Source organism: Rhodococcus sp. NPDC079359 (genome assembly GCF_040702585.1).
GTDB lineage: Bacteria > Actinomycetota > Actinomycetes > Mycobacteriales > Mycobacteriaceae > Rhodococcoides.
In genome coordinates this window covers 1-57,262 of sequence record NZ_JBFBLH010000003.1, presented here as the reverse complement: position 1 = coordinate 57,262, position 57,262 = coordinate 1, and the positions used below count along the sequence as shown (strand labels likewise).

Genomic DNA, 57,262 nt, shown 5'->3' with positions numbered 1-57,262 from the left:
GACGGTCACTTGGTCTACTGCCGCACCGATGAAGTCCACCCAGGTCGCAGCGGTGGTCGCGTCGAATTCGATGGTCGTCACGGTCTCGAAGGTGTCGAGGTCTGCGTCCTCTGCGCGCAGGAGATCGAGGTGAACGCGGTACTTCACCCCGCCGATGTGGCGCGATCGCCTGCGAGTTTCGGTCCGGGTCAGATTCGCGGTGCTCACCGAACCAACCCTAGGCGATCGGTTTTCACAGGGTCGGCGCGGTGAAGTAGTGGTTTCCGAGAGGGTCGACGATATGCAGGACTCCTTCCGGGAGTAATTCGGTGCGCCAGAGCTTCCGTGTTTTGAGGTTGTGGTGGAGCCGACAGCGCGGGCCGATGTTCGTCCGGATCGTCCATCCCCCTCGTTCCGGATTCTGCCGATCGAATTCGACGATGTGGTCTAGGTCGCACCGTTCCGAAGGCACGTTGCAGCCAGGATGCAGGCAGTACGGATGTTCGGCGCGAACCTGCGCGGCAAGGGCTCTGCTCGGCGCATAGGTCAGTGCCCCCGGCGGCGGAATCGTCATGCCTCCGTGGCCGTCGGGGTGTAGGGCGTGGGCGCCGCGAGGGTTGTTCTCGACGATGGCACGCCAGCGTTCGATCAACGTCCCTCCGCCCGGTCTCGATCGAGCCGCTGTATCGGGTGGCGGTGCGTCGCGTGTTGGTGCGTCGGGTGGCGGTGCGTCGGGTGCTGGTGAGACGGGCGGTGGTGTGTCGGGTGGCAGCGGGCCCGTCAGTGCCCTGCCCAGTGGCTCCCTCGTTGGGCGCTCGGACCCCGGCCGTGTGGAACCCGAACCCGCGGTGGCTGCTTCACCGGTGGCGTCGGCATTCGCATCCGAACGTTCGGGCATTGCTGCCATCGGCTCACAGTGCTCGGGAGCCTCGGCATCTGCGACGTCACCCCGAGAGGTCAGGCATGTCGAGCACTCGCACAGCAGTGTCTCGCCGCGCATCAGTGCGGTCTGTGCGTCGCCTCGTCGTTGATCGTCCGAACGTGGATCCTCGGGGTGCAAGCGGGAGACTTCGGCATCGATTCGCGAAAGCTGTTCGTCGGCTTCGCCATCGGTCATCACCGTGGTGAGGCTCGACAGCCCTCGTGCCCGTCGACGAACCCGGACGCGCTTCTCGGTTCGCGCGGCACGTGTGCGTACCGCGCGGTCCCACTCGGCATCGGCCTCGATGAGCAGTCGGTCGATCTCGCGACCCAGGGGGCCCGGTGCCATCTCTCCGGCAGCTTTGAGAACCTCGGCTTCGATGGCGACGACTGTCTCCGGACGCGCATGAAGCAGATGGTCGTGGATCGTTTTGACTCGCTCTTTGTCGAGCGATCCGTTGATGAAACTGTTCCGTACGAGGGGACGTAGCTGACGCCACATCTGAAGCTTGTTGTGAATGGCGGCGAAGGTGGACGACGTTGCCGCGGCCAGCTCGCAGATCGCCGAGCTGTAGAGATCCTTCTCGGTCACTCCTGTGTCCCACGGCGAGGCGCATGCCGTTCGGCCGCGAACGTACTCGTCCATGAGCGCCAGTTCCGATGCGGCAGCGGCGTTTATCGTCCGGCGCGCACCGAGGACGTCGGCGAGCGCAGAGTGATCGTTCGCCATCCACGTCGACTCACGTAGCCCCATGTCACCCCCCAGCGACGAAGGGCCGAACACGTATTCGACCCGTTGCCGAGAAGTGTAGAACCGGGCACCGACAAGTTTTGGCGCCGATGCAGGACGGTGTCTCTTCGCAGTGACAACTTCATTTGCATGCAACGCCGCTACGCTCGTCATCACGTGCAGGGCAAGCCCGGAGGCGGCGCAGTGAATACCTTTCAGAAGTCGGCAGCAGCGTTCAACAAGGTTTTTGTGGTCGTCATGAAGGTGCCGGTGCTCGACAGGGTTCTCGGACGGTCGATGGGGATTTTGACCTACACCGGCCGCAAGTCCGGCAAGAAGTTCTCACTGCCGGTGGCCTACAAGCGAACAGGCAATCACGTGAAGGTTGCGGTGGCCGTTCCGGACAAGAAGAACTGGTGGCGAAATTTCGAGAACGACGGCGGACGGGTCGATGTCGACCTCGGCGGCGTCCATCATTCCGGCCTTGCCGTGGCGACTCGCGACGATCGTGGGCGAGTAACTGTCGACATCGACTTTGAGCGCTGAGTACGTCGTAGCCCTCGGCCGTCCACGAACCCTACGATGGCGCCATGAACTTTTTGATTCGGCTCGTGATCAATGCCGTTGCAATCTGGGTTGCCAAGGAATTCGTGGATGGCATCACTGTCACCAGCTCGGGGCGCGGCGATGGGTGGGACATCGTGGTCCTGCTCGGTATCGCGGCCGTGTTGACGGTCGTCAATGCGTTCATCAAACCGCTGGTGCAGCTCATGTCGCTGCCGCTGCTGATTCTGACGCTCGGGTTGTTCACTCTCGTGATCAACGCGTTGATGTTGTTGTTGACGGGCTGGCTGTCGTCGCAGACCGGCTACGGCCTCGAGATTGTCGGGTTCGCCGCGGCGTTCTGGGGCGCGATCATCATTTCGATCGTGAACTTTTTGCTGGGCGCGTTCGTTCCCGACAAGCGCTAGGCGAAGGCCAGCGCCACTCCTGTGCTTGCGCCCCAGACGAGCATCGCCAGGCCCGAATCGCGCAGTGCCGGAATCAGTTCGAATCCGTGAGCGCCCTTGCGTACCGGGGAGTTGGCGCGTGCGGCGAAGGGGAGCGCGAGCAGGCCCACCAGCGCCCATGGAGTGCGGGCAATCAGTGCCACCGTCATCGCGAACGGCACCACCAGTAGCGCGAGATGCAGGTAGCGAGTGCGCATGTCACCCAATCGCACTGCCAGCGTGAGCTTTCCGGATTCGGTATCGGTGGGGATGTCGCGGAGGTTGTTGGCGACGAGTACTGCGCTGGAGAACGACCCGACGGCCACTGCAGCCAACACGCCGGCCCAATCGATCTGCTCGGCCTGTACGAACTGGGTGCCCAGTACCGCAACGAGACCGAAGAACACGAACACGGCTATCTCGCCGAAACCGCTGTATCCGTACGGCTTCGAGCCGCCGGTGTAGTACCAGGCACCGGCGATGCAGACGAGTCCGACGATGACCAGCCACCAGGCGCTGGTCGCTGCCAGAACCAATCCGGCCACGGCGCCGACTGTGAAGCAACCGATGGCGGCCTTCTTGACGGCACCGGCGGACGCAGCCTTCGAGCCGACCAGTCTCAGTGGCCCGACTCGTTCGTCGTCGGTGCCCCGGATTCCGTCGGAGTAATCGTTGGCGAAGTTGACGCCGACGATCAGAGCCAACGAGACGACCAACGCCAGCAGCGCCTTCCACCACACTCCTCCGTCCAGCGACAGGGCCGCGCCGGTGCCGACGAGGACGGGGGCGATCGCATTCGGGAGCGTGCGCGGTCGCGCACCTTCGATCCATTGCGCTGTGGTGGCCATGAGCGACGATCTTTCCGTATCTGTCCGACGGGTGAGAACGCGGCCGGTCAGAACGGCAGGCGTGGCAATACCGGCAACGGGATGACGGGCATCTGGACACCGGGAATCTGTGGCAGGGGCACCGTGGGTGCGGGCGGAGGTGCCGGCGGGTAGTAGTGCGGCTGCTGGTACTGCACGTAGGGCGCGGAATTTGCGGCGGCCGGCGCAGGTGCGGTGGTTGTCGGTGGGGGAGGAGGGATGTCGGGAAGCGGTGCCGGCGTGGTCGTCGTCGTGCTGGTACTCGACGGCCTGGTGGTTTGCGACACTGATTCACCGACGCTCGACGGGGTGCTCAGCGGTTGACCCTCGTCGCTGGATCCGAGTGCCGTGAACAGTCCGATGGCGGCAATGACGCCGGCGATCGGAAGTGCGATCATGCCCAGTCGCGCCAGGGCTGGACGGTGCGAGACGAGGGGCGGCACGTGGGTGGCGTCGACGTGGGCGGCGTGCACCGCGGCACCGCCGGCGACAACGAGCTCGGGCCGGTCCGGGACCACGACCGGTAGCTGCAGGAAGCGTTCGAGGGTGGCCCGGACCAGCGGAATGTTGGACGTGCCGCCGATCGCGACGACGGCGTCGGGGTAGAACTCTGCCTCGCGGCCGAGTCGGCGAACCGTCTCGGCGGCCTGCTCGGTGGAGCGTGCGATGGACAACTCGAAGATGTGCCGCTCGAGGAGGATGTGCTCGCCATCGGGGGTGCTGGTGGTCAGGTGCGAGGACAGCGCTTCCTTGATTCCGCGGCAGAAAGCCGTCAGCGCACTGTCCTCGTCCGGAGATTGGGGCGCACGCACTATGCCGAGTCCGAGTATGTGTTCCCGGACCACGGCGTCGAAGGAGGCACCGCTCATGGCGGTGGTCCGCGCGGAACCGTAGGAGCGGCCGGATTCGACGTCCACGATGTCGACGTCGACACCGGTCTCGCCCGCGTCGAACAGCGCGATCGTCCGGTGGTGGGAGGGGAGCCCCGGGCGCAGGTACTCCATTGCCGCGCCGGTCTTGTCGATGAGGTGGACGTCGGAGACGTACTCCTCGGCCAGTGCTTCGGCGATCTGGGTGCGTTCTTCGGGGGTGCGATAGGCGACGCCGAGAGATTGGGGCGCGTCCGGACTGTCGACGATGCCGCGGACGACGCGCGCGACGTCGGATGCCGTGGGGGAGAACTGCCAGTCGTCGAATGGGGTGCCGTCGGTCCATGCACCGTTTTCGGTGGTCCGCGCCGTGCGAATGCCGCACGTGCCCAGGGACACACCCACTGACGAACGCATCGCTTCTCCGGCCTCTCCATTTCGATGACGGTGTTCGGGTCTGAAGAACTCGCCCTCATGACAGGCGACGTGAACACTGTACCGTCTCGCGGTTTGGTTAGAGGCTCGAAACAATCCGATGGTCAGGTCTATGGAGTTGCATCACCGGTCTACGATCTGGTGGCCGTCGCGCTTGCGTCCGCTGTTCGGCCAGCTCAGAGCGGGAGTGAGGTCTCCGTCAGGCCGACGCCGCCCGTGCCGCGCAGCTTTCGGAACCATTCGGTGCCGAAGGTGGAGGCGAGGTCCTCGACGGACATCTGCAGAAACGGTCCGAAGTCACCGACCTGTGTTTCGTGGGCTTCCATTGCACCCCGTTTCGCGTTCATGACGCTGGAGACGTCGACCACCGTCGTGATCTCGGTTTCCGGCAGACCGAACGTGTCCATGTCCGGCGGTGACGCCTCCTCACCCCAGTGCGGATTGGCCTCCATCAGTCGGCGCATGTGGTCGCGGTTGGTGGTGGTCTCGTAGACGAATCGAGTGTCGGCGATCTCGGTGGCGCGCTTGCCGACGACGTGAACCTGGATGTGGTCGGGGTGCCCGTAACCACCGTTCGGGTCGTAGATCGTCACGACGTCCGCCTGCTCTTCGAGCAATACGTCGGCCAACCGTTGCGCTGCGGTGTCGACGTCGACGTTGCAGAAGGCTTCCGGGTTCGCATTCTCCGGAGTACCGGCCATTCCGGAGTCGGCGTAGTGCAGCCGCACGATGCGGGAGACTCCGAGAACGGCTGCCGAACGATCCAGCTCGACGCGTCTGCGCTCGGCCAGTGTCTCACCGTCGGTGAGGATTCCGTCTGGAAACTCACCGAGGGCACCGTCGGTCGCGGTGACCAGGACAACGCGGTGGCCGGCATCGGCGGCGAGCCGCATGACTCCGCCGGTGCCGAATACTTCGTCGTCGGGATGTGCGTGGAAGCAGACCAGAACACTCATGCGGTGAATGCTTGCATGTCGAAGAGGGTGCGGCCCAGTCGGCGGAGAAATACGATCTGCGGATGACCACACAGCGGTCGGCCGCGATTCGTTCGTATTGGCAGGACTCACGAGCGGATCGGTACTGCCGCGCACTGCATCCCGTCGGGATTTTCTTCGCTCTGGTGTTCTTCGCGCTGTCCATGACTCCGTCGCTGCTGCCCAGGGTCTGGTATCTGCAGGCGGTGGCCACCGGAATCAGCGTCGCGATCGGATACGGAGTGGGTTGCCTGATCGCGTGGGTGGTGCGGATCTGTGGAGTGTCACCCGACTGGTCGGAGCAGTGGCGTCGACGCGGGTGGTGGGCGCTGGCCGTGGCCGCGGTGGTGGTGATTCCGCTGTTCCTGATCCTGGGATCGTGGTGGCAGCAGATCGTCCGCAAGCTCGTCGGTGTGGAGGATCCCGGGAGGCCGCTGTACATCGCGGTGCTGGTGGTCTCGCTGGTGGTTGCCGTGGGAGTGCTCGCCTTGGGTCGTCTGCTGCGGCGAGCCACCCGTGCGTTGACGCGATGGGGCAAGCAGTACGTGCCGAGGCCGGTCGCGAGGATCGCGAGCGTGATCGTCGTAGCCCTGTTGGTGGTGTTCGCCGTCAACGGCGCGCTGATTCGCGGCATCGTGGCGGTCGCGGAGAGATCGGCCTCCACTGCGGACCGCGGCAATCACGAGGGCGTCGAGAAGCCCACCGCGGCCGAACTGTCGGGTTCGGACGCCTCGAACGAGGAGTGGGATTCCCTGGGGCAGGAGGGTCGACGCTTCGTCGTGTCCGGGGTATCGCCGGACGAGATCAGTGAGTTCACCGGAAGGCCTGCGGTGCAACCGATCCGCGCCTACGCGGGCGTGGAGTCCGCGGACACCGTCGAAGGTGTGGCCCAGCGGGTGGTGGCAGAGCTCGACCGTACCGGCGCATTTTCTCGCGCTGTGCTCGGTGTCGCGACGACCACCGGGCGCGGGTGGGTGAACGAGAGCGTCGCTCGCCCTCTGGAATACCTGTACGACGGCAACTCGGCGATCGCGTCGATGCAGTACTCGTTCCTGCCGAGCCCGATGGCATTTCTCGCCGATCGCCAGACTCCCCAGGATGCCGGACGGGCCCTCTTCGAGGCGGTGTACGAGGTGTGGAGCGAACTCCCCGAGGATTCGCGACCGAAGCTGGTGTTGTTCGGCGAGAGCCTCGGTGCCTATGGCGGACAGGATGCGTTCAGCGGCGCGCAGGACATGATCGCGCGCATCGACGGTGCCCTGTGGGTCGGCAACCCGAACTTCACCCCGCAGTGGGCCCGCATCACCGGTGGGCGCGACGCCGGATCTCGCGAGATCCTGCCTGTCATCGACGGTGGCGAGCACGTTCGTTTCGCCAGCTCGTCCGGTGACCTCGACATCGGCGGGCAATGGGAAGAGCCCCGAATCGTGTACTGGCAGCACGCATCCGACCCCATCGTGTGGTGGTCGCCGGATCTGATCCTGAACCGGCCCGACTGGCTACGAGAACCCCGCGGCGCGGACGTCGATCCCGGAGTGCAGTGGTTCCCGTTCGTGACCTTCTGGCAGTTGACGTTCGATCAGGTCTTCTCCACGAACGTCGACGACGGCCACGGCCACAGCTACGGAGCCGACGCGGTGAACATGTGGGCCGACATCCTCGAGCCTGCCAACTGGTCCGAGTCCGACGTCGAGCGGTTGTACGAGAAAATGGCGGGCTGAGGCGTCGGCTGCTCGGTCGTTCGCCCACCCACCACCGGCGCAAATGCGCGCGCGTTTGCCGAACGCGCGCAGGTTCGCTACCTGCTGGCCGACGACTTCGCGTGCACCTGACGAACGCGCGCGCATTCGTGCGTGAGGTGGGTGGGCGTGAGGTATTCGTGCGTGAGGCGTTCGTGCGTGAGACAGTGCAGCAATGCCGCCTGTCTCTGCCGGTCGACCCAACGCTGATATCGATCTGTCGACAGTTCTCGAGCTCGAACGAGAGCTACAGACTGCGGAGTGTCGACGCGATCGCGAGAGGCTTGCCCTCCTGCTCGCCGACGACTTCACCGAAGTCGGAGCCTCGGGAACGGTGTGGGACAAGTCGTCGATACTCGACTTGCTCAGCAGCGAAAGCCCCGTCGAGATCGAGGTGATCGAACCGATCGGACGGGTAATCGGTGCAGATTGTGTTCTGCTGCAGTGGATTTCGAGAACACCTGATGCGCGAGCTCGCAGAACCTCGCTGTGGCGACGCACGAACACCGGTTGGGAATTGGTGCACCATCAAGGCACGCCGCTCGAGTGAGCACTCCGGGGCAAATGCGTGCGCGTTTGCTGAACGCGCGCAGTGTCGCCACCTGTTCGCAGACCAGTCCGCGCGCACCTGACAAACGCGCGCGCATTTGCGGTCTAACCGGAACCGCTGCGCTCAATCCGGAACCGCTGCGCTCGATCCGGAACCGCAGTGCTCAACTCGAGACCGCTGCGCTCGGTCGGAACTCCCCAGTCACTCAGCGTTTTTCCAGCACCGTTCGCAGTTTCGCCCGATTCAGTTTTCCCGGCCCTCGTGTCGGCAGTGAATCTAGTAGGAACAATTCTCGGGGTGCCGCGGTGATGTCCAGCGATGCGGCGACGTGGGAGCGCAAGTCCGCCAGTGTCACCGGAGCGGAGGCGACTACCGCGACCACCACTTTCTGGCCCAGGCGCTCGTCGGGCAATCCCACGACGGCGCATTCGAGCACCGCGGGGTGGGTGGCCAGTGCAGCCTCGACGACCTGCGGCACGACGGTCAATCCGCCGGTCGAGATTGCCTCGTCGAGTCGCCCCGAGATGCTCAGCACGCCGTCGACGATGGTTCCGGCGTCGTCGGTGCGGAACCATCCAGGTTCGGCGAAGGCCGGGTGGTCGGGCAGTCCGCGGTATCCCGAGGCCAAGGTCTTTCCCCCCAACACGACCCTGCCGTCGTCGATGCGAACCACCGTGTTGCGCAGTGCAACTCCGTCGTACACGCAGCCGCCGGCCGTTTCGCTCATTCCGTAGGTCCGCACCAATCGGATTCCCGCGTCGTGTGCCTTCGTCCGCAACGGCATCGGTGTTGCCGCCCCGCCCAACAACACAGCATCGAGCGAGGCCAACGCAGCCACGGCCTCCGGGATCTCGAATGCCTTCACCAACTGCCCTGGAACCAGCGACGTGTAGCGCAAGGGCCCCGACATCCGGCCGATCGCGTCGATCAGAGCGGTGGGATCGAAACCTCTCGACACGTCCATGATCACGGGCGAGGTTCCGGCGAGCACACTGCGCAGCAGCACCTGCATTCCGGCGATGTGGTGCGCGGGCAGCGCCAGCAGCCACGACCCCGGTCCGCCGAGTCGCTCCTCGGTGGCCGTTGCCGACGCCACCAGCGCAGCGGCCGACAGCATCGCTCCCTTGGGAATGCCCGTCGTTCCGGAGGTCGCGACGACAAGCGCGACGCCGTCGTCGATGGGTGTTCCCGGTGCCAAGGCGTCGTGCAGGCGCTCGGTCTCACGCGGATCGTCGGCCGGCACGGGAAGCAGGGCCGGGTCGTCGCCGGCGAGCATGCGGCTCAGCCGCGGCATGATGTTCGCCGCTGCCGGTCCCGTCGGAATGGATACGCTCTCGAGCACGGACTCGAGGCTAGTCGCTGGGCTCAACTCGGACGGGCGCACCTGTCGGCCCGGCGGTTGTCACCCGACGTCGAGTTGCTGTGGAACAGTGGAACATCGTGAAGGGATCGGGCATGGACGACGCGGTGTGGGCAGCTCTGTCGTACTTCGATTCCGTCGATCCCGCGCTCGCCGCCGATGCGCGCTTGGGGTGGGACGGTCTGGTCGATGTGTCTCCGCCCGCGGGCCCGACGCAACATTCCGTGCAGACCTACCTGTGGATGTATCTGCGCCACGCGGCCGAGGGGCCCGATCGTGCGGTCGACATCGCCCGTGCGCTCGGCGACCTACTCGACCGCCTCGGACGCGTCGGATACGCGGAGATAGCTCGGAGCACCGTCACCGAGGAACTCGTGCGGATCTCCGACGATGCTGTCTGGTTGCAGCACTATCGCGCCGCCACCGAACAATCGGGTATCGGTGCCGTCGACACCGATCTCGTCACCTGGCAGGACGCTCCGACCGGCGTCGAGCGGGCCATCGTCGAGAAGATCGGCGAGACGTTGGAAGTCGCGACCATCGCCGGTGAGTTCGAGCCGTCCAAGCCCGGCGGGCGACCGCTCGGCACCAACGCGCAGGCCATGCGCCGACGCGGCGTCACCGATGCTGTGCTGACGTCCGATCGAGGTAAGGACGACTCCGAGGCGGTCCTGCTCGAGCAGCTTCTCGACCACCGCATCGACCTGTGGAGCAACTACAGCGCACCGCGGGCCGAGCTCTATCTGGGGCTGCGCGAGACGTTGCACGAGGCCGCCCGGCCCGTGTACGGCTGCGTGCGCAGGCTGGAGAGCTTCATCGGATGCATCGGCGACGGTGTCGGATTGACCGACGCCGGGTATCTGCCGGACGAGCTGGTGGCGAGCATTGCGACCACGGTGTTTCCTCCGGCCGAACGCCCCTTGCACATCGGCCGCGAACTCGACACGGAGAAAGTACTGACTGTCCGACGCCTCCTGATGAGGGTGCGTTTGTTGCGTCGTTCCGCCGGGCGGTTGGTGCCGACGGCGCGGACACGGCAGCTCAGCTCCGACGGGCTCTGGCGAGTGCTGACCGCAGGCATCGTCGGCACCGAATATCACCCGGACACGATTGCCGCGGAGGTGGTTCTGGCACGGATGATCGTCGGTCACGAGGTGACCGACGTGGACGCGACAGCAGACGACCTCGCGCGTCTGCTGCGCGCCGAAGGGTGGACCCATTCCGGCGAGGAGCCCGCTGCCGAGCACGCCGAGCCGTTGGCGCGGACCCTGATTGCCGAACTGGGGGCCCTCGGAGCGTTCGAGCCGACGGAACCGGGCGCGTCGGGACCGGGTGTTTCGGAACCGGAGCCGTCCGGTTCGGTGGCGACCGAGGAAGGCAAGCGACTCGCCGCAGCCGTGCTGCGGCATCGGCTGCTGCACACGCGCTATCCGTCGTTGTGACCGCTCCAGGTTGGGCTATCGGTCGAAACTGCAGATCCGGCACGGTTAAACTCGCCTGGATCCGGTTCCAGAACGGGCCCGGCTGGTCGTTGCGAGGTGATGCCGGTGGACGGTGAGGTCGCGGACCCCGCGCGCTCCCAGTCTCGCCGGCAGAGCGACTCCGCCCGTCGCTACCTCGATTTCGAGGCGACGACGCCTGCTCTGCGATCGACGGTCGAATTCGCCGCACGCAGCGTCGGATTCGCCATCGCACAGCTCAATGTGCTCGACGAAGACACTCAGTACACGCTGGTCAACATCGGTGGACCGCCGGTGTCCACCGTCGTGCGAGCCGACACCCTGTGCGACGACGTGGTGCGTTCCGGCGAACCTGCAGTCGTGGCGCACGGTCGCGTGCACGCCACCACTCGGCAGCGCGCCATCCTCGACGAGAACGGCATCGCGTCGTACGCGTCGGTTCCGCTGCGTGGGCGAGAGGGCCTGGTCATCGGCACCCTCTGCCTGCTCGATCGCACGCCCCGTCCGCTCTCCGGTGAGCAGATGCAGGAACTCGAACAGTTCGCGTCGGTGCTCGAGGAGCAGCTCGATCTGCATCGCCGCGTCGGATCCGGCGTCATTCGGCTGGGCAGCGACAACGATATCGCCGACTCCATCGCCGACGGTCACATCGTGCCCTGGTTCCAATCGATCGTGGACTTGCGCACCGAGGAGATCGTCGGCTTCGAGGCATTGGCGCGGTGGCACCACCCCACCAGGGGGATGGTGGTGCCGGCGGATTTCGTACCGTTCGCCGAGGCCAGCGAACTGATCATCGACGTCGACCTCAGTGTGCTCACCCAGGCCGCTGCCGAAATGAAGAAGTGGCACGTCCACCGTCCGGACCTGCGACTGACCGTGAACATTTCCGGACGCCACCTCGCCCATCCCGACGGTGTCAGTCAGCTGCAGCGTGCCATCGCGTCCTCCGGGGTGTCGCCGTCGTCGATCTCGCTCGAGCTCACCGAGACCACTGCCGTGACGCCGGGGCCGCTGCTGCGCAGGCATATCGACGACGTGCACCGGCTCGGCTTCCGGGTGTTGCTCGACGATTTCGGCTCGGGCTGGTCTTCGCTCGAACGACTGGTGACGCTGCAGCCCGACGGCATCAAGATCGACGGGCACCTGACGAGGTTCGTCGACACCGTGGCCGGACGCGCCATGATCAGGTCGTTGGCCGGAGTGGCGAAGGATCTCGATCTGACGATGATCGTCGAAGGCATCGAAAGTCGTGAACAAGCCGACGCGGCCCTCGAACTCGGTTGCACGCTGGCGCAGGGATATCTGTGGTCGCGGCCGCAGTCGGCAACGGCAGTGCTTCGCACGATCGCCGACGGCGTGAAAGACCGTTAGCGGTTGTCCTTTCGCAACGGGTGATCCTGTGGAATCTGCACCAGCACGATGGGAATCCCGTCCGGATCCTCGATCCACATCTCGATCAGACCCCACGGCTCGGTTCGCGCCTCACGGACGATCTCGATGCCGGCTGCGGTCAATTCCTCTGTAGCAGAACCGATATCGCGTACCTGCAGCCACAGGGCACCGGAGAACGACCCCGATTCGTCACCACGATGGTGCGCTGCGACCTCGATCAGGCCCTGCCCCGCGAAGAACACCGTCCCACCGGGGTATTCGCGACACACCGCCAACGAGAGACCGTCACGGTAGAACTCGAGAGTTCTGTCGTAGTCGACCGGCCGAAGAATTGTCCGAGAAGCGAGGATGTCCACCCCGCATGGATACCACGATCACAGATGGTCCTTCCGCAGGCTCCACTCCTGTCTCTCTCACAGTTCGGTCGTCGCGATTCGGTTGCCGCCCGCGGCCTTCGCCTCGTACATCATCGAGTCCGCGACCCGCGTTGCCCGCGTCACGATGTCGAGGTTCTGATCCCACACGGGCGAATCCGCGTGCAGAATCGCGGCCCCCACACTGACCGTCACCGCGATGGGATCCTCGGGATCGCGAAGCGCTCGGCGTACCCCGTGGACCAGAGCATCGATGTGGAGCCGTGACGTCGACACGACGGCGAGATACTCCTCTCCGCCGGTGCGCGCGATGACGCCGTAGTCACCCAGGTGTGCTCGCAGACGCTCGGCGACCCGCACGATGACCGCGTCGCCTTCCTCGTGTCCGTACATGTCGTTGACGGATTTGAAGCGGTCGATGTCGATCATCACCGCCGCCGAGCACTGATCCTTCTCTCGGCCGAGTGGCCACACCTCGTCGATGGCCGCGTCGAGACCACGACGATTGCGCAGACCGGTGAGCGGATCGAGCAACGAATTGCGGGCATCGTCGGTCAACATGGTGATGAGCAGATGCGACACCAGCGGAACGCCGGCGATCGCGAGCAGTACGACGTGCGTCCGGAAGATCAGTGAGGCGGTGTCGATCTCCCCACCGGAGTGCGTGGCCGCCGCGGCGACGAGGGTGCACGCCACCGCAAACACCAGGTGCGCGAGCAGCCAGCGTGGACTGAGGCAGAACGTGCAGAACGTCCCGATCACCGCGAACAGCGTGCAGGTCAGGAGCGCGTCCGCGAGTGGGTTGATCGCTATCGCCGACGCCGTTCCGAGGTCGGAGAAGACTGCGAACGCCACCACCCCGACTCGGCCGGGAAACGGTCTGGTGATCCACGCCGCGCTGACGGCCACGACCATGACTGCCAGACCTGCTTTCCAGGCGACGGCGACCGGGCTGCGTGAGGTGTCCTCCGAGAACAGCGACACCACCGCCAGCACGCCGAAGTTGAGCGTCAGAAATGCCATCACCCACCGGACGATCTTTCCGGCGGGCCGGGAGTTCTGGAAGTCCGCCATCCAGCGGTAGTCGTAGGGCTTGGTGAACCAGGCGCGTACAGCGCCCACAGCACTGTGGTGGTTTCGGCGGTGCGACGTCGAAATCACCAGTGGGTCAGAAGTATCGGGGGAAGGGAGACCAGTCGGGCTCGCGCTTGTCGAGGAAGGCGTCGCGACCCTCCACCGCCTCGTCGGTCATGTAGGCCAGGCGTGTCGCTTCACCGGCGAACAGTTGCTGACCCACCAGGCCGTCGTCCTGCAGGTTGAAGGCGTACTTCAGCATTCGTTGTGCCTGAGGTGATTTCGCGTTGATCTTCGCAGCCCACTCGATTGCCGTGTTCTCGAGCTCTGCGTGATCGACCACCTTGTTCACTGCGCCCATACGGTGCATCTCCTCGGCCGAGTACGTCTCGCCGAGAAAGAATATCTCCCGGGCGAACTTCTGACCGACCATCTTGGCCAAATACGCACTGCCGTAACCACCGTCGAAGCTGCCGACGTCCGCGTCGGTCTGCTTGAACCGGGCATGCTCGCGGCTCGCGAGGGTCAGATCGCACACCACGTGCAGGCTGTGGCCGCCGCCCGCTGCCCAGCCGTTGACCAAGCAGATGACCACCTTGGGCATGAAGCGGATGAGGCGCTGCACCTCGAGGATGTGCAGGCGCCCGGCGCGGGCCTTGTCGACGGTGTCGGCGGTCTCTCCGTCTGCGTACTGGTAGCCGCTGCGTCCGCGAATGCGCTGGTCACCGCCGGAGCAGAAGGCCCACCCGCCGTCCTTGCTGCTCGGCCCGTTGCCGGTGAGCAGCACGGTCCCCACATCGGAGCTCACCCGAGCATGTTCGAGCGCGCGGTAGAGCTCGTCGACGGTGTGCGGCCGAAACGCGTTGCGAATCTCGGGACGATCGAACGCAACCCGGACGGTCGCGTCGGACACGTGCCGGTGATACGTGATGTCGGTCAGGTCCTCGAAGCCGGGAACGGGACGCCACAGTGCTGGGGTGAAGGTCACGGGCGTCAGCTTAGTGTGGGCCGACGCCGGATCAGGGCTGGGTCCGTGCCGACCGGTCGGTGCAGCTAGCGTGCAGTCATGACCGACCCGATCGAACTGGACCGCGATTACGACCACCATGGGGGCTTCCCGCGTTTCGTGCCTGCGAAGGTGGGGCCGGAGTACGGGCAGCTGCTCGAGGCGCTGCGCACGGTGCAGGACCTCGCGGTATCGACCTCGTTGCCGGCCGAGGTCACCCAGGCGGCGGCCGACAAAGCCCGGGAACTGATCGAGCTGCTGACCCCGCACGTGGTGGCCGAGGGCCGCCAGACCGCCGGGCGCGTTCCGCGTCTGCCGGGTCGAGGTTCGCTGCTGTTGATGCCGTGGATCATCGAGAAGATCGACGCCGACGGCGTCCGTAGTCGGGGCATGTTCCGTCGTTTCCATCTCGGGGGTAACTCCGCCGCGCACGGCGGCACCCTGCCACTACTGTTCGACGACCTCTTCGGCCTCATCCAGCACGCGTACGGCAGGCCCATCAGCCGGACGGCGTATCTGCACATCAACTACCGCAAGGTGACGCCGCTCGATACCGAGCTGGTCGTCGAGGGTGCGGTGGATCGGGTCGAGGGACGCAAGACGTTCATCAACGCCCGGCTGACCGATCTGGACGGCAACCTGTTGGCCGACTGCGAGGCGTTGATGGTGCAGCTGCTCCCGGGGCAGCAATGATTCCCCCGATCGACGATGTGCTCGACGGTGCACACGTGCTCTCGCTGCCGATGCGCACCAAGTTCCGTGGCATCACCACCCGTGAGGTGATGTTGATGCGCGGGCCCGCCGGTTGGGGTGAATTCTCACCGTTTCCCGAGTACGACGACGCGGAATCGGCCCCGTGGTTGGCGTCGGCGATCGAAGCCGCGTGGGACGGCCCGCCGAGTCCGCTGCGCCGACGCATCCCGGTGAACGCGACGGTTCCGGCGGTAGAGGCTTCGGACGTGGCGTCGGTGCTGGGCCGGTTCCCCGGGGCCGAGACGGCGAAGGTCAAGGTGGCCGAGAAGGGGCAGACCCTCGCCGACGACGTCGCCCGGGTGCGCGCGGTGCGCGAGTTGGTTCCGCGGGTACGGGTCGACGCCAACGGGGGTTGGAGCGTCGACGAGGCTGTTGCGGCTTTGGCCGCCCTGACCGCGGACGGTCCACTCGAGTACGCCGAGCAACCGTGCGCGTCGGTGCCGGAGTTGGTCGAAGTGAGGCGTCGGGTGCGCGGGGTGCGGATCGCTGCCGACGAGAGCATTCGCCGGGCCGAGGATCCGATGAAGGTCGTCCGCGCAGGCGGAGCCGACGTCGCGGTGCTCAAGGTCGCTCCGCTCGGTGGAATGCGGGCGCTGCTCGAGCTCGCAGGCGAACTGGGGGAGTACGGCGTGCCGGTGGTGGTGTCGAGTGCGCTCGATTCGGCCGTCGGTATCTCGGCCGGGTTGGCCGCAGCTGCTGCGCTGCCGCATCTCGAATTCGCCTGCGGTCTGGGGACAGGCGCACTGTTCGTTCGAGACGTCGCACCCGCGCCCGAGGTGATCGACGGAACGTATCCGGTCGGCAGCCTCGAACCCGACGCCGAGGCCCTGATCGAGCTCGATGCGGCCGCCGATCGCACGCAGTGGTGGATCGATCGAGTTCGGCGCTGCCACGCCCTTCTGCGGTAGTCTTGCGCCCGGTCCGCGTGGGGCCGCTGACACATCTGGGAGGAACTTCGAAGTGGTTGCTGCACTGAAGGATTCACTGCTCGACGAGTCGAAGGCCGACGCGCTGCGCGTCGATGTCCTGGCACTGATCGACGCCGAGGTCGCAGACAAGAAGGGTGCGAGCGGGCTCGCGGTCAAGGGGGGATACGGCGCGGTGAAGAAGGTCGGGCCGTCGTACATCGACAACGCGGTCTCGGCTCTGTGGCCCGATTTCGTCGACAAGCTCGACCCGTTCTGGCAGTCGTACAACGCTGCCCCGCAGGGGACGTTCGGTCAGTACCTGGCCGCCAACGGCGACGCTGCCTCCGACGCACTGCTCTCGGTCACCGATGCGCGCATCGAGGAGACCGACAAGTCCGTCGTCAAGAAGTTCTACGGCAGCCTGCGTGGCTCGGCGAAGAAGAACGTCACCGAGGCACTGCCTCGGGTGGGTGACCTGGTCGCCAAGCACGCCTGAGCGGCTTCGCCGCATGTGAGTGTGGAGCCCTCGGGTCGTTCCGCGGGCTCCACTCCCACCTCGTAGCAGGCTACGAGTTTCCGTTCACATGCGCGTAGCGCTCAATCGCTCCCAGTCGGCTTCCGTCTGATCCGCGTACAGCTGCGCGAAGCGGCACAGCGCCACCTCGAGGGCGTCGGAATCGCCGGTGTAACCCGAGATCATCGACGCGCCACTGGTGCGCGCGTGGCCCTTGGCCAGCAGTCGGCCCACCACCCGTGCGTAGTCGACCAGCGCGGGTGCGTCGATCGACGACAGGTCGATCGTTCCCTTCATGTTGCGGAACTGGCGCACGTAGTACTGCCGTCCGGCGATGGTCGTCCAGCCCAGCAGCGGATCGCTGACGGTCTGCAGATCCTGCTGATATTCCACGACCCGCTGGCCCTGGTGATCGTGCCAGGCCGATTCGCCGTGCACGTACGGCGCGAGCACCGAGCGTCTGGCCTGCTTGAGCTGCAGAAACACCACGTCGTCCTCGCTGGTGCCCTCGAGCAGGGCCACGTACGCCCGCAGTCCGACGCTGCCGACGCCGACGACGCGGTGCGCCACGTCGATCAACGTGTATCCACCGAGCACTCGACGCCAGTGCGGGGTGAGGGTGAGCAGGTACTCGTCCAATCCGACGGCGAGAAGTTCCTCGTCCCGCGCCGAGATGCGGGTGGTGATCGGCGGCTCCTCGACGATTCTGCGCTTGCCCTCGTGCTTTTCGGTGAAGCGCGGCAGAACGCGGTCACTGGTGCGTCGACGCGCTTTCTTGGTGGCGCGTTTGATCTCCTTGCGCAGCGAACCCTCGGTGGCGTCGCGCTGCAGTTTCTCGGCCGTCAGGCGCTGGAAAGAACGCGACATCAGCGGCTCGTCGGCAAGTCTGGCCACCTCGATTCGGTACGCGGACACGCAGGCGGTGACGGCGTCGCGGCACTGGTCCTCGGTGCGGCCGTTCTGCCGCCCGGCCACCCAGATGCTCGCGGCGAGGCGTCGTAGATCCCATTCCCAGGCTCCCGGGTGGGCCTCGTCGAAGTCGTTGAGGTCGATGACGAGGTCGCGTTCGGGGGAGGCGTAGAACCCGAAGTTGCCCAGGTGGGCGTCGCCGCTGATGACCGGGTTGATGCCGGTCGACGGCAGCATCGCCACGTCCCGGGCCATGACGATGGCCGTGCCGCGCAGAAAGCCGTACGGGGATTCGACCATCCGCTCGAGGCGCGTCGGGATCAGCCATTCGATGCGGCCCTGGTGCGAGTATTCGATCTGCTTGACCGGGTCGGGTCGATCCGCCGGTGGGGTCCAGTCACCCAGGGAGGCGATCGGTACCTTCTCGCGGAGGCGTCGACCCAGTTCGTAGCGTTCGGCGCGGGGGAGAGGACGGGCGCGCAGCGAGGCGAACGATGCGCTGTCGACATCTACCGAGTCGGTGACGACCGTGTGACCTTTTCCCAAGCCGGACATGTGAGATGACACTAATCCAGTGCTGTCCGGTGGCTTCACCGAACTCGGGTTCGAGGTCCTCGGCCGTGCCGACGACATCGGTGGACCTGAGTGCGTATGGGGTCGCGTCGATTCACTCGGGCCGCCCTCGCCGATAGTGCTGGACGACCTTCGCTCCCATCGGCACCGCGAACAGCATCATGAACACTCGGATCACCTGGGCGGCCACGACGAACGTCACGTTCGCACCGGTCGATGCCGCGATGGCCAACACTGCGTACACCCCACCCGGGGTGGTGGCGAGGTAGCCCTCGTATCCGCTGGTGCCCGTCGCCGAGGCCAACCACAGCCCCAACATCGCGCACCCGACGGTGACGGCGATGATGAGCAGCAACGCGGACGGCAGCACCCGCGAGATGGATTTCAGGCTCGCGACGGTGAATCGCAGACCGGCTTGCCACCCGATCACGATGTACGCCGCCCACAGCAGCAATGTGGGAACAGTGGCGTCGAACGAGAACCCGAGGACGTCGGCGCACGTGGCGACGATCAGCGGGCCCAGCAGCGCCGGAGCGGGAAATCGGAGTGCCAGTGCGAGCAGGACTCCCACCCCGCCGCAGACCAGAACGAAGGCCAGGTCCACGTAGAGCGGAGCGCCGGAATCGGCGAGCATCGTCGACTGACCGGGTTGTGCACTGAACACCAGTGTCGCCACCAGCGGCAGGGTGGTGGTGACGAGAACGACCCGCAGGTACTGCACCACCGCCACGACGCGTTCGTCGCCGCCGAGTTCCTGGGCGATGGCCACCAGCCCCGACGCGCCGCCCGCGACCAGTGCCAGCGCACCGGTCAGCGAATCGATGTCCTTACGCAGTCCCAGCAGCGCGCCCGCGGCGATGGACAACACGAGCGTTCCGACGCATGCCAGCAGCACCGGCAACCAGGCGTCGCCCAGTGAGCTGAGGGTGTCTCGCTGCACCAGCGTTCCGATCTCGACACCCAGCACCGCCTGAGCCACCATGCCGAGTCGGCGCGGCAGCGGGGCGCGCTCGGTTCCGGTGGTCGGTGCCCAGCCGGCGAGCGCGAAGATCACCGCCACCAGCAGCGCGACGAACAGTGCTGCCGACGGAATCCCCAGAGCATCCGCGCCGACGGTCAGGCCGACCGTGACGAGAATCAGCAGCGACCAGCGAATCAAGAAGGGCGCTCGATCTCACGAACCTCGGGCGGCAACCCCCACTCGGTACGGCCGAGGCGGCTGAGCGGGGCGATGGCGTCGAACTCGGGCAGTCCGTCCTCGGCCAGATATTCGGGACGCACCGACAGGGCAACGACGGTGCCCATGACGACGAAGCAGTTGCCCACCTCGACGACGCGATGCAGTCTCGCCTCGATGGCGATCGGAGCGGCTGCCACGCGCGGTGGTGTGACGACGGTGCTGGGTTCGCTCTCGATCCCGAGCTCCTCGAATTCGCTGACGCCGTGATCGAAGCTCGCCGAGCTGCCGTTGACCTGATCCACCAACGGAGCCGTCGCCAGATTGACGACGAACTCGCCGGTGGCCTCGATGTTGCGCAGACTGTCCTTGCGGCTCACCGAGGTGAACTGCACGACCGGCGGTTCCACCGAGGACACCGTGAAGAAGCTGTACGGCGCGAGGTTCGCCACACCGTCGGCCGAGACGGTGGAGATCCATGCGATCGGCCTGGGGACCACCGACGCGGTCAGGAGCTGGTAGAAGCGGCGGGGGGAGACCTCATCGGGCCGGAAGACTGTACGCACACGTCAATACTGTCAAAGCCCGGTTGCGGCGGCTGACCGACGCATCTGACACTCTGGATTCTGTGAATCCGTCCACCGCACAGGCCACCGCAGTCGTCGACGAACTGGCGCGCAGCGGGATCCGAGACGTCGTGTTGTGCCCCGGCTCGCGGAACGCCCCGCTGGCGTTCGCGTTGCAGGAGGCGGACGTTGCCGGCCGCCTGCGGTTGCACATGCGGATCGACGAGCGAACCGCGGGCTTTCTGGCCATCGGCCTGAGCCTGGGCAGTGGTCAGCCCGTTCCTGTGGTCATGACGTCGGGAACCGCGGTCGCCAATCTGGGGCCTGCGGTTCTCGAAGCGAACTACGCGCGCATCCCGCTGATCGTCATCAGCGCCAACCGCCCGTACGAGATGCTCGGCACCGGCGCGAACCAGACCATCGAGCAGCTCGGTCTGTTCGGATCTCAGGTACGCGCGACGATCAGCCTCGGACTCGCCGAGGAAGGACCCAAACAGAACAGTCAGTGGCGCAGCGCCGTCTCCCGCGTCATCGCCGCGGCGCGCGGCGCACGCTCCGGCAACGCCGGTCCGGTGCACTTCGACATCCCGCTGCGTGAGCCTCTGGTGCCTGCGATCGGCGACCCCGGCGCGCGTCCGGAGGGTCGGCCCGACGGGTTGCCGTGGACCTCGACCACGCAGGCGACATTGGACGTCCCCGTCGAACTGGATCTGACGGTCGACACCGTGGTCGTCTCCGGTCACGGCGGTGCCGTGCGTCCGGAGTTGGCCGGGTTGCCGACCGTCGCCGAGCCGACCGCCCCCCTGCACGGAATTCCGTTGCATCCCTTGGCTCTTGCGCAGTTGAAGCCGCGCCAGGCCGTCATCACCGGGCGGCCGACGCTGCACAGGCAGGTCTCGGCGCTGCTGGCCGATCCGGCCGTGGACGTCATCGCGCTCACCACCGGTCCGCGCTGGCCCGACGTCTCGGGCAACGTATTGGCCACCGGTACCCGAGCAGTCACCACCGGTGCGCCCGACCCCGCCTGGATCGCCCGCTGCGCCGCGCTCTCCGAGAGAGCCGAACTGGCTGTGCACGAACAACTTCGAGAGCACCCCAAGCCGACGGGTCTGCACGTGGCGGACGTGGTCATGTCTGCGCTGCAGCCCGGAGATCAGCTGGTGCTCGGAGCGTCCAACCCCGTGCGCGACGCGGCCCTGGTGGCGACTCCGAACCCGGACGTGAAGGTTCTCTCCAACCGCGGCGTGGCCGGTATCGACGGCACCGTCTCGACGGCCATCGGTGTCGCGATGGCCGGAAAGCGGCGCACCGTGGCACTTCTCGGTGATCTGACATTTCTGCACGACGCGGCGGGCTTGCTGATCGGCACCGGTGAACCGCGTCCCGAAGACCTGACGATCGTCGTCGCCAACGACGACGGCGGCGGCATCTTCGAGCTCCTCGAACAGGGCGATCCGCAGTACGCGGGTGTGTTCGAGAGAGTGTTCGGTACGCCCCACGGCATGGACCTCGGCGCGCTGTGCGGTGCCTACCGCGTGGAGCATCGACTGGTCGACTTGGCCGATCTGGCAACCGAACTCACCGGACATGCCACGGGAATCAGGGTGCTGGAAGTGACGACCGAGCGATCGGGACTGCGCGATCTACACGCGGCGATTCGGGCGCGTCTCTAGTTCTCCTGCGCTGCAACCCATTCGAGGGTCTGGCCGGTTTCCTGGTCGATCATGTCCTTGATCATCTTGTTGATCAGGTCCTCGATTTTGCCGCCCACGATGGGGATCTTCACGGTCGAGTCGCCCTTGACGATCAGTTTCGCGCCGGTGCCGTTGGGGCGCAACGACAGGGTGCCGTTCACCTTCGCGGGCAAACCGGTGGTGCCGCCGATCAGTGTCCCCTCGGCTCGGTCGCCCTCGAGCGGCCCCCAGTGATCGGTGCGCGAGACGATCAGCTTTCCCTTGATCACCTTCGTGACGAAGCCGGGGAGTTCGGACGTGCCGACCTCTTCGGAGATGTCGACGGTCAGGCCACCGTCGTCGTGCTTGGTCAGCTCGTACCCGTCGGTCTTCTTCGCCTTGGCGAAGCGCGCCATCCACTGGTCCTCGCTGGTGAGTGCTGCGTGCACGTCAGCGGGGGGATTGGACGATTCGACGGTGAACTCGAAGCTGCGCGACATGAGTCCAGACGCTACCCGAGCCGAGTCGCGTCGGCTGCGAAGTAACCTGATCGCTGTGACCGATACCGACAGAGGCAGCCGAACGCTGCACAGGGCCCGGTTGGTCGTGCTGGTGGTCGCCGTCGCGATTTCTGTCCTCGCCGTGCTTCTCGTGATCGGGGCCTGGCGCAACGACGTCACCATCGACTCCGACAAGGGCACCGCCACCGCCGAGGTACTGTCCGCGGGCAAGTTGCGCTCGGCCGTCAGCTTCATCACCCCCGACGGCGTGACGCACAACCCCCCTCTCGGCGTGCTGTACCCCACCAACCTCGTCGCGGGCCAGCGCATCGAGGTCGAGTACTACAAGGCCGACCCGGACGTCGAGTTGGTTCGCGTCGCGGGCCGCGACGCCGCCGTCGCTATCGTTCCGGCCGGATCCGTTATCGTCGTCACGTGGCTGATCGCCGGCCCGGTGCTGTTCTGGTTACGTCGCAAGGAGGCCGAGAATGCGTAACGCCAAGCAGTGGGTCATCGCTGCGCTCGCCGCAGTCGCCGGGTTCGCATTGGTGAACTTCGGAAACATTGCGTCCTCGATCGTGGTGATGGTGCTCGCCGTGGTGTTCGTTCTCGTCCTGACGACGCCGGTGCTGTATCCGCGATCTCTGTCCGACGACGCGTCACGCAATCAGGCAACGGAGAAATCGGTGCCGTTGATCTACTGGCGTCCGGGATGCATCTTCTGCTTGCGGTTGCGGGTCGCGCTGCTGCTGCGCGGAAAGAAGGCCGTGTGGGCGAGCATCCGCCAGGACCCCGCTGCGGCCGCGCGAGTGCGATCGGTGAACGACGGCAACGAGACGGTTCCCACGGTGTTCGCGGGCTCCGAACATCGCACCAACCCGGATCCGTCGTGGGTGCTCGCGCAATTCGTGTGACGTTGGCCCACACGTAACGTTGTCCATACCTGGCCGACGGCGGGGCCGCCCACACTGAGGATCGTGCGAGTAGCCATCGTTGCGGAATCGTTCTTGCCCAACATGAACGGCGTCACCCACTCGGTGATCCGTGTCCTCGAACACCTCGACAAGACGGGGCACGACGCCATCGTCATCGCTCCGGACAATCCGTCCGGTCCCAGAGCCGCGACGTGGCACGACAACGTTCCGGTGCACCGGGTGCCGTCCGTCATGGTCCCCAAAGTGAGCTCGCTGCCCGTCGGCGTCCCCGGGCTCGGCATGGTCTCGGCGATGCGCGCTTTCGCCCCCGACGTCGTACATCTGGCGTCACCGTTCCTGCTCGGAGCGGGCGGGCTGGCCGCCGCCAACCGACTGGACGTGCCCGCGGTCGCCGTTTATCAGACCGACGTCGCCGGTTTCGCCGCCAGCTACGGCCTCGGCCTCACCTCGAAGGCCGCGTGGCGCTGGACCAGGAGACTGCACAGAGGCGCGGCCCGCACTCTGGCCCCGTCCACCTCGGCCGTCGACGCGTTGGAGTTGCGCGGCATTCCGCGCGTCCACCGGTGGGCCAGGGGAGTCGACGCCGTCCGGTTCGCACCCTCGGCCAAGTCGCAGACACTCAGAAGCCAGTGGGGAGCAGGCGAGAAGCTGATCGTCGGCTTCGTCGGCAGGCTCGCCCCGGAGAAGCACGTCGAGCGGCTCGCCGTACTGGCCGCAGACCCGTCGATCCAGCTGGTGATCGTCGGCGGCGGACCCGACACAGCGGCACTGCAGACCCTGATGCCCGGAGCGATCTTCACCGGCCAACTCGGCGGCGACGAACTCGCTCGGGCCTACGCCAGCTTCGACATCTTCGTCCACCCCGGCGAACACGAAACCTTCTGCCAGGCAGTGCAAGAGGCCCTCGCCAGCGGCGTCCCCGTCATCGGGCCCGACGCGGGAGGCCCGCGCGATCTGGTCTCGCACTGCCGCAACGGATACCTGCTGCCGGTCGACAAGTTCACCGAACTGCTGCCCAGTGCCGTCGGAGCGCTCGCCGAACCCACCACCCGCGCCCGCTTCGGCGACGCAGCCCGCAAATCGGTACTGCACCGCACCTGGCCTGCCATCTGCGACGAGCTGATCTCGCACTACTACGACGTGCAAGGCATCACAGCGCCGCGGGTCGACAAGGCGGCTTGAGTAGTCTGGACTTCGTGGCCCAGACATCACGCGCAACCCTGGCAAAAGAGCCCCACGAGGTGGCGTCGATGTTCGACGGCGTCGCCCGTCGATACGACATCACCAACACGGTTCTGTCGTTCGGACAGGACCGGAGTTGGCGCAAACTGACTCGGCGCGCCCTCGATCTCAAACCTGGCGAGCGGGTACTCGACCTCGCCGCAGGCACCGGCGTCTCGACCGTCGAACTCGGGCTCAGCGGAGCCTGGTGTGTGGCCACTGATTTCTCCAAGGGCATGCTGCAAGCAGGACTGCAGCGAGGCGTTCCGATGGTCGCAGGCGACGCGATGGCGCTGCCCTACGCCGACGCCAGCTTCGATGCCGCCACCATCTCCTTCGGCCTCCGCAACGTCTCCAATTTCGACGCAGGCCTGCGCGAGATCGCCCGCGTCACCAAGCCCGGTGGCAGGCTCGTCGTCTCGGAGTTCTCCACGCCGGTGTTCGGACCGTTCCGCACGGTGTACATGGAGTACCTGATGAAGGCGTTGCCGAAAGTCGCTCGCGCCGTGAGCAGTAACCCCGACGCCTACGTCTACCTGGCCGAGTCCATCCGCGCGTGGCCGACGCAGGAGCAATTGGCGCAGCGCATCGCCGACGCCGGTTGGACCGACGTGCAGTGGCGCAACCTCACCGGTGGAATCGTGGCTCTACACAAGGCAACTCGGCCCTGACGCGATTCAGGTAAATGGCGGCCGGGAATCGATTTTCAGCGATCCGGTTCCCGATGCCCGCCACGTGCGGGCGACGAGGTCGCTGTCCGCGTCGGTGATGAGGTTGCCCATGCAGCGGACGGCGACTTTCATCAGTGCCCGTGAGCGCATGCCCACCGGTCCCGCTGCGGGTAGGAATCTCGGCACCGTCAACAGTCCGGCGAGGCGTCGTGCGATGGAGAAGGCCTGCCCGTAGTGCTCGCGCAGCAGGGTCGGCCAGGCGTCGGTGAGGTCGGGGTGATCGAGCAGGTCGACGACCATGCGGCCGCCTTCGAGTCCGTAGTCGATGCCCTCGCCGTTGAGTGGGTTCACGCAGGCTGCGGCGTCGCCGATGATGGCCCAGTTGGTGCCTGCGATTCCCGAGACCGCGCCGCCCATCGGCAGCAGCGCCGACGCCACCGAACGCAGCTCCCCGCCGAGGTCCCATTCGCCGCGGCGCTGGTGGGTGTAGAGGTCGAGCAGTGGCCGCAGCGCTCCGGGTGCCGGCCTCTTGGCGGTGGCCAAGGTGCCGACGCCGATGTTGATGGTTCCGTCGCCCAGCGGGAAGACCCAGCCGTAGCCGGGTTGCAGAGTGCCTGCGGCGTCACGTAATTCGAGGTGCGAGCTGATCCACTCGTCGTTGCTACGGCCCGAGTCGATGTACGCGCGAGCGGCGACGCCGAATGCGGTGTCGCGATGCCATTGCCGCCCGAGTTGCTTGCCCAGGTTCGAGCGGACACCGTCGGCGACGATCAGTGTGCGACAGGAGATCTCGTGTGCGCCGGCGGCGGTCTGCAGGGTTACCGAGCGGACCGAATTGCCGTCTCGGGTGACGGCGACAGCCTTCGCTCCCTCGGCCATCACGGCCCCGGATTCGACTGCGGCGACGCGAATTCTGTCGTCCAATTCGGTTCGGGGAACTGCACTTCCGACGGTGGGAAGGGACTTGCTCGGCCATTCGAGTTCCAGTTCCTGCCCGAATCCGCTCAGTCGCAGTCCTCGGTTGCGCGCTTTGCCCCGCACCCACTCGCCCAGACCCAGCTGATCGAGCTCGGCGACGGCACGCGGCGTCAACCCGTCGCCGCACGTCTTGTCGCGGGGGAACACTGCCGCGTCGGCCAGGACGACGTCGCGGCCGGATCGCGCGGCCCATGCCGCAGCGGACGATCCTGCGGGGCCCGCGCCCACGACCAGAACGTCGGTCGCGGTGGGTGGGGCGGGGTGGGAAGAGGTCACGTGTTCCAGTATCCCGATTTCGACGAACGGGTGCGCCGAGGGTCTCCGGTCGACGCCGTGTGAAGCGTCACCTGTGGTCGGTGACACCGTCCCACCGGTGTGCACGCTAGGTTCACTACGGTAGAAGGCGAGCAGTGGCGCTTCGCCGCTGCCGCCGGCATGTCGACGACAGGACAGGGACCAACATCGTGAGTACAGACGACGCTGCCGTAGCAACGGTCGTTGCCGGAGTCGACCTGGGTGACCCGGAGCTCGCGCGAACCGTCGCCGACGGCCTCGCACGCGTCGAAGAACTGATGATCAGCGAGCTCTCCGACGGTGAGGAGTTCCTCACCGAGGCCGCTCTGCACCTGGCCAAGGCCGGCGGAAAGCGCTTCCGGCCCCTGTTCACCGTGCTGACCGGTCAGCTGGGACCGTCGCCGACCGATCCGGCGATCGTCACCGCGGCCACGGTCGTCGAGCTGGTTCATCTGGCGACGCTCTATCACGACGACGTCATGGACGAGGCGTCGATGCGTCGAGGTGCCGAGAGTGCGAACTCACGCTGGGGCAACAGTGTGGCGATCCTCGCAGGCGACTACTTGTTCGCGCATGCGTCTCGTCTGGTGTCCACCCTCGGACCCGACGCCGTCCGCATCATCGCCGAGACCTTCGCTGAACTCGTGACCGGTCAGATGCGCGAAACCATCGGGGCCAAGAGCACCGACGATCCCGTCGCGCACTACCTGAAGGTCGTGTGGGAGAAGACCGGATCGCTCATCGCCTCGTGCGGACGCTTCGGCGGAACGTTCAGCGGCGGCGACGCCGAACATGTGGGACGCCTCGAGCGCCTCGGTGACGCCGTCGGAACAGCCTTCCAGATCTCCGACGACATCATCGACATCTCCTCGGCAACCGAGCAGTCCGGAAAGACTCCCGGTACCGACCTGCGGGAGGGCGTACACACTCTGCCGGTGCTCTTCGCGCTGCGCGAGGAAGGTTCCGACGGCGATCGGCTGCGCGAGATCCTCGCCGGTCCGGTCACCGAAGACGCGCTGGTCACCGAGGCTCTGGAGCTGCTGCAGCGCTCACCCGGCATGGTCTCGGCAAAGAAGACACTCGGTGAATATGCCGCGCGGGCACACGCAGAACTCGCCCTGTTGCCGCAGGGTCCGGCCAACGATGCCCTCGGCCGCCTGGTGAATTACACCGTCGAGCGCGTCGGGTAGTCGGCTCGGACTTCGGGCCGGGAACTGCCGGTCCAGGTGTTTTCGTTGAATCGGGTAGGAAGACCCGGTACGAGGAGGCATCTTCAGTCATGAACGGTTACGCGAACGGTGCGAAGACTTTCGGCCTGTTGGTCGGGATGTCGGCGCTCATCGTGTTCATCGGTTCGCTGTTCGGTAACGCGACCATTCTCATCGGCTCCATCGTGTTGGCAGTCGGCGTCAACGGCTACGCGTACTTCAACAGCGCGAAGATGGCCCTGCGGTCGATGCATGCGGTGCCGGTGACCGAGCTCGAGCAGCCGGCGATGTATCGCATCGTGCGCGAATTGGCGACGGCCGCTCATCAGCCGATGCCTGCGCTGTACGTCAGTCCCACCAACAACCCCAACGCGTTCGCCACCGGCCGCAACCCCCGCAACGCTGCGGTGTGCTGCACCGAGGGCATTCTGCGGATCCTGGACGAACGGGAACTGCGCGCGGTGCTCGGGCACGAGCTCTCGCACGTCTACAACCGCGACATCCTGATCTCGTCGGTGGCCGGTGCGATGGCATCGGTCATCTCGGGTCTGGCGAACCTGGCCTTCTTCGCCAACATTTTCGGCGGACGTGGCAACGGGGGCCCGAACCCGCTCGCGTTGCTGCTGGTGTCGATGCTGGGGCCCGTTGCGGCCAGCCTGGTTCGCCTCGCGGTCTCTCGGTCGCGTGAGTACCAGGCCGACCAGTCCGGGGCCGAGCTGACCGGTGACCCGTTGGCGCTGGCGTCGGCGCTCCGCAAGCTCGAGCAGGGAGTGCAGCTGGCACCGCTGCCGCCCGAGCCGCGGTTGGCGGCGGAGTCGCATCTGATGATCGCGAATCCGTTCCGCATGGGCGACAAGGCCGGGCAGCTGTTCGCCACCCACCCGCCGATGGCCGACCGCATCGAGCGACTCGAGCGGATGGCCGGCCACCGGCCGTATTGAGCGGCCGCGCCGCATGTGAGCAGAAACTCGTAGTCCACTACGAGGTTCCGTTCACATGCGGCACAGGAGTGGAGCCTGCCGAACGACCCAGGTGAGAAGCCGCTCTATCGGTAGTTGACGAACTGCAAGGCGATTCCGAAGTCCTCGCTCTTGAGCAACTGTTGGATCGCCTGGAGGTCGTCGCGCTTCTTGCTGCTCACGCGCAGCTCGTCGCCCTGGATCTGCGCTTTGACGCCCTTGGGGCCGTCGTCGCGGATCTTCTTCGAGATCTTCTTGGCGTTCTCGGTGCTGATGCCCTGGACGAGCTTGCCGGTGACCTTGTAGACCTTGCCCGACGCGGCAGGATCGTTGGTCTCGAACGCCTTGAGCGAGACGTCGCGGCGGATCAGCTTTTCCTTGAACACGTCCAGGGCCGCTTTGACCTTCTCCTCGGATTCGGACGTGATGACGATGGTCTCCGCCTCGCCGCTACCGGACCATTCGATGCTGGTGTCGGATCCGCGGAAGTCGAAGCGGGTCGCCAGCTCCTTCGCGGCCTGTCCCAGAGCGTTGTCCACTTCCTGGCGGTCGACTTTGCTCACTACGTCGAAGGACGAATCAGCCACTTCTCACACTCTCCAGTCGAATCGAAATATTTGATGTGGCGATGGTGTCGGACCACATCCTGCAGGGACTTTATCGGCCCGCTACCGACCGTATCCACCCGGTTTGCGTTCCGGGGGGACGTTCGTTGTATTCTTCTCACCGCGCCGAAGAGCAGTACGAGCTTCGATCGCAGCACGGCAGATTGCCCGAGCGGCCAATGGGAGCGGACTGTAAATCCGTCGGCTTATGCCTACGTAGGTTCGAATCCTACATCTGCCACACCTGGAACCCCGGCGAGTGTTTCTCTCGCTGGGGTTTCCATGTGAAGAGGACATGCATGGGCCGCTGACCACGTAATTTGGTACTGGGCGCTCGGAATGTGTAACCTCTTGGAGGCTTCAGCGCACGGCATGCGAGTGCTGATCCCGCCCCCTTAGCTCAGTCGGTAGAGCGTTTCCATGGTAAGGAAAAGGTCAACGGTTCGATTCCGTTAGGGGGCTCGCTGGATTGGATTGCTCGACGTCGAGTTCCTCACGTGGGATGGTAGACGATGAGCACCTGAGGCGGTGTAGCTCAGTTGGTAGAGCAAACGACTCATAATCGTTGCGTCGCCGGTTCAAGTCCGGTCACCGCTACACAGTAGGCAAGCACGACCAGTAGCACCCATGAACAGTCCTGATTGACCCAGATCAGATTTACCCGAAAGTAGGCGTCCAGTGGCCTCCTCCACCGATGTGCGGCCCAAGATCACCTTGGCCTGCGAGGTTTGCAAGCACCGCAACTACATCACCAAGAAGAACCGTCGGAACGACCCCGACCGCATCGAGCTGAAGAAGTTCTGCTCCAACTGCGGAACGCACCGGGCTCACCGCGAATCTCGCTAGATTGCACGGCTCGCTGGTTCGCAGTTCCGATCTCTAGTCGGCGCCCGGCGTTAGGTCACATTTTCTCCCCCTAACGGCTCTTGCGTCCAGGGTAGAAAAGGTTTTCCGTGTCACAAGCTCCACACGATGTCCCGACCATGGATGCATCCGCACACGCGGCGTCCATGGTCGGTTCTCATTTCCGCGTCGACGACTTCTACGAGGTCGGCCGCGAGAAGGTTCGTGAATACGCGCGTGCCGTCCAGGATTTTCATCCCGCGCATCACGACGAGGACGCAGCGAAGGGCCTCGGTTACGACGGTCTCCTCGCGCCCTTGACCTTCATTTCCCTGCTCGGAATCAGTGCGCAGACCCGGATGCTGCAAGAGGTCATCACCGGTTACGACCCGAGCCAGATTCTGCAGACCGACCAACGACTGGAATTCCATCGCCCGATTCAGGTCGGCGATCGAATCTTCTGCGACGTGTACCTCGAGTCCTTCCGGCAGATGAGCGGCAGCGACATCATGACCACGAAGAACATCATCACCGACCAGAACGGTGATCTCGTACAGACCACGTGGACGACCATCGTGGCGCGGACCGGCGGGGAGATCGACGAGAACATCGCCCATGCGGTCAAGGAAGTGATCAGGCATGGCGCTTCGTAGTTTCGACGACGTGTCCGTCGGCGAGGAGCTGCCCGAGCGAGTCGTGTCCTTGACCCGCGGCGACCTGGTGAACTACGCAGGTGTGTCCGGCGATCCCAACCCGATCCACTGGAGTGACGAGGTTGTCGCGCTGGCCGGATTGGACAACGTGATCGCGCACGGCATGCTGACGATGGGCCTCGGTGCCGGTTTCGTCACGTCATGGCTCGGCGATCCGGGTGCGGTCACCGAGTACAACGTGCGCTTCACCAGCTCGGTGTTCGTCCCGGCGGATTCGGCGGCGCAGGTCGAGTTCACCGGCAAGATCAAGACGATGGACGCCGAGGAGCGAACTGCCGTGATTGCCATCGTGGCGAAGTTCGAGGGCAAGAAGATTTTCGGGCGAGCTACCGCAACGGTACGTTTGGCCTGAGCATGTCGATCCGGCAGAAGCAGTTCGTGGCCGGGACGACGGGATTTATCTGTTCCGAAGAGTGTGCAGTACACTGAGATTTCTGGGGTAATCCGGCGCTCTGCGCTGCCCGCGTCCTCTTCCCGAGGTTACGTGGGTTCGTGCGTGTGAGTCGGATGGACACCAGAGCGGCTGAGAAGTTTCGGCCGAAGGGGCGTAGCTCAATTGGTAGAGCAACGGTCTCCAAAACCGTAGGTTGCAGGTTCAAGTCCTGTCGCCCCTGCCCAAGGTGTCAGCAACTGAGAGGAACGACGTGAGCGAGGAGCGCGGTAAGCGCGACGGTCGATCGGGGGAGTTCGAGGACTCTTCGGCCCCAGACGACGTCGTACCTGGCTCCGAGGGCCGTCTCTCCGATGCTGATACGTCTGCCGGTGGATCTTCTGCGGAGGCTGTCGTACCCACTGGTAAGCGATCGTCGAGCAGGTCACGCAGCACCGGTGCTGCCTCGGTGTCGATGACGAAGACTGCGAGCGCGTCCACGAAAGCCACGTCCGGCAAGGGACGTTCGGGCAAGGCCAAGGCAGACAAGCGGCCCAACGTTTTTCTGCGGCTGCTGCAGTTCTTCCGCGAGGTTGTTGCCGAACTGCGCAAGGTCATCTGGCCGAACAAGAAGCAGATGGTCACCTACACCACCGTCGTGCTCGTCTTCCTGACGTTCATGGTCGCGTACATCAGCGGTCTCGACGTGTTGTTCATCAAGGGCGTCGGCTGGCTGTTCGGCTGACCGAGACGGCCGACTTTTCGACGATCGAACCGAGCAGGAAACTAGAGAAAGGGTGCTGACGTGAGCACGCCGCACAACGACGCCACCGAAGTGGCCGCATTCGACGCCGATGTCGAGGCGACCAAGCAGGGCCTCGAAGCGGAGCAGGCCGCTCAGGACCGCGAGACCGACGAAGCAATCAAGGCCGACGTGGCCGCTGCCGCCGGGGACGACGTTGCCGCCGAAGGCGACGAGGCCGCTGACGCCGACGTCACGGCAGAGCCCGAGGATCCCGTCGCCGAGATGAAGGCGGCTCTGCGTCGCGCTCCCGGCGACTGGTACGTCATCCACTCGTACGCCGGATACGAGAACAAGGTCAAGGCCAACCTCGAGACCCGTGTGCAGAACCTCGACGTCGGCGACTACATCTTCCAGGTGGAAGTTCCCACCGAAGAGGTCACCGAGATCAAGAACGGCCAGCGCAAGCAGGTCAACCGCAAGGTTCTGCCCGGCTACATCCTGGTCCGCATGGAACTCAACGACGAGTCCTGGGGCGCGGTGCGCAACACCCCCGGCGTCACCGGATTCGTCGGTGCGACGTCGCGTCCGTCACCGTTGACCATCAACGAAGTCGTCAAGTTCCTCATGCCGCAGGAAGGTGCCAAGAAGGACGCGAAAGCGACCGCAGGCGCAAGCGACCAGAGCGGCGACACCACGTCGAAGCCGACCATCGAGGTCGACTTCGAGGTCGGCGAGTCGGTCACCGTCATGGACGGCCCGTTCGCGACTCTCCCCGCCAGCATCAGCGAGGTCAACGCAGAGCAGCAGAAGCTCAAGGTGTTGGTATCGATCTTCGGCCGTGAAACCCCGGTCGAGCTCGGCTTCACCCAGGTCTCCAAGATCTAGAAGCCGCGCGCACAGACTTGCAGTAGCAACCGCAAGAAACCCGAGCGAATACAAGGAAAAAGAAATGCCCCCGAAGAAGAAGAAGCTAGCCGGGATCATCAAGCTTCAGATCCAGGCCGGTGCCGCCAACCCGGCACCGCCCGTCGGCCCCGCATTGGGCCAGCACGGCGTCAACATCATGGAGTTCTGCAAGGCGTACAACGCCGCGACCGAGTCGCAGCGCGGCAACGTCGTACCGGTCGAGATCTCGGTCTACGAAGACCGCACGTTCGACTTCAAGCTCAAGACTCCTCCCGCTGCCAAGCTGCTGCTCAAGGCTGCAGGCGTGGCAAAGGGCTCCGGCGAGCCGCACAAGACCAAGGTCGCCAAGGTGACCATGGATCAGGTGCGCGAGATCGCCAAGACCAAGCAGGAAGACCTCAACGCCAACGACATCGATCAGGCCGCGAAGATCATCGCCGGCACTGCTCGCTCGATGGGCATCACGGTCGAAGGCTGATTACCAGCTCTCTGCAGTAACCGAAGTACACGTGGGAGAGCCGGCCAGGCTCGTCAACCACACTGAACTCGAACGAAGGACAGCAAGACATGGCAAAGCGCAGCAAGGCCTACCTCGAGCAGGCCGCAAAGATCGACCAGGACAATCTCTACTCTCCTCTCGAAGCCGCCAAGTTGGCCAAGGAGACCGCGTCGAGCAAGTTCGACCCCACCGTCGAGGTTGCAGTGCGACTCGGCGTCGATCCCCGCAAGGCGGATCAGATGGTGCGCGGCACCGTCAACCTTCCCCACGGCACCGGCAAGACCGCTCGGGTTATTGTTTTCGCCGCTGGTGAGAAGGCTGCAGAGGCCGAGGCAGCAGGAGCCGACGTCGTCGGAGCAGAAGATCTGATCGAGCGCATCCAGGGCGGTTTCCTGGACTTCGACGCCGCGATCGCCACCCCCGATCAGATGGCCAAGGTCGGCCGCATTGCCCGTGTCCTCGGACCGCGTGGCCTGATGCCGAACCCGAAGACGGGCACGGTCACCAACGATGTGACCAAGGCCGTCAACGACATCAAGGGCGGCAAGATCAACTTCCGCGTCGACAAGCAGGCCAACCTGCACTTCGTCATCGGTAAGGCCTCGTTCGACGAGACCAAGCTGGTGGAGAACTACGGCGCAGCGCTGGACGAGATCCTGCGTGCGAAGCCGTCGTCGGCCAAGGGTCGTTACGTCAAGAAGGTCACCGTCTCGACCACCACCGGACCCGGCGTCCAGGTCGATCCGAACCGCACGCGCAACCTCCTCGAGGACGACGCGAACGCGTAATTTCGTATCTGCGAACGAAGGCCGGTCTCCCCAGGGAGGCCGGCCTTCGTCGTAGGGTCTTGCCGAGGATCTAGGCCGCGTTCGCGCGAGCGAAGTTGGCCAGGACGATGCCGCTGATGCGGTCGAGCAACGCGGCGGGTAGGTCGTGGGCCATGCCGTCTATCAGCGTCAGCTCGGCACCGGGAACGGCGCGGGCGATGGCCTTGCCGCACGACGGTCGGACCAGTCTGTCGGCGGTCCCGTGAATGACGGTCGTCGGCGCGGTGATCTTCTTCGCGTACGGCCGCAGGCTGCCGGTGCCGGTGATCGCAGCCATCTGCCGCACGACGCCCGAGGGGTTGTAGTTCCGCTCGTACATCACCTGCGCGATCTCCAGTTGTTCCTCGAGCGGAGTGCGGAAGCCGGGAGAGCCGATGGTGGACAACGTCTTTGCCGAATGCGCGATGATTTCCTCTTTCGTGGCGTCCTTCCCGACGCCACCGAGCAGGGGCAGCAGGGCGCGTGGGTCCGGCGGAGGCAGGAACGGCTCGTTGGTGCTCGAGAAGAGAATGCCCACCGATTCGGTTCGTTCGGGGTAACTACCGGCGAAGACCTGAGTGATCATGCCTCCCATCGATGCACCGACGACGTGCACGGTATCGATGCCGAGGTGATCGAGTACTCCTACGGCGTCGGCGGCCATGTCGACGATCGTGTAGGGCACGTCGGAAGACATCCCGAGCTCGTGTCGGATCATTCGGAGGATCTGGGATCCCCGCACCTTTTGCCCGGTCATCTTCGTGGACAGTCCGATGTCGCGGTTGTCGATGCGGATCACTCGGTATCCCGCATCGACGAGGCGGGTACAGAAATCCATGGGCCACAACGTCAATTGCGCGGACAGGCCCATGATCAGCAGGACCGCAGGGTCATCGACCGAACCCATGTCCTCGTACGCGATCTCGACGGAGTTCGCCGGCGCGATGCCTTGTTCGATTCTCATGATGTCGTTCCTACCAGCCCGGCTCACCGAGTATGGGCACCACCAGGTAGCTCGGGCTTTCCGGGTCGATGCTGATGTCCTGTTTGCGTAGTCGAGTGCGCAGTAGGTCCGGCAAGATCGGGATGAACCGTGGTGTGTCGGTGGCGAATACGTCGACCCGGAGTCGGTGGCCAGTGGCGATGACGGCCTCGGTGGTGAGAATGTCGATATCGAGAACGATGGGTTCGCCGATGGGTACCGGAAGCAGCGCCGCTTCGGTGAGCGGGTGGTAGGGCCGGGTGTAGTCGCCGTTCGGCGCGAACAAGGAACGTTCGTCGTCCACGGCTCGACGCGAGGCCAGAAGAGCGCCGTTGCTGAGCACCGTCGAGGTCCCGTCGGGAGCGACGTCGCAGATCATGATGGCCCACAACGCTTCCCGTGCGTGGCAGACCACTCGAAGATGCAGATTCATCGGACCGGACAGAACGGCGTCCGACTCGGCCGGACCGGTGGTGAAGGTGACTGCGGCACCTTCGGCGAACCGGTTGTCGTAGGTGAATCCGCCCCCCAACACTGCCGTCACGCCGGCGAGTACCTGGGTGGTGTCACGCGAGACGACGGCCCGCAACGAGGGCCGCACCGTCAGGATGTCGCGGGACGTGGCCGGTTCGGTCGTGAGGCTGCCGTCGGCTACGGCGTGGGCTGCCGTTCCTGAGGGCGTCGCCGACAGGTACAGCCTGCGTGGTTGCGCCCGCGGAGCCGGAAAGCGGCCGTGCGCAGTCCAATTGCCGCCCTGTTGACGCAACGTGACGGGGCCGTAGTTCTCGATTCCGTTGTCGATGTCGCGTAGCCACTTGTCGAACCAGGCTCGCTCGAGCATATCGAGACGCGGTGGAAAGCCCGGTTCGCCGAACCCGATTCCGGGGTTGCCGTGGTACCCGTCACCGACGAGCAACTGCTTCGATCCGCGTTCGAGGGACAGCCGGTTGTAGATGTCGGGGGCGGAGCCGCCGAAGATGTCGTGCCAGCAGCCGTACAAGAATGTCGGCACCGCGATGTCCTCGATGGCGGCGTCGATGGTGTCGTAGTACTCGTCGTCGTAGATTCGTGAATCTCGTCCTGTGACAAAGCCTTTGGCCAGATCGAACAGGTTGGTGGCGGGGGACAGGGTGCGATCGCGGAGCCAGGTGAACGTGTCGATGCCGCCGATGGCCGGTGCCCACTTCAATGCGTTGACGGCGGTGAGCCACAGCGGGATGAACGCCGAGGTGGCCCCTCCGGTTGCGAAGATCTCGCGGACGATGTCCACCGAGCCCTCGACGGCGAAGATCGCGTCGAGCCCGGCGGGTTGCTTGGCTGCGGCCTGCAGCGCATTGATCGCCGAGTACGAGATGCCGGCCATTCCCACCCTGCCGTTGCACCAGTACTGGCGTCGGGCCCAGTCGATCACCTCGAGGGAATCGAGTTGTTCGCGGGTGCCCAGCACGTCCCAGGTGCCCGAGGAACTGCCGGTGCCGCGGACATCGACGATCATCTGAACGTACCCGCTGCGGACGAGGTGCCGGTTGACCGACAGCAGGTCCGCCGCCCCGCCTGCAACCACTCGGGTGATCTCGGTGATGCCGTCGAAACGGGTTCCGGTGAGGTCGAACGCGGACGAGAAGGCTCTGATCGCACGACCGAGAACAGGGGTCTCGAGGATCGTGTCGATGCTCTTGATCAGCAGCTTGTTGTACGGCGTCAGATTCAGGACGGTGGGAAAACTCCCCGTCACCGCCTTACCCGATGCGTCGGCGGGGCGGACGACGTACGCGCGCAGCGCTGTGCCGTCGCTCATCGGGATACGAACGTTCGCCGATACCGACACTCGCGGATACCGCGGTTCCTCGCGCACGATCGCCGCCCACGCCGCTGCCGCGTCGCCGCCGCTGGGGTCGCGTACGGGTTGCAGTAGGGGGTGGGGCTGCACGGCAGTCATGAACGTCGACTAGACCGTCGAACGACCCTGTTTGTCCCGAGGTGTCAACTTCAGAAGACGGCTGCACTCTTTGCAGGCGTTTCGAGGGTGAGTGCACGTGTCTTCTGACATTCTGATGTCAGAAGTGCGGTGCACGGTCGCACGTTCGGCTCTCGGTGACAGGGAGGCTTGTGGTGGACCCCGACAAGCTCGACGTCGTGGAGACCGGTGTGCTGACAGCGTCGGGGGAGCGGTGGTCCCAGGCCGAGGCCCGTTTCGCTGTCCTGGCTCCCTTGCTGGAGATGCATTCGGTGCGTTCGGAAGCGGTCGACGATGCCGCGCAACGGTTGGGATTGTCCAGGCGGCAGGTCTACACGTTGGTCGGCAGGCTCAGGAACGGGACGGGGACAGTCACCGATCTTCTGACGAAGGTCTCGTCGGGAGGGCGTGGCCGCAGCCGAGTAGCGGCTGAGGTCGAGGAAGTGATCGGCGATCATCTCACCCGCTATTTTCTTCACCGCCAGAAGCTGAGTGTCGCTGCGCTGCACCGACGTATAGCACTGGCGTGTCATCGCGCGGGTTTGCCGGTGCCGGCCAGAAATACCGTCACTGCGCGTATCGCCGCGCTCCCTCCGGCATCGGTGGCCAGGTCAGGCGGAGGACCCGATGCCGCCCGCCCACGTCAGTCCGCCGGCGACGTTCCACCGACGGTTTCGGGGATTCTCGATCAGGTCCAGATCGACCACACCGTCGTCGATCTGATGGTCGTTGACGAGTAAGAGCGGTAACCGATCGGCCGCCCCTACCTGACGATCGCCGTTGATGTCTTCAGCCGTTCCGTACTCGGGTTCGTCGTCACTCTGGAGCCGCCGTCGTCGATATCGGTCGGGTTGTGCCTGGGCCGCGTGTGCTGCGGGAAGCAGACGTGGCTGGAGGCATGCGAGCTGGCGGAGCAGGTGCAGTGGCCGATGGCGGGGAAGCCGAAGCAGTTGTATCTCGACAACGCCTCCGAGTTCAAAAGCGAAGCGCTGCGCCGCGGATGCGCCCAGCACGCCATCACCCTCGAGTACCGTCCTCCGGGCCGACCGCACTACGGCGGGATCGTCGAACGCATCATCGGAACGGCGATGACGGCGGTGCACGAGCTGCCTGGGACCACCTTCTCGAACCCAGCGGACCGAGGAAGTTACGACTCGGACAAGCACGCGGCGTTGACATTGCGTGAGTTGGAGCGTTGGCTGGTCCTGGCTATAGCCTCGTATCACGCGAGCGTTCACGCAGGGATCGGGAACACTCCGGCCGCCGTGTGGGCCGGTGGGGTCGCCGCAGTTGGTCATGCCCCTCGTGTGGTGCTCGGCGAAACCGCGTTCTTGGTGGACTTTCTTCCCGTCATCCGGCGACGTCTGACGCGGACGGGCTTCGTTCTCGATCACGTGCACTACTTCTCGAACGCGCTCAAACCGTGGGTTGCGCGGCGAGAGGATTTGGGGCGGTTCGTGATACGACGTGACCCACGCGATTTGAGCAGAATCTGGGTCCTCGAACCAGACGGTGCCGGCTATGTCGAGGTGCCGTACCGGACGATGTCACATCCCGCGGTGACACTGTGGGAGCACCGAGCTGCTATCGCCCGTCTCCGCGAACAAGGTCGGTCGAACGTCGATGAGAGCGCTCTGTTTTCGATGATCGAGCAGATGCGCGAGGTCACCGACCGCTCGCAGAAAGCCACCCGCAAAGCCCGGCGCAACCGTGCCCGCCGCATGCATCTCACCGGTGCCGCCGCGTGTGCACCGATCCCGGCGATCCACCCGCCGGTGGAGCCTCGAGCGGACGGCGGCACCGCCACGCCGGTCTTCAGCGACATCGAGGAATGGTGAGGCGATGACCGCATAGACAGGAAGTGGCGAAGAACCCGCCGAGTCGTCCATTGAGGATTTGGGGCACCTGCGGATGCCGTACACGCAGATCGCGGCCCTGCGGGCATGCGATGTCACCGCCGATGCGGGTCTCGACGCCTTTCGCGTCGAGACAGGCCGCGGCGTTCGTACCCTCACCTCCCTCGCGCTGGCGGGGACGGGCATTTCTCCGCGCACGGTGTTCCAGCGCTGGTGTGAGGTGCTCGGCCATCAGACCCGGTATGCGAGCACCCGAATGCTCGCCGACGCTCTCGATGCCGTGGACGGTACCGGGCTCGGCGGATACGACCGGTATTTCGATCCGGCCGATCGACAGCCGCTGTCGACTCCTATCGACCGGTGGGGCCACACCCCGTTGGCTGCGACCCCGCTGACCGCCCGTGCGGTAGCGGGCATCGTGCGAATGCACCTGGACGGACGGGCACCCACCCACCTGCAGCCCACTGCGCGGTCACAACATCCGGAGCAGATCGCGGCACCGGATCCAGTACCGCGGGTCCTACTCGACCCCGGCTACTACGAACGCGGAACGCTTGCGCGTAGACACGCCCACGGTCTTCTCGACGAAGTGGACTCCGTCCTCGCCGATGTCGAAACCCGCGCGGACAGCCTGTTGGAAGCTCTCGTCGACTTTCTCGAATCGGAGACCGCACGCGTGCCGGCCGACACCGTCGAGTGACAAGTGGTTGGTACTCGGGTTTGCACACACTCTTCTTCTCACGGCAGGGAGGCGGTGACGTCTCCGACATCTCCGAGATGAAGATCGACCAGGCCGCGAACGAACGAGGCATCGATCTGACCCCGTCTGTGGTCTACGTCGAATCCGGGTCGTCCGAGAGTCGTGGGTTTCGGAAATCTTTCGGAGAGCGCCCGGTCCAGCGTTTGAAGGCATGAGAGAAGTTGGCGAGGTCGCTGTATCCGAGTTCGGAAGCGATCTCGCTGACCGAAACCGAGCGATCGAGGAGCCGTAGCATCGCGCGTTCGTACAGCAGCGTGTGGCGGACCTTGCTGTAGGTGGTTCCTTCTTCGGCAAGCCGCCGTTTCAACGTGCTGCTCGACATCGACAATGCTTGTGCAACATCATGGTTGGTTCGCTGTCCGAGGTCCTTTTCCAACAGTTGCCTCACCTTCTCGGCGGATGACATGGACCCACTCCGCTGGGCGAGTGTCCGCTGCAGATCAGTGATAGCGAGTCGATATGCGAGAGGGTCCGAGAACCGACAAGCCTTGTTTAGTGTGTCCTCGGGTACGTGGACGAAGGAAATCGGAGCGTCGAAGAACCGGCGATTCGCCCCCGGACCTTTGTCGTGGCTCACCTCGGTCGGCTCCGGCCAGCTCAGATGGAGTGTCACCGGCGATATGTCACCGGCGAGCATGTCCAGCAGTCGTAATAACGCCGACCCGCCGTAGGTGATGACCAAGCAGTCCAGTGCGGAATCGCCTGTGTGCGCAGTGAGCCCGACGATCAGACCGTAGTCGCCAGTGTGGAACTGCGATTTCAACGCCGTGGAGATCAATGGCAGGTATGTCAGGAGATCGACGATCTCGGCGACCGAACCAGCGCTGATCAAAGGTGAACTCAGGGGCCCGAACGATGTCAACTGGGCCTGCTCGGCAAACGCAAGTCCGAGTCGAGTGGCGTGGGCGATATCGAGTTCGGGATAGACCTCCCGAAACCACCGTATCGGTGCCTGGACGTCATGCTGAATGAGCGTCGCTTCACTGGTTCCTTCGCGGTGCATGATTGCACGAAGGCGCGCGGCGGCGTCAGGGTCGAGTGCGCGGCGTTCGAGCAGTTGCACGAACGCAAGCGGTGGCACGCCCTCGTCGCTCAGCTTCACGGTGATTCCTTTGACCCGAATTCACAAGTTTATGACTCCACCGAACATAGCCGTCACCCACGTTTGCGACGACACTTTCGTCGATCACGCCAGGAACTGAGGTGGTGGCAAGCTGGACGGATTCTTGTCCGGAAGTTCGTTTGTCTTGAGAATGGGAATATTGCGTGACACCGACGCTAGCGGCGCTACACCGCTGTCGCTACGGTCGACCGAATCGAGTCGTCTTGCTCAACTCTGGATTGGCTTGAAAATCTTGGAACCCCTCGATGTACGGAGCGAGTAGGTCTGCGATATCGGTGGCGGTCTGGGCTGCGTCAGTCGGGGGCCGTGAGACATACGCCAAGGCCATCTGAACGATGGACGTGCTCAGGATATCGGCTTGGCGTTTCGGGGCTTGCACCCAGCATCGCTGAAATGTGGCAGAGAGGTGATCTGCGGCTCGCTCGACAAGCTGGGTGCTGTGAACAGTAATGAGCCGCAGGAGGTCTGCGGATGCGTCTTCTTCTCGTAGCGATCTGACCAATGGGTCACGTTCGGAGACGGCGAAAAACGCAGCCAAGCCTCGGCCGAGCGCCAATCTGATATCACCAACGCAAGTGTAGAGGCCATCGTCCACCACACTGACCAGCTGATCGGTCAGTCGTATCGCGTAGCTCTCCGCCACACCGCGCCGGGACCCGAACTCGTTATAGATGGTCTGTCGAGACAAACCGGCTTCCTTCGCGACCTCGGACATGGTCACGGACTTCCAGCTCTGCCGCAGCAGGAGAGCGCTCAATGCGTCTAACGCGGTCGCACGAAGGAGAGTGCTTGCCGCTGTCCGGTAGCCACCATCAGGGCGCGCAGTGTGGACGGAACTCATGAATAGAAGTCTAGGCGCGTTCGGACATTGGTGGTGGGAGATGATGTCGCTGTCGCCAGCGCGTCGATGCTGCCAGCGATGCGACCATTGGCGTTATCTGCGGGCGAACGAACCAGGCGCAGCGGTGAGCCGAACACCTACGAAGAACTCATCTGTTCTTTCGGTAGGTTTCCCGAGCGGCGTGCAGCGAACGCAGAGCATGCAATTCGGCACAACTGCCGGCGTGTGGCGTCAGAAAAGCTCTCCATTGCAGAGGTCGGCTACGCACACCCCTCGTCTGCGTAGCTCGACCTACATCTGGCTGATTTTCACGTCGCGAATATTTCGGCGTTCGATCCGACTCGCGCACCGTGGTAGGTCAACGGATTCCACGAGGGTGCCAACATGAACAGTAGGAGCGGTGTCAATGTGAAGAATGCAAAATCCAGCACGATACCTCGATTTCCACTGCAGCCATGGAGGCCTGAAGGGGCCGTCGTCGTGGTGTCGATCGTACTGGATCGGCACCGTTCTGTGATATGTCCAAGTTGGCCAAAGTCGCAAGGAGTCCTTGTTCTTTATGCACAAATCATCCTTCCCTCTTTGACACATGAGGAATAGCTATCGTACAACTAGGTCGTATCGAGTTCGCTCCCGTACTTAAAGGAATCAACCTTGAATCGAGCATTGGACCGTCTCGCAGTTCGTGGTCGGGTGCTGGTCACACCCTGCCAGGGGGAGCCCGAACTGTGGGACTACGAATCCGATCCACCCTACGAGACGGTTGCTCAGCGAGCTGCGCGTCATAAAACTGCAGCAGACTCTTGCATGAAATGTCATATACTGACCGACTGCGAGCAGTATCTTGCTACTGATCCTTCGCCAGTCGGAGTGTGGGCCGGTCGAATCTTGGAGACGTCCGAAGGATCTGTCGAATCAAATGCGGCGAACATTGCGACAGGTGAAGGAATCGAGGGCAAAGAAATGGATATGAATGACCGAATCAAGTCGCTTTCACCGAATGCGGCATTCGATATTCTGATAGCAACAATCGTGAATCAGCATGGCAATGGAGTCTGACGAACGTGACGCTGGAAACCTGGAAGGTTTGAGCCGGGTCGCAGCCACCCTGCTCAAACCGTCAACCGTGCGTCTGCTGAGCCGAGCGGTATGGGTAACTTGAGTACTGTGCTGGGTGTCCACCACGCGGCATCCAGCGCAATCCTGAGGTTCATGAGGATGCCGGCATCGTCCAGCTTGCAACCGCACTCTTTCGCTGCTTGTCGGATGCGGTATTTGACCGTGTTTCGATGGATCGTCATATCGTGAGCGGTCGCGGTAACGCTACAGTTGTTTGCTAGGTAGACTCGTAAGGTCTCGCGGAGCCTGCGGTTCCGCGCACTGTCCAGAAGCAAGCCTCCGAGTGAGTCTTCCGCTAGATCCCTTAGGATTTCCGGATCTTCGAGCAGAAGAGTGATGGCTGCAACTTCCTCGAAAGTTACCACCGGACTGATGTCGACCTTGCCGTCCGAAACTACGCGGGCCGCGCGCTCTGCCTGCCTGGCTGTCTTCCGAAAACCATTTTCACCACTCTGCACGGTTCCAATTGCTGCTCGAATTCGGCCGTACTTCTGAAGAACGTCTGTAACGCTTTCAAGGCAAATCCTTCCGGCGTGAATTATCGGAAACCAAACCAGGGATCGGGCATCGCCTTTACTGTTGACTTGCGGTCGACCGATCGTACCGAGTCTGACGCCAACGGTATCTACGAGCTGGTGCCAGGACTTTCTCGGGAATGGTTCCCGGTCATTCGTCCAAAACTCAATGGCAATATGGTTTCCTGTGAGATTGTAATATGAATCGATTTTGTATGCGCCCAAAGAATCTGTGCATGATGTCGACATTGCGCGTTCGAGTTCCGTGTTTACAGAACTATTTTCTTCACGTATCTTCGATTTCTCCGCTTCGTATTCTGAACATGCGTCCTGACGCACGCGGTCTATGAAGACGGCAGACCTGCTGACCAGATGCGCAAGTTGATTCGCGGCCAACGTGTGCGTAGCACGCGAGAGCGAGAACAGGACATGCTCAAGAAATCTCGATTGGCCCAGGTGATAAGCGCGCGCGAGCGCCGTCAGCGGGACATGCGTGTGTGCGAGAACGCGAGCATGGCACAGGGCGGCATGCGGAGCTCGCAAGTTGTCGTGCTCAGTCCTGTCGGCCAGGAAGTCGATAGCCGCATTGATGTTGGCTTTCACGCTGGTGTGTAGAAGTCCGGTTGCGTCTGCATTGCCGTTCATTTCATGGATTGATGCACTTATGAATGAAGAGATATTCTCCGTCAACTCTGCCTTTCTGTCCTCCATCTCGTCCACAAGTGTTTCCATCAAATGAGTCGATATCATTTTAGTGTCATACCTATCCTGGTAGTTCAATTCTGGAGCGGCGCGCCATTTCGGTGACGATCGCTGCGGATCTACCTTGTCGATCTCGGGGCTTGCCCCGCCGCCTGTGCACCTCGGCTTCTCGTCAGAGCCCTCCTTGCTGGCTTCTGACGCACCGGCTCCTTTCGGTTCGGCTCGCCGGTGACGGAAGCGTCAGCGGCTTGTGGTTAATGAGCTGCACCACTAGTATCTGTACACGCAGGCTGCATCTGTCAATTAATTGGACAAAAAGTCATCGTCTGTATAGTAGTGTGCCCGGGTAGGCAGGCGGTCGGCTTTGGTCTCACCGTCGAGGGGGCGCACTCTCGCGCTGGGTCCCGGCCCCTGGGGCGAGGAGCAGTTATCCGGTTTGAAGAACCAGAAGGAGACGCCATGGCGACGCCACCGAGCAGTTCAATCGATTACGACGTCTTGATCGTCGGTTCGGGCTTCGGCGGAAGTGTCACCGCGCTGCGGCTGGTGGAGAAGGGGTACCGCGTCGGGATCCTCGAGGCCGGGCAACGCTTCGAGGACAAGGACTTCGCGAAGAACAGCTGGGATCTCAAGCGTTTCCTGTGGGCACCGAAGCTGGGTCTGTACGGAATCCAGCGTGTGCACCTGCTGCGCGATTGCCTCATCCTCGCCGGTGCCGGAGTGGGCGGTGGATCCCTGAATTACGCCAATACTCTCTACAAGCCGCAGGCACCGTTCTTCGAGGACAAGCAGTGGGCGCACATCACCGACTGGAGCAGTGAGCTCTCTCCGTTCTACGACCAGGCCACCCGCATGCTGGGCGTGGTGCGCAACCCACACATGACCCCGGCCGACGAGGTCATGAAGTCGGTGGCCGAGGACATGGGCGTCGCCGACACCTTCATTCAGACGCCGGTGGGAGTGTTCTTCGGAGACGAGCCCGGCAAGACCGTCCCGGACCCGTACTTCGGCGGTGCAGGTCCCGAGCGCACCGGATGCATCGAATGCGGTGAGTGCATGACCGGTTGCCGCCACGGAGCCAAGAACACCCTGCTGAAGAACTACCTCGGCCTGGCCGAGCGCGCGGGAGCCGAGATCGTGCCGATGACGACCGTGACCGGTCTCGTTCCGCGATCCGACGGCACCTGGGACGTCGACACCGAGCGCACCGGCGCTCGGCTCCGCAAGGGCAAGAAGACGTACAGCGCAGCCAATGTCGTGTTGGCCGCGGGCACCTGGGGCACCCAGAATTTGCTGCACAAGATGAAAGACACGGGCGCGCTGCCCAAGCTGTCGGACACACTCGGCGAACTGACTCGCACCAACTCCGAGTCGATCGTCGGAGCGGCCAAGCTTGCGGTCGATCCGAACATGGACCTCACGCGCGGAGTGGCCATCACGTCCTCGTTCCACCCCAGCCCCAACACGCACATCGAACCGTGCCGCTACGGCAAGGGCTCGAACGCGATGGGAATGCTGCAGACCCTGATGACCGACGGCGGCGGAAAGATCCCGCGTTGGCTCAAGTTCGTGTTCGCGTTGATCGCACACCCGGTTCAGTTCGTTCGCGTCGTCAATGTCCGGCACTGGAGCGAGCGCACCATCATCGCGCTGGTGATGCAGAACCTCGACAACTCGATCACCACATTCACCAAGCGTGGGCCGTTCGGCCGCAAGATTTCCAGCAGGCAGGGCCACGGCGAGCCGAATCCGACGTGGATCCCCGAGGGCAACGACGCCACCCGGCGCATCGCCAAGAAGATCGGCGGCGTCGCTGGAGGCACCTGGGGAGAGCTGTTCAACATCCCGCTCACCGCGCACTTCCTCGGGGGGTGCGCCATTGCCTCGGATTCGGCGCACGGCGTCATCGATCCGTACCACCGCGTCCACGGATACCCGACGCTGAGCGTGGTGGACGGGGCGGCTGTGTCGGCGAACCTCGGGGTCAATCCGTCGCTGACCATCAGCGCGCAGGCCGAGCGGTCCGCCGCATTGTGGCCGAACAAGGGCGAGCTCGATCTTCGTCCGGCACAGGGGCTTCCGTATCAGCGGCTCGATCCCATCGCCCCCAACTCGCCCGTTGTTCCGGTGGACGCTCCGGGTGGGCTGAGATTGCCTATCGTCGAGATCCGAAATGGCCATCTGGTCGCCGGTGAGACGGCTTCGCGGTGAAAGAAGTACTTGGTGAGCGCGCATTTCGAAACAGGAGCCCAGCCGCTCGATGCCTTCGTGCGGAGCGCAGAGTTGTCGCACTCCACATCTGGAGTGGACTCAGGTCGGATCTCTGGGGCGAACCGTCTGACCCGAATTCACAAGTTTTTGACTCTACGGAACATGGCCGCCATTCACGTTTGCGGCGACACTGTTATCAATCGCGAAGAAAATTGAGGAGTTGACATGGCAGTTGTAACTTTCGTCGCCCACGATGGTGGGAAGCACGAGGCGGGCTTGGTCGAAGGTCGATCGTTGATGCAGATTGCAACCGACAATGCTGTGCCGGGGATCGATGGAGACTGTGGGGGCGAAACGGCCTGTGGCACCTGCCATGTGATCGTCGACCCGCAGTGGTCAGGAGAGGTGGGTCTGTCCGGTGCCAACGAGGAGGAGATGCTGGCTATGAACCCCGAGCGTGAACCCACGTCTCGGTTGTCGTGCCAGATGGTGGCCTCAAAAGCGTGGGATGGCCTGATCGTTCGAACACCTGAATTCCAATTGTGATGTGTGAAAGGCAGGCACGACAGCATGAAAGTTTCTGAGTCGATCACCGACAAGGTCCAGTCGACCATCCCTATAGGGCTGCAGATCCAGGGCGCTCATCTGTACGACAAGACCCGACGGTGGGTGACTGGCACGAATGGCAAGAAGATCTTCGTCGAAAGTCCCATCCCACCGGTCGAGGATGTCGAGCTCGCCGACATCGACCTCAGTAACCCCTTTCTCTACAGACAAGGGCGGTGGCAGTCGTACTTCGAGCGCGTGCGGAACGAGGCACCGGTTCATTACCAACCCAACAGTCCGTTCGGCCCGTTCTGGTCGGTCACGCGCCATGCCGATATCGTGGCCGTCGACAAGAACCACGCTGTGTTCTCGGCCGAACCGTTCATCGTCATCGGCGTCCCGCCCCGGTTTCTCGATATCGAGATGTTCATCGCGATGGACCCGCCACGCCACGACAAGCAGCGCGCTGCCGTCCAGGGGGTTGTCGCACCGAAGAACCTCCGGGAGATGGAGGGACTGATCCGATCGCGGGTACGGGAGGTATTGGACGACCTCCCCTTGAACGAGCCGTTCGACTGGGTGCAGAATGTCTCGATCGAGTTGACAGCTCGGATGCTCGCAACTCTTCTGGATTTCCCCTACGAACAACGCCGCAAACTCGTCTACTGGTCCGATTTGGCAACCTCGATGGAGCAAGCCAACGGTGGGCCCTCGGACAACGACGAGGTGTTCGAGGGCATGCGTGACATGGCCCGTGGCCTCAGCGCTCTCTGGCATGACAAAGCAGCCAGGAGGTCTGCAGGGGAAGAGTCCGGTTTCGATCTGATCACCATGTTGCAGAGCAACGAGGACACCAAGGATCTGATCGATCGTCCGATGGAATTTCTGGGCAACCTCGTCCTGCTGATCGTCGGTGGGAACGACACGACGCGTAACTCGATGAGCGGTGGCGTTCTTGCGTTGAACCAATTCCCCGACCAGTTCGAGAAATTGAAGGCCAATCCCGATTTGATCCCCAACATGAACTCGGAAATCATCCGATGGCAAACACCCTTGGCGTACATGCGCCGAATTGCCAAAGCCGACACCGTTCTGAACGGACAATTCATCCGCAAGGGTGACAAATTGGTGATGTGGTATGCCTCGGGTAACCGCGACGAACGCGTTTTCGAGAATCCTGATGATTTCATCATCGATCGTGCCAATGCGCGCAATCACATCGCGTTCGGATTCGGTGTACACCGGTGTATGGGCAATCGGCTGGCCGAAATGCAGCTGCGGATTCTGTGGGAGGAGTTGCTTCCCCGCTTCGAGAACATCGAGGTCGTCGGCGACCCCGAGTATGTTCAGTCGAATTTCGTGCGGGGCATCAGCAAGATGATGGTGCGCCTGACGCCTACTTCCAGCGCATGACATCGCAACGGGCGATCATCGTCGGCGCAAGCCATGCTGGGGCACAACTGGCAGCTAGTTTGCGCCAAGAAGGTTGGACAGGCGAGATCGTCCTCATCGGTAACGAGTCTGCCACTCCCTATCAACGCCCCCCGCTGTCGAAGGCATACCTGGCGGGCAAATGCGTACTCGACGATATCGCCATTCGCAGCACGGACTTCTACTCCAAGCAAGGTATTCAGCTCCTGAACGCGCAGGTGGAGGCCATCGTTCGGTCGGAAGGCAACGTCGTTCTCGACACCGGGGAGAAGCTGGCTTACGACAAGCTCGCGCTGTGCACGGGAGCCCGCCCTCGTCGGCTCACCGTTCCCGGGGCCGATCTCCACGGGGTCTACTACCTACGTACCGCAGCGGACGTCGAGAGGATCCGTATGGCCACCGGCCCTGGCCGGCGGGTGGTGATCGTCGGAGGCGGCTACATCGGACTCGAGACAGCGGCATCGCTGCGCGCACTGGGCGTGCAGGTCACAGTTCTCGAGGCAACTGGGCGTGTGCTCGAGCGGGTCACTGCTCCCGAGGTTTCGACGTTCTTCGAGCGGATACATCGCGAGCAGGGAGTCGACATCAGAACGAACGCGATGGTCGAAGGCCTGTCCGGTGACCGTGAGGTTCGTGAAGTCAGTTTGGCCAGCGGGGAATCGATCCTCGCAGATCTGGTCATCGTCGGTGTCGGCGTCGAGCCGAACACCGACCTCGCCGCCGACGCGGGTCTTGTCATCGACAACGGCATCGTGATCGACGATCACACTCGGACCAACGACCCCGACATCATGGCGGCGGGGGACTGCGCGAGCCACGACATGGCCCGTTACGGCCGTCGACTACGGTTGGAGTCCGTCTCGAGCGCAGGAGAGCAGGCCAAAGTCGCTGCCTCGACCGCCTGCGGGAAGTCCAGAAAAATCGAAGCGTTGCCGTGGTTCTGGTCAGATCAGTATCACTTCAAGCTGCAGATCGCCGGCCTCAACACTGGATACGACGAAGTGGTTCTCAGTGGTGATCCCACCCGTGACAGTGATTTCAGTTGCTTCTATCTCCAGGCCGGTGAGCTCATTGCCGCCGACTGCATAGGTCGCCCGCGCGAGTTCATGTACAGCAAACGGGTGATCGCCCAGCGACTCTCCGTCCAACGCGAAGACCTGATGCTCGGCGGACTCGCGCGCAACTGACCGATCCTTCGGTCGTTGTGCACACAACAGCAACCGGTTTGCTCAGAGAAGGGAACATCGGCGATGACCATGACAGACCGCCCGCCCGGGGCACATACGACGCAGCCACCGCACGCGTATCTGGGAGCAACGGACTTCCTCGACATCGAGCACGAATCCGTGCGGGCGTTCACCGCCGCGGCAATCGGGGATGCGAGCAGCGACCGTGACAAGGCCAGACGCCTCTTCGCCGCCGTCCGCGACCGGATCTGGTACGACCCGTACACCGTGTCGGACGATCCTGCCCACTATCGAGCGAGCTTCGTCCTCGAGACCGGGCGCGCTTACTGCGTCCCGAAGGCGGTGCTGTTGACCGCAGTGTGCCGGGCGGCGGGTATCCCGGCACTGCTCGGTTTCGCCGACGTCCGAAATCACCTGCAGACCGAGACGTTGCGCGCGCTGATGGGCGGCACCGATCTGTTCGTCTACCACGGCTACAGTCGCCTCTACATCGAGGGCCGGTGGTTGAAGGCCACGCCGGCATTCAATGTCGAGTTGTGCGCTCGTTTCGGCGTGCCGCCAGTGGAATTCGACGGCGATCGCGATGCTCTCATGCATGCCTTCACCGCAGACGGAGCTCAGCACATGGAGTATGTCCGCGAGCGAGGAGTCTTCGATGACCTACCCTTGAACGCGATCTTGACGGTGCTTCGGCACGCCTACGGCCCCACGATCTTCACGGGCGCTCACCCACTCGATGATGTTTTCACCGGCCGCACCCGGCCGGGCGAAACTCCCGGGGATCGAAACTCGCCGCGGGAGTCTCGATGAACACAAGCGGTGAGAACATACGCGCCGAACCCCGTATCGCGGCCGACTGCCGATCGGTCGGAGCTCTCTCCGCGAACAATCGCGATCGTGAACACTCGGACCGCCTCGGACACCTTCGAATCGGGTGAGCCGACACCTGCTGGCAGAGCTGTGCCACATGACTGTCTCGTCGGCGCGGCCGTGTTGAGGCCGGGCACCGGAAGTTGCACCGAACAGACGAGACCCGTTCTGCCGCTGGGGTTGCGGCCGATGAACGACCGATCCGAACGCCTCCCCGGGCACGAGACGCCGCGCGATACCCATATCCCTCTCCTGTGTGCGCAGCCGCTACCGCGAGAGCGGCCCGAACGGCGTCTACCGATGTCTCTTATCTATGCAAGGAGCGCAGCATGATGAACAACGCACCTCACACCCCCGCCAGGACCGTGGCGATCACAGGTGGAGCTCGCGGCATCGGCTATCAGACAGCGAAGGAGTTGATTCGACGAGGCCACCGGGTCGCCATCGGCGACATCGACGAGGCACGTGCGAAGGAGGCCGCCGCCGAACTCGGGGTGAAGGTCGTCACCCGACTCGACGTCACCGAACCTGACTCGTTCACAACGTTTCTGGACCTGGTCGAACGTGAACTCGGACCCCTCGACATCCTGATCAACAACGCGGGCATCATGCCTACCGGCCACGCCCACGAAGAGGACGATGCAGTAACCCGGCGGCAAGTCGAGATCAATGTCCTGGGGGTCATCTTCGGGACCAAACTGGCTCTTCAGCGCATGCTGCCGCGCCGCACCGGACACATCATCAACACTGCGTCATTGGCCGGCGAGCTCGCGGTACCTGGTTTGGCGACCTACTGCGCTACCAAGTTCGCAGTCATCGGATTCACAGAGGCCGCACGACTGGAGTACCGCAAGTCAGGGGTTCGACTGTCCACAGTCCGCCCGACGTTCACCAACACCGAACTCGTCGCCGGAACCGCCGGCGCAAAGGGATTACGCAACGCCGAGCCGGAGGAGATCGCCCGCGCGACAGCAGATCTGATCGAGAATCCACGCCCCTTCGTCCGCGTCACCCGTCTCGCCGGCGCAATGGTCGCGGCGGTGAAATTCGTCCCCCGGCGTCTGGCGACCGGACTGGGTGCGGCCCTGAACACAGATTCGGTGTTCCTCGCGGACGTCGACATGGCTGCTCGCCGAACGTATCTCGACAGAATCCGGAACAGCTGAGCGTGCCGACACGCGCGCTCGACCATCCACCCGAAAGGCAGCCACAGTGACCCACACGACTCTGATCGAGAACTATCCCCACCGGATGGGAGGGCACTGCGGGTCAGGTGCAATGCGAGACCTTCTCCAGTGGCATGGTCTGGGATGGGACGGACCACCCGACGAGGGGTTGGTGTTCGCACTGGGTGGTGATCTGGGTTTGTCCTACCTGCGATCGGACGACCTGGTCCCACCGATGTACCTGGTCGGCCGCGGTGCCGACTTCGAGATCGACTTACCGCGCAGGCTCGGCGGACAAGTCGAGGTTCTCACGACCGACGATCCCGCTGAGGGATGGTCATGGGTTCGCGACGACATCGATGCGGGACGACCCAGTCTGGTCTGGGCCGATATCGCTGAGCTGCCCTACCTACGGGTGAAACTGCAGATGAGTCGTCACGACATCGTGGTGATCGGCTACGACGAGATCGGGGGGACTGCCTCGGTCGTCGACAACGATCGGGCCGATGTGCAGGAGATCCCGCTCGACGCGCTCGCTCGGGCGCGATCTTCCACCTCGTTCCCGCAACCGACACGTCACTGCACGTACCGAATCACATGGCCGCAGACACTGCCGCCCGTGTCTACTGCCGCGGCCGCGGCCTTTGCCCGATCCGCCGCCAGCATGCGCGCCCCATCGACACCGGGAATAGCCGACCACGTACCAGCGGCCGGTGCCGAAGGATTGGCCGCGGTCGACCAGCTGGCAACCGACGTCAAGAGCTGGGTCGACCTTCCGCCCGATGACCTCGAGACGTTGCTGTTCAGTCTCGGTATCTTCATCGAAAAGGCCGGAACCGGAGGCGGGCTCTTTCGTCGGCTTCTCGCCGACGGCTGTACCGAGATTGCACGTCTGACCGGGGATCCCGCTACCGCAGACCTCGCGGTGGCCGCCGATCACTGCGCCCAGGCCTGGACCGAAACTGCCCGCGCCGGAACACAACGCGGTCTCGATGTGCGAACACGCGCAGCTGCGGTGGCCGTGTCGGCTGCCGAACTGCCTGCACTCGAGCTGATCCTGGTGGAGTCCCTGGAGTCTGCTTCACGCTCGCTGTCCGCCATCACGAGATGATGCCCATCGTCGTTCGACGGCGCGCGGTAGACGGTGCATCGCACTGTGCTGCAGCCTCTCGTGCCGGATCGCCGCAGGCGTGCGGAGGCACCGAACGACCGAAGAGTTGCCGGACGGAACAGTCGAACGCCTCTCGGTGGACGCTGCATCGATGCCGTGTCGTTGCTCGGCAACAGACCCTGATCTCTGCCCCGCGCCGACAACAATTCAGCCGCCGACGGAAGCCTTCGATGTTCGCGGTCACCGTTTTCGGCTCGACGGCCGCGTCGTGTGCGCTATCGGGCCAGGCCCGTTATCTTCTAGCTGATACTTGAAACCGAGGGCTACGGTAGCCAGACCCGGTATGACTTCTCGCCCCTGTCATCGATGATCCGGGGGGGGGTGGGGGGCTGTCGCCGGGTGTTGACGTCGGATCGGTGACCGGACGAAGGACTGCTTCATGGCCACGAGCTACGCCGTGTTTTGCGGCATCGACGTGGGAAAATCCGAACATCACGCCGTCGGTCTCGCCGTCGACGGAACCCGTCTGTACGGCAAAGCCCTACCCAATGACGAGGCCCGCCTGCGCACAGTGTTCGACCGCCTCGCCACGCGCGGGCCGCTGTTGATCGTCGTCGATCAGCCTAATACGATCGGCGACGCCCTGCCGGTCACCGTCTCCCGATCCTGCGAGCACCAGTTCGCGTCCCTACCGGGTCTGTCGATGCGCCGCATCGCAGATCTGTATCCAGGGCAAGCCAAAACTGATGCGCGGGCCTGCGTTCACATCGCCGACACGGCCCGGACCATGCCCCACACGCTGCGACGAGTCGATACCGGTGATGACACACTCGCCGAGCTCGGTGTGCTGATCGGTTTCGATGACGATCTCGCCGGTGAAGCAACCCGCGTCAGCAACCGAATCCGCGGACTGCTGACCGGCATTCACCCCGCGCTCGAACGAGTCCTCGGACCGCGTGTGACACACCCGGCAGTGCTCGAGATCCTGTCCCGCTGCGGTAGCCCCGGCGGCATCCGCGCTGCTGGTAAGCGGAAACTGACCGCTTCGCCGCCAAAAACGCGCTCAGGATGGGGGCAAGACTGGTTGCGGAGATCTACGCCGCACTCGAGGCTCAGACGGTAGTAGTGCCCGGGTCTGCGGCTGCCGAGACTGTTCTACCCAAACTGGCGGACTCGCTCAAAGAGACACTGCAGCAACGCAACACAGTTGGCTCGGACGTCGAGAGGATGCTCGGTGCCCACCCTCTTTCCTCGCTCCTGATCTCGATGCCAGGCGTCGGAGTCAGGACTGCCGCACGCATCCTTCTCGAAGTCGGTGACGGATCGGCATTCAAATCAGCAGGACACCTGGCCGCCTACGCCGGCATCGCACCCGTGACCCACCGATCCGGCACCTCGATCCGAGGTGAGCATTTAGCGTGATCAGGAAACCGCAAACTCAAACGCGCGTTGTTCCTTTCGGCCTTCGCCGCGCTGCACGACCCCACCAGTCGCGCCTACTACGACCGCAAGCGAGCCGAAGGCAGGAAACACAACGCCGCGCTCATCTGCCTCGCTCGACGCCGATGCGACGTCCTGTACGCCATGCTCAAGAACAAGACCCTGTACCAACCGCCCGCAGCTCACGCAGCTTGACAGAAACCATAGGGACACGTTATTGAGGCGTGAGGTTCACCCCAACGGTACCAACGGCAGCGGTTGTACCCGCGTTCGCCGACGATCACGGTCGGATGCCGTGCGTGGGGTTGATCTGCCGCGAGGATTTCCGACACTGGAGATGACTATTCTGAAGCCGCGTTTGCGGACTGCCCGTAACTGTAGTGGACAGCGTTCGGGGTTCGGTACCCGAGCGCCGAATGGCGGTGTTGTGAACTGTAGAAGCCGTCGATGTATCTGACGATGTCTTGTCGTGCTTTGCTTTTGGTGGAGTAGATCGTTCGGTAGACGCATTCGTTCTTTGTCGGCGGCCATGAAAAACTGACCACAGGCGGCCATGAATATGCCCACTGACGGCCGATAAGAACTGACCACTCGCGGCCACGAATGTGACCGCCTGTGGCCACGAATCTGCCCAGACCACACCCATCCTCTCGGCGCGTCAGCGCCGAGGAGGCCTCTCCTGCGGTTTCGATACCGATGCCTAGTCCGTATCGAATCCACCGCAGGAGAGACCACGTGAAGTCTGACGGAGAACTGATGGACATACTCAATGCATACGACCTGACCGGATCATTGCGGGCCGCCGCAGACTTGTGCGGCTGCTCCCACAACACCGTGAAAAAGGCCGTCGAAGACCGAGACGCCGGCCTGCCACCGGCCACCCACCGAACCAAAATCACCGACGACTGGCTCGAATACCTCGAAGAGTGGGTCTCCAAATCCAAGGGCAAGATCCGCGGCGACAAAGCCCACGAGAAACTTCTCGCACTCGGCTACACCGGTGCCGACCGCACCACTCGACGCGCCCTCGCCGAAATCAAAACCCAATGGAGACTGGGCAATACGAGAGTGCACCGGCCATGGATCACCGAACCAGGACTGTGGCTGCAGTACGACTTCGGAGACGGCCCGGTCGTCGACGGCCGCAAGATCGTGCTCCTCGTCGCCTGGCTGGCCTGGTGCCGCTACCGCATCGTGGTCCCACTACGCGACCGCACCGCAGCGAGCGTCTTCGCTGGCCTGGACCGGGTCTTCCGCATCATCGGCGGCGCACCGACCTACCTGCTCACCGACAACGAAAAGACCGTTACCGCCGGCCACGTCGCCGGCGTCCCGATCCGCAATCGCACCGCGGTCACCTTCGGTCGGTACTACGGAATCACCGTGCTGACCTGCCAACCGGCGGACCCTGCATCGAAAGGCGGAGTGGAGAACGCTGTCAAACTCGCCAAAGCCGACATCGTGCCCACCGAGACGAACCTGCTCGAGCAGTACGCCACCTTCGCCGACGTCGAAATCGCGTGCACGGCGTTCATGACCGAGATCAACGCCCGAGTACATCGGGCCACCCGCCGCGTCCCGAACGAGATGCTCGCCGAGGAACGACCCGAGTTGCACGGTATCCCCGACATGCCGCACACCGCAGTCCTCGGAGTCGCTCGCCGAGTCCCCGACAACACACCGATGGTCACCTTTGATCACTGCCAATACTCGACACCAGCAACACTATTGGGTCAGAGCGTGTGGGTCAGACTGCACGACGGGACAGATGAGGTCGTCATCTGCGCTCTCGATGACGGTGGCCCGATCGAAGTGGCCCGGCACGCCCGCACCACACCCGGCAGCCCCGCCATCGACGACGCCCACTTCCCCGGACATCACCCGAGGATCCCCGGCGACTACAGCGTCCGCGCGCGAACAGTATCCGAACAGCAATTCCTCGCGATCGGGGAAGGTGCCGCGACATGGCTCAAGGAAGCCGCCGCGGTCGGCACCGAACGGATATACCTGAAAATGTCGCACGCGGTCGATCTCGCGCGACTCGGAGTTCGGGGCGATGTCGATTGGGCACTCGGGCACGCAGCGGTGCACGGCCGCTTCGCCACCGGCGACCTCGACTCGATCCTCGCATCGAAGGGAATGGACCTCACCCGCCGCGGCGCATCCGAATCCACCTCCCTCACGCAAGGCACATCAGGATGGAACTTGTTGGGCAGCAACGCTATCGAACACAAAACCGCCGACGAGACGAACGAAGGTCAGCGATGAACACCGTCACAGCGGAACTCCCCACCGACCTCGAAACGCTGCTGCGGCAACTCCGCCTGCCGCATGCCAGGTCCATCGCCGCCGAAGTCCTCGCCACCGCACGAGCACAACGCTGGGACCCCGCCGAGGTCGTCAAAGCGCTTCTCTCAGAGGAATCCGCCGGCCGGGCACGATCGATGCTGACCGCCCGCCGCAAAGCAGCGGGATTCCCCACCGGGAAGACCTTCGAGGTCTGGGACGAGAACGCATCATCGATCCCGCTTCCCACCCAGCATGCCCTGCAGACCCTCGAATGGGTGCATCGCCGCGAGAATCTGGTGGTCTGCGGGCCGGCCGGGACAGGCAAGACATTCTTCCTCGAAGCGTTGGGACAGAACGTGATCCAAGCGGGGATGCCGGTCGCGTGGTTCACCCTCGAGCAGATCGGGGTCCTCGTACGCGCGCACCGATCCGACGACTCACTCGGCAAAGCGATCGCGAAGATCGTGCGCGCCGAACTCGTCGTGATCGACGATGTCGGGCTGTTGCCCGTCGGGACCGATGCCGCCGAAGGGCTGTACCGAATCGTCGAAGCAGCCTACGAACGCAAGTCCGTCGCGATCTCCTCGAACCTTCACCCGAGCGGGTTCGACGAACTGATGCCCAAGACCCTCGCCACTGCAACGGTCGATCGGCTGCTGCACCACGCGCACCTATGCCAAACCAGCGGCGATTCGGTCCGCCTCGCCCAAGCCCTGCACGGTCAGGGGGTCAAACCCTTGACCTGACATGATGCTCGACCGGTGGCGGACAAACCCGACATGGGCAGATTCGTGTCCGCCACCGGTCAGTTCTTGTTGGCCACCCATGGGCAGTTCTCGTGACCGCCTGTGGTCACTTCCCGATGTCCATTGACAGTTTTTGAAATCAGCGAAGAAACTTTCGGCCATACTGTTGCCCCACAACACCCCGCGAAGACCGCATCCGCGGAGAGCTCACGAGAGCCCGGTAAGCCCGGTAAGCCCGCGAGGTACATACGGCAAGTTCGGAGTGGAAGATGATAGTGCCCCATGGGGTGGTGTAATTCGGATCGGTGAACCATCCGGTTCATGATCAACGAGTTGTGTTGTATGTTAGGCGCTTTCGAGCTGAGG

54 protein-coding genes, 4 tRNA genes and 3 pseudogenes (1 of these 61 cut by a window edge) are annotated in these 57,262 nt (G+C 64.0%); 40 read left to right on the top strand and 21 right to left on the bottom strand.

What is annotated here, in order from left to right:
• Together pepN and AB0362_RS08395 are read right to left on the bottom strand one after the other, a co-directional pair.
• A protein-coding gene (pepN, locus tag AB0362_RS08400) for an aminopeptidase N (protein WP_317810262.1) crosses the window boundary here: on the bottom strand, nt 1-207 show its 5' end (the start). 2,253 nt of this gene lie to the left of the window's left edge; the window shows 207 of its 2,460 coding nt (coding positions 1-207); its start codon is at nt 205-207; the stop codon falls past the left edge of the window.
• A gap of 25 nt (nt 208-232) precedes the next feature.
• Nucleotides 233-1,630, bottom strand: a complete 1,398-nt coding sequence (locus tag AB0362_RS08395) for a hypothetical protein (RefSeq protein WP_317810260.1) — start codon at nt 1,628-1,630, stop codon at nt 233-235.
• Between the two features lie 150 nt (nt 1,631-1,780).
• On the opposite strand from AB0362_RS08395, the gene AB0362_RS08390 reads away from it, so the two are divergent.
• Both AB0362_RS08390 and AB0362_RS08385 read left to right on the top strand, forming a co-directional pair.
• Nucleotides 1,781-2,176 carry a nitroreductase/quinone reductase family protein gene (locus tag AB0362_RS08390; protein ID WP_317810258.1) on the top strand — a complete coding sequence of 132 codons (396 nt, stop codon included), beginning with the start codon at nt 1,781-1,783 and terminating at the stop codon, nt 2,174-2,176.
• A 44-nt stretch (nt 2,177-2,220) separates the two neighbouring features.
• Nucleotides 2,221-2,601: a phage holin family protein gene (locus AB0362_RS08385; RefSeq protein WP_037187032.1), complete on the top strand. Its 381-nt coding sequence runs from the start codon at nt 2,221-2,223 to the stop codon at nt 2,599-2,601.
• Here the strand turns inward: AB0362_RS08385 and AB0362_RS08380 are convergent.
• The 3 genes from AB0362_RS08380 to AB0362_RS08370 all read right to left on the bottom strand — a co-directional run bounded on the left by AB0362_RS08380 (nt 2,598) and on the right by AB0362_RS08370 (nt 5,745).
• The gene (locus tag AB0362_RS08380; RefSeq protein WP_317784567.1) at nt 2,598-3,467 is read right to left on the bottom strand and encodes a 1,4-dihydroxy-2-naphthoate polyprenyltransferase; all 870 of its coding nucleotides are present in this window, start codon (nt 3,465-3,467) and stop codon (nt 2,598-2,600) included. The genes AB0362_RS08385 and AB0362_RS08380 overlap by 4 nt on opposite strands.
• A gap of 47 nt (nt 3,468-3,514) precedes the next feature.
• Nucleotides 3,515-4,771, bottom strand: a complete 1,257-nt coding sequence (locus AB0362_RS08375) for an Hsp70 family protein (RefSeq protein ID WP_317810257.1) — start codon at nt 4,769-4,771, stop codon at nt 3,515-3,517.
• A 194-nt stretch (nt 4,772-4,965) separates the two neighbouring features.
• On the bottom strand, nt 4,966-5,745 hold the full coding sequence (locus tag AB0362_RS08370) for a PIG-L family deacetylase (protein ID WP_317784569.1): 780 nt from the start codon (nt 5,743-5,745) through the stop codon (nt 4,966-4,968).
• A gap of 62 nt (nt 5,746-5,807) precedes the next feature.
• Between AB0362_RS08370 and AB0362_RS08365 the strand changes: the two genes are divergently transcribed.
• The gene (locus tag AB0362_RS08365; RefSeq protein ID WP_317810255.1) at nt 5,808-7,484 is read left to right on the top strand and encodes an alpha/beta hydrolase; all 1,677 of its coding nucleotides are present in this window, start codon (nt 5,808-5,810) and stop codon (nt 7,482-7,484) included.
• 193 nt (nt 7,485-7,677) lie between these two features.
• Nucleotides 7,678-8,052 carry a nuclear transport factor 2 family protein gene (locus AB0362_RS08360; RefSeq protein WP_317810253.1) on the top strand — a complete coding sequence of 125 codons (375 nt, stop codon included), beginning with the start codon at nt 7,678-7,680 and terminating at the stop codon, nt 8,050-8,052.
• 205 nt (nt 8,053-8,257) lie between these two features.
• Here AB0362_RS08360 and menE read toward each other — a convergent pair whose 3' ends face one another.
• Entirely contained in the window at nt 8,258-9,346 is a 1,089-nt protein-coding gene (menE, locus tag AB0362_RS08355) for an o-succinylbenzoate--CoA ligase (RefSeq protein ID WP_366235622.1), read from the bottom strand.
• A 146-nt stretch (nt 9,347-9,492) separates the two neighbouring features.
• Between menE and AB0362_RS08350 the strand changes: the two genes are divergently transcribed.
• Nucleotides 9,493-10,854, top strand: coding sequence for a hypothetical protein (locus AB0362_RS08350; RefSeq protein WP_366235453.1), 1,362 nt, complete (start codon nt 9,493-9,495; stop codon nt 10,852-10,854).
• A gap of 105 nt (nt 10,855-10,959) precedes the next feature.
• Nucleotides 10,960-12,243, top strand: coding sequence for an EAL domain-containing protein (locus AB0362_RS08345; RefSeq protein WP_366235452.1), 1,284 nt, complete (start codon nt 10,960-10,962; stop codon nt 12,241-12,243).
• On the opposite strand, the gene AB0362_RS08340 is transcribed toward AB0362_RS08345, so the two are convergent.
• Genes AB0362_RS08340 through AB0362_RS08330 form a run of 3 tightly spaced genes read right to left on the bottom strand, consistent with a single transcriptional unit; the run spans nt 12,240 to nt 14,700 of the window.
• Nucleotides 12,240-12,620 (bottom strand): VOC family protein, encoded by a 381-nt coding sequence (locus tag AB0362_RS08340; RefSeq protein WP_317534314.1) that lies wholly within the window; start codon nt 12,618-12,620, stop codon nt 12,240-12,242. The genes AB0362_RS08345 and AB0362_RS08340 overlap by 4 nt on opposite strands.
• Before the next feature lie 57 nt (nt 12,621-12,677).
• Complete coding sequence (locus AB0362_RS08335; RefSeq protein WP_317534315.1) at nt 12,678-13,760, bottom strand: GGDEF domain-containing protein; 1,083 nt, start codon at nt 13,758-13,760, stop codon at nt 12,678-12,680.
• 46 nt (nt 13,761-13,806) lie between these two features.
• Nucleotides 13,807-14,700 (bottom strand): 1,4-dihydroxy-2-naphthoyl-CoA synthase, encoded by an 894-nt coding sequence (locus AB0362_RS08330; protein WP_068046296.1) that lies wholly within the window; start codon nt 14,698-14,700, stop codon nt 13,807-13,809.
• Nucleotides 14,701-14,778: 78 nt separating this feature from the next.
• On the opposite strand from AB0362_RS08330, the gene AB0362_RS08325 reads away from it, so the two are divergent.
• From AB0362_RS08325 to AB0362_RS08315, 3 genes are read left to right on the top strand one after another with little or no spacing between them, the layout of a single operon-like run.
• Nucleotides 14,779-15,411, top strand: coding sequence for a PaaI family thioesterase (locus tag AB0362_RS08325; RefSeq protein WP_068046293.1), 633 nt, complete (start codon nt 14,779-14,781; stop codon nt 15,409-15,411).
• Nucleotides 15,408-16,379 (top strand): o-succinylbenzoate synthase, encoded by a 972-nt coding sequence (locus tag AB0362_RS08320; protein WP_317534316.1) that lies wholly within the window; start codon nt 15,408-15,410, stop codon nt 16,377-16,379. Before AB0362_RS08325 ends, AB0362_RS08320 begins: the two co-directional genes overlap by 4 nt.
• A gap of 52 nt (nt 16,380-16,431) precedes the next feature.
• Complete coding sequence (locus AB0362_RS08315) at nt 16,432-16,875, top strand: hypothetical protein (RefSeq protein WP_037187084.1); 444 nt, start codon at nt 16,432-16,434, stop codon at nt 16,873-16,875.
• Nucleotides 16,876-16,959: 84 nt separating this feature from the next.
• On the opposite strand, the gene AB0362_RS08310 is transcribed toward AB0362_RS08315, so the two are convergent.
• The 3 genes from AB0362_RS08310 to AB0362_RS08300 all read right to left on the bottom strand — a co-directional run bounded on the left by AB0362_RS08310 (nt 16,960) and on the right by AB0362_RS08300 (nt 20,118).
• Nucleotides 16,960-18,357 carry a DUF2252 domain-containing protein gene (locus tag AB0362_RS08310; protein WP_068046318.1) on the bottom strand — a complete coding sequence of 466 codons (1,398 nt, stop codon included), beginning with the start codon at nt 18,355-18,357 and terminating at the stop codon, nt 16,960-16,962.
• Nucleotides 18,358-18,469: 112 nt separating this feature from the next.
• Complete coding sequence (locus tag AB0362_RS08305) at nt 18,470-19,534, bottom strand: AbrB family transcriptional regulator (RefSeq protein ID WP_366235451.1); 1,065 nt, start codon at nt 19,532-19,534, stop codon at nt 18,470-18,472.
• A complete protein-coding gene (locus tag AB0362_RS08300) occupies nt 19,531-20,118 on the bottom strand; it encodes a flavin reductase family protein (protein ID WP_094687941.1) in 588 nt (195 codons plus the stop codon). The genes AB0362_RS08305 and AB0362_RS08300 overlap by 4 nt, the downstream gene beginning before the upstream one ends.
• Before the next feature lie 62 nt (nt 20,119-20,180).
• Here AB0362_RS08300 and menD point away from each other — a divergent pair, with 62 nt between their 5' ends.
• Complete coding sequence (menD, locus tag AB0362_RS08295; protein WP_366235450.1) at nt 20,181-21,791, top strand: 2-succinyl-5-enolpyruvyl-6-hydroxy-3-cyclohexene-1-carboxylic-acid synthase; 1,611 nt, start codon at nt 20,181-20,183, stop codon at nt 21,789-21,791.
• Here the strand turns inward: menD and AB0362_RS08290 are convergent.
• On the bottom strand, nt 21,788-22,291 hold the full coding sequence (locus tag AB0362_RS08290; protein WP_068046280.1) for a DUF2505 domain-containing protein: 504 nt from the start codon (nt 22,289-22,291) through the stop codon (nt 21,788-21,790). The genes menD and AB0362_RS08290 overlap by 4 nt on opposite strands.
• Nucleotides 22,292-22,346: 55 nt before the next feature.
• On the opposite strand from AB0362_RS08290, the gene AB0362_RS08285 reads away from it, so the two are divergent.
• The 4 genes from AB0362_RS08285 (at nt 22,347) to AB0362_RS08270 (ending at nt 25,118) form a co-directional block, all read left to right on the top strand.
• On the top strand, nt 22,347-22,787 hold the full coding sequence (locus AB0362_RS08285; protein WP_366235449.1) for a DUF3592 domain-containing protein: 441 nt from the start codon (nt 22,347-22,349) through the stop codon (nt 22,785-22,787).
• On the top strand, nt 22,780-23,205 hold the full coding sequence (locus tag AB0362_RS08280; protein ID WP_366235448.1) for a glutaredoxin domain-containing protein: 426 nt from the start codon (nt 22,780-22,782) through the stop codon (nt 23,203-23,205). The genes AB0362_RS08285 and AB0362_RS08280 overlap by 8 nt, the downstream gene beginning before the upstream one ends.
• A 63-nt stretch (nt 23,206-23,268) precedes the next feature.
• The gene (locus tag AB0362_RS08275) at nt 23,269-24,408 is read left to right on the top strand and encodes a glycosyltransferase family 1 protein (RefSeq protein ID WP_366235447.1); all 1,140 of its coding nucleotides are present in this window, start codon (nt 23,269-23,271) and stop codon (nt 24,406-24,408) included.
• Nucleotides 24,409-24,422: 14 nt separating this feature from the next.
• A complete protein-coding gene (locus AB0362_RS08270; RefSeq protein WP_317810245.1) occupies nt 24,423-25,118 on the top strand; it encodes a demethylmenaquinone methyltransferase in 696 nt (231 codons plus the stop codon).
• Nucleotides 25,119-25,124: 6 nt separating this feature from the next.
• Here AB0362_RS08270 and AB0362_RS08265 read toward each other — a convergent pair whose 3' ends face one another.
• Nucleotides 25,125-26,372 carry a geranylgeranyl reductase family protein gene (locus AB0362_RS08265; RefSeq protein WP_317810244.1) on the bottom strand — a complete coding sequence of 416 codons (1,248 nt, stop codon included), beginning with the start codon at nt 26,370-26,372 and terminating at the stop codon, nt 25,125-25,127.
• Nucleotides 26,373-26,560: 188 nt separating this feature from the next.
• On the opposite strand from AB0362_RS08265, the gene AB0362_RS08260 reads away from it, so the two are divergent.
• The gene (locus AB0362_RS08260; protein ID WP_068046271.1) at nt 26,561-27,580 is read left to right on the top strand and encodes a polyprenyl synthetase family protein; all 1,020 of its coding nucleotides are present in this window, start codon (nt 26,561-26,563) and stop codon (nt 27,578-27,580) included.
• Nucleotides 27,581-27,669: 89 nt separating this feature from the next.
• Entirely contained in the window at nt 27,670-28,539 is an 870-nt protein-coding gene (gene htpX / locus AB0362_RS08255; RefSeq protein ID WP_068046268.1) for a zinc metalloprotease HtpX, read from the top strand.
• 104 nt (nt 28,540-28,643) lie between these two features.
• Here htpX and AB0362_RS08250 read toward each other — a convergent pair whose 3' ends face one another.
• Nucleotides 28,644-29,144, bottom strand: a complete 501-nt coding sequence (locus tag AB0362_RS08250; protein ID WP_057475221.1) for a YajQ family cyclic di-GMP-binding protein — start codon at nt 29,142-29,144, stop codon at nt 28,644-28,646.
• Between the two features lie 176 nt (nt 29,145-29,320).
• Between AB0362_RS08250 and AB0362_RS08245 the strand changes: the two genes are divergently transcribed.
• The 11 genes from AB0362_RS08245 (at nt 29,321) to rplA (ending at nt 34,026) form a co-directional block, all read left to right on the top strand.
• Nucleotides 29,321-29,403 (top strand) — tRNA-Tyr (locus tag AB0362_RS08245).
• 148 nt (nt 29,404-29,551) lie between these two features.
• Nucleotides 29,552-29,624 (top strand) — tRNA-Thr (locus AB0362_RS08240).
• Between the two features lie 62 nt (nt 29,625-29,686).
• Nucleotides 29,687-29,759: transfer RNA gene (locus AB0362_RS08235), tRNA-Met, on the top strand.
• Nucleotides 29,760-29,840: 81 nt separating this feature from the next.
• Entirely contained in the window at nt 29,841-30,008 is a 168-nt protein-coding gene (gene rpmG, locus AB0362_RS08230; protein ID WP_027498281.1) for a 50S ribosomal protein L33, read from the top strand.
• A 137-nt stretch (nt 30,009-30,145) separates the two neighbouring features.
• Complete coding sequence (hadA, locus tag AB0362_RS08225) at nt 30,146-30,658, top strand: (3R)-hydroxyacyl-ACP dehydratase subunit HadA (protein ID WP_057475222.1); 513 nt, start codon at nt 30,146-30,148, stop codon at nt 30,656-30,658.
• Nucleotides 30,645-31,070: a (3R)-hydroxyacyl-ACP dehydratase subunit HadB gene (gene hadB / locus AB0362_RS08220; protein WP_057475223.1), complete on the top strand. Its 426-nt coding sequence runs from the start codon at nt 30,645-30,647 to the stop codon at nt 31,068-31,070. Before hadA ends, hadB begins: the two co-directional genes overlap by 14 nt.
• Before the next feature lie 189 nt (nt 31,071-31,259).
• Nucleotides 31,260-31,332: transfer RNA gene (locus AB0362_RS08215), tRNA-Trp, on the top strand.
• A 30-nt stretch (nt 31,333-31,362) separates the two neighbouring features.
• Nucleotides 31,363-31,833, top strand: a complete 471-nt coding sequence (gene secE, locus AB0362_RS08210; protein WP_243608469.1) for a preprotein translocase subunit SecE — start codon at nt 31,363-31,365, stop codon at nt 31,831-31,833.
• Between the two features lie 60 nt (nt 31,834-31,893).
• Nucleotides 31,894-32,718: a transcription termination/antitermination protein NusG gene (nusG, locus tag AB0362_RS08205; RefSeq protein WP_027498277.1), complete on the top strand. Its 825-nt coding sequence runs from the start codon at nt 31,894-31,896 to the stop codon at nt 32,716-32,718.
• A 64-nt stretch (nt 32,719-32,782) separates the two neighbouring features.
• The gene (rplK, locus tag AB0362_RS08200) at nt 32,783-33,217 is read left to right on the top strand and encodes a 50S ribosomal protein L11 (protein ID WP_008713829.1); all 435 of its coding nucleotides are present in this window, start codon (nt 32,783-32,785) and stop codon (nt 33,215-33,217) included.
• A gap of 89 nt (nt 33,218-33,306) precedes the next feature.
• Nucleotides 33,307-34,026, top strand: coding sequence for a 50S ribosomal protein L1 (gene rplA, locus AB0362_RS08195; RefSeq protein WP_027498276.1), 720 nt, complete (start codon nt 33,307-33,309; stop codon nt 34,024-34,026).
• 70 nt (nt 34,027-34,096) lie between these two features.
• On the opposite strand, the gene AB0362_RS08190 is transcribed toward rplA, so the two are convergent.
• The gene (locus AB0362_RS08190) at nt 34,097-35,008 is read right to left on the bottom strand and encodes an alpha/beta fold hydrolase (RefSeq protein WP_057475224.1); all 912 of its coding nucleotides are present in this window, start codon (nt 35,006-35,008) and stop codon (nt 34,097-34,099) included.
• A 10-nt stretch (nt 35,009-35,018) separates the two neighbouring features.
• Nucleotides 35,019-36,965: a CocE/NonD family hydrolase gene (locus AB0362_RS08185; protein ID WP_094665462.1), complete on the bottom strand. Its 1,947-nt coding sequence runs from the start codon at nt 36,963-36,965 to the stop codon at nt 35,019-35,021.
• A 209-nt stretch (nt 36,966-37,174) separates the two neighbouring features.
• Between AB0362_RS08185 and AB0362_RS08180 the strand changes: the two are divergent.
• Nucleotides 37,175-38,821 (top strand): annotated as a pseudogene (locus tag AB0362_RS08180) (Mu transposase C-terminal domain-containing protein).
• Nucleotides 38,822-38,894: 73 nt separating this feature from the next.
• Nucleotides 38,895-39,539, top strand: a complete 645-nt coding sequence (locus AB0362_RS08175; RefSeq protein ID WP_068046090.1) for a hypothetical protein — start codon at nt 38,895-38,897, stop codon at nt 39,537-39,539.
• A 133-nt stretch (nt 39,540-39,672) separates the two neighbouring features.
• Here AB0362_RS08175 and AB0362_RS08170 read toward each other — a convergent pair whose 3' ends face one another.
• Together AB0362_RS08170 and AB0362_RS08165 are read right to left on the bottom strand one after the other, a co-directional pair.
• A complete protein-coding gene (locus tag AB0362_RS08170; protein WP_068046087.1) occupies nt 39,673-40,701 on the bottom strand; it encodes an AraC family transcriptional regulator in 1,029 nt (342 codons plus the stop codon).
• Nucleotides 40,702-40,900: 199 nt separating this feature from the next.
• Complete coding sequence (locus AB0362_RS08165; protein WP_045840684.1) at nt 40,901-41,563, bottom strand: TetR family transcriptional regulator; 663 nt, start codon at nt 41,561-41,563, stop codon at nt 40,901-40,903.
• 654 nt (nt 41,564-42,217) lie between these two features.
• Between AB0362_RS08165 and AB0362_RS08160 the strand changes: the two genes are divergently transcribed.
• Nucleotides 42,218-42,622, top strand: coding sequence for a hypothetical protein (locus AB0362_RS08160; protein WP_147458399.1), 405 nt, complete (start codon nt 42,218-42,220; stop codon nt 42,620-42,622).
• A gap of 53 nt (nt 42,623-42,675) precedes the next feature.
• On the opposite strand, the gene AB0362_RS08155 is transcribed toward AB0362_RS08160, so the two are convergent.
• Entirely contained in the window at nt 42,676-43,929 is a 1,254-nt protein-coding gene (locus AB0362_RS08155) for a helix-turn-helix domain-containing protein (RefSeq protein WP_317810236.1), read from the bottom strand.
• A 429-nt stretch (nt 43,930-44,358) separates the two neighbouring features.
• Between AB0362_RS08155 and AB0362_RS08150 the strand changes: the two genes are divergently transcribed.
• From AB0362_RS08150 to AB0362_RS08115, 8 genes and pseudogenes are all read left to right on the top strand, one after another.
• Nucleotides 44,359-46,110, top strand: a complete 1,752-nt coding sequence (locus AB0362_RS08150) for a GMC family oxidoreductase (protein ID WP_068046078.1) — start codon at nt 44,359-44,361, stop codon at nt 46,108-46,110.
• Between the two features lie 225 nt (nt 46,111-46,335).
• A complete protein-coding gene (locus AB0362_RS08145; protein ID WP_068046075.1) occupies nt 46,336-46,656 on the top strand; it encodes a 2Fe-2S iron-sulfur cluster-binding protein in 321 nt (106 codons plus the stop codon).
• A 24-nt stretch (nt 46,657-46,680) separates the two neighbouring features.
• Nucleotides 46,681-48,069, top strand: a complete 1,389-nt coding sequence (locus AB0362_RS08140) for a cytochrome P450 (protein ID WP_027498265.1) — start codon at nt 46,681-46,683, stop codon at nt 48,067-48,069.
• Entirely contained in the window at nt 48,066-49,274 is a 1,209-nt protein-coding gene (locus AB0362_RS08135; protein ID WP_068046072.1) for an FAD-dependent oxidoreductase, read from the top strand. The genes AB0362_RS08140 and AB0362_RS08135 overlap by 4 nt, the downstream gene beginning before the upstream one ends.
• Before the next feature lie 69 nt (nt 49,275-49,343).
• Nucleotides 49,344-50,084, top strand: a complete 741-nt coding sequence (locus tag AB0362_RS08130) for a transglutaminase family protein (protein ID WP_054186661.1) — start codon at nt 49,344-49,346, stop codon at nt 50,082-50,084.
• A gap of 389 nt (nt 50,085-50,473) precedes the next feature.
• Nucleotides 50,474-51,310, top strand: coding sequence for an SDR family oxidoreductase (locus tag AB0362_RS08125; RefSeq protein WP_068046070.1), 837 nt, complete (start codon nt 50,474-50,476; stop codon nt 51,308-51,310).
• 46 nt (nt 51,311-51,356) lie between these two features.
• Complete coding sequence (locus AB0362_RS08120) at nt 51,357-52,421, top strand: BtrH N-terminal domain-containing protein (protein ID WP_027498261.1); 1,065 nt, start codon at nt 51,357-51,359, stop codon at nt 52,419-52,421.
• 439 nt (nt 52,422-52,860) lie between these two features.
• Nucleotides 52,861-54,056 (top strand): annotated as a pseudogene (locus AB0362_RS08115) (IS110 family transposase).
• 146 nt (nt 54,057-54,202) lie between these two features.
• Here AB0362_RS08115 and AB0362_RS08110 read toward each other — a convergent pair.
• Nucleotides 54,203-54,379, bottom strand: a pseudogene (locus AB0362_RS08110) (integrase core domain-containing protein); the annotation flags it as partial.
• 217 nt (nt 54,380-54,596) lie between these two features.
• On the opposite strand from AB0362_RS08110, the gene istA reads away from it, so the two are divergent.
• Both istA and istB read left to right on the top strand, forming a co-directional pair.
• Complete coding sequence (istA, locus tag AB0362_RS08105; RefSeq protein ID WP_094665460.1) at nt 54,597-56,129, top strand: IS21 family transposase; 1,533 nt, start codon at nt 54,597-54,599, stop codon at nt 56,127-56,129.
• Nucleotides 56,126-56,896: an IS21-like element helper ATPase IstB gene (gene istB, locus AB0362_RS08100; protein WP_094665458.1), complete on the top strand. Its 771-nt coding sequence runs from the start codon at nt 56,126-56,128 to the stop codon at nt 56,894-56,896. The genes istA and istB overlap by 4 nt, the downstream gene beginning before the upstream one ends.
• Nucleotides 56,897-57,262: the final 366 nt, after the last annotated feature.

Bases quoted from the DNA above. Each gene is read 5' to 3' on its own strand.
- AB0362_RS08395 (WP_317810260.1), bottom strand. From the start codon at position 1,630: ATGGCGAACGATCACTCTGCGCTCGCCGACGTCCTCGGTGCGCGCCGG.
- AB0362_RS08390 (WP_317810258.1), top strand. From the start codon at position 1,781: ATGCAACGCCGCTACGCTCGTCATCACGTGCAGGGCAAGCCCGGAGGC.
- AB0362_RS08385 (WP_037187032.1), top strand. From the start codon at position 2,221: ATGAACTTTTTGATTCGGCTCGTGATCAATGCCGTTGCAATCTGGGTT.
- AB0362_RS08380 (WP_317784567.1), bottom strand. From the start codon at position 3,467: ATGGCCACCACAGCGCAATGGATCGAAGGTGCGCGACCGCGCACGCTC.
- AB0362_RS08375 (WP_317810257.1), bottom strand. From the start codon at position 4,771: ATGCGTTCGTCAGTGGGTGTGTCCCTGGGCACGTGCGGCATTCGCACG.
- AB0362_RS08370 (WP_317784569.1), bottom strand. From the start codon at position 5,745: ATGAGTGTTCTGGTCTGCTTCCACGCACATCCCGACGACGAAGTATTC.
- AB0362_RS08365 (WP_317810255.1), top strand. From the start codon at position 5,808: ATGACCACACAGCGGTCGGCCGCGATTCGTTCGTATTGGCAGGACTCA.
- AB0362_RS08360 (WP_317810253.1), top strand. From the start codon at position 7,678: ATGCCGCCTGTCTCTGCCGGTCGACCCAACGCTGATATCGATCTGTCG.
- menE (WP_366235622.1), bottom strand. From the start codon at position 9,346: ATGCCGCGGCTGAGCCGCATGCTCGCCGGCGACGACCCGGCCCTGCTT.
- AB0362_RS08325 (WP_068046293.1), top strand. From the start codon at position 14,779: ATGACCGACCCGATCGAACTGGACCGCGATTACGACCACCATGGGGGC.
- AB0362_RS08320 (WP_317534316.1), top strand. From the start codon at position 15,408: ATGATTCCCCCGATCGACGATGTGCTCGACGGTGCACACGTGCTCTCG.
- AB0362_RS08310 (WP_068046318.1), bottom strand. From the start codon at position 18,357: ATGTCCGGCTTGGGAAAAGGTCACACGGTCGTCACCGACTCGGTAGAT.
- AB0362_RS08290 (WP_068046280.1), bottom strand. From the start codon at position 22,291: ATGTCGCGCAGCTTCGAGTTCACCGTCGAATCGTCCAATCCCCCCGCT.
- AB0362_RS08280 (WP_366235448.1), top strand. From the start codon at position 22,780: ATGCGTAACGCCAAGCAGTGGGTCATCGCTGCGCTCGCCGCAGTCGCC.
- htpX (WP_068046268.1), top strand. From the start codon at position 27,670: ATGAACGGTTACGCGAACGGTGCGAAGACTTTCGGCCTGTTGGTCGGG.
- hadA (WP_057475222.1), top strand. From the start codon at position 30,146: ATGGATGCATCCGCACACGCGGCGTCCATGGTCGGTTCTCATTTCCGC.
- hadB (WP_057475223.1), top strand. From the start codon at position 30,645: ATGGCGCTTCGTAGTTTCGACGACGTGTCCGTCGGCGAGGAGCTGCCC.
- rplK (WP_008713829.1), top strand. From the start codon at position 32,783: ATGCCCCCGAAGAAGAAGAAGCTAGCCGGGATCATCAAGCTTCAGATC.
- rplA (WP_027498276.1), top strand. From the start codon at position 33,307: ATGGCAAAGCGCAGCAAGGCCTACCTCGAGCAGGCCGCAAAGATCGAC.
- AB0362_RS08190 (WP_057475224.1), bottom strand. From the start codon at position 35,008: ATGAGAATCGAACAAGGCATCGCGCCGGCGAACTCCGTCGAGATCGCG.
- AB0362_RS08185 (WP_094665462.1), bottom strand. From the start codon at position 36,965: ATGACTGCCGTGCAGCCCCACCCCCTACTGCAACCCGTACGCGACCCC.
- AB0362_RS08175 (WP_068046090.1), top strand. From the start codon at position 38,895: ATGCCGTACACGCAGATCGCGGCCCTGCGGGCATGCGATGTCACCGCC.
- AB0362_RS08165 (WP_045840684.1), bottom strand. From the start codon at position 41,563: ATGAGTTCCGTCCACACTGCGCGCCCTGATGGTGGCTACCGGACAGCG.
- AB0362_RS08155 (WP_317810236.1), bottom strand. From the start codon at position 43,929: ATGGAAACACTTGTGGACGAGATGGAGGACAGAAAGGCAGAGTTGACG.
- AB0362_RS08150 (WP_068046078.1), top strand. From the start codon at position 44,359: ATGGCGACGCCACCGAGCAGTTCAATCGATTACGACGTCTTGATCGTC.
- AB0362_RS08145 (WP_068046075.1), top strand. From the start codon at position 46,336: ATGGCAGTTGTAACTTTCGTCGCCCACGATGGTGGGAAGCACGAGGCG.
- AB0362_RS08140 (WP_027498265.1), top strand. From the start codon at position 46,681: ATGAAAGTTTCTGAGTCGATCACCGACAAGGTCCAGTCGACCATCCCT.
- AB0362_RS08135 (WP_068046072.1), top strand. From the start codon at position 48,066: ATGACATCGCAACGGGCGATCATCGTCGGCGCAAGCCATGCTGGGGCA.
- AB0362_RS08130 (WP_054186661.1), top strand. From the start codon at position 49,344: ATGACAGACCGCCCGCCCGGGGCACATACGACGCAGCCACCGCACGCG.
- AB0362_RS08125 (WP_068046070.1), top strand. From the start codon at position 50,474: ATGATGAACAACGCACCTCACACCCCCGCCAGGACCGTGGCGATCACA.
- istB (WP_094665458.1), top strand. From the start codon at position 56,126: ATGAACACCGTCACAGCGGAACTCCCCACCGACCTCGAAACGCTGCTG.